At 70.1% G+C, this 56,766-nt stretch carries 53 protein-coding genes and 1 pseudogene (2 of these 54 cut by a window edge); 23 read left to right on the forward strand and 31 right to left on the reverse strand.

The features are described from left to right. Positions 1-548: the 3' portion of a crotonase/enoyl-CoA hydratase family protein gene (locus GNT64_RS03390; RefSeq protein WP_156678227.1), read on the forward strand. The gene continues 241 nt to the left of window position 1, outside the view; the window shows 548 of its 789 coding nt (coding positions 242-789); its start codon lies off the left edge, out of view; it ends in the stop codon at positions 546-548. A gap of 1 nt (position 549) precedes the next feature. Here GNT64_RS03390 and GNT64_RS03395 read toward each other — a convergent pair whose 3' ends face one another. From GNT64_RS03395 to GNT64_RS03440, 10 genes are read right to left on the reverse strand one after another with little or no spacing between them, the layout of a single operon-like run. Continuing rightward, positions 550-1,827 carry an NRAMP family divalent metal transporter gene (locus GNT64_RS03395; RefSeq protein WP_156678228.1) on the reverse strand — a complete coding sequence of 426 codons (1,278 nt, stop codon included), beginning with the start codon at positions 1,825-1,827 and terminating at the stop codon, positions 550-552. 21 nt (positions 1,828-1,848) lie between these two features. Then, a complete protein-coding gene (locus GNT64_RS03400) occupies positions 1,849-2,838 on the reverse strand; it encodes a Gfo/Idh/MocA family protein (RefSeq protein WP_156678229.1) in 990 nt (329 codons plus the stop codon). Further along, complete coding sequence (locus GNT64_RS03405; RefSeq protein WP_231639230.1) at positions 2,831-3,811, reverse strand: MDR/zinc-dependent alcohol dehydrogenase-like family protein; 981 nt, start codon at positions 3,809-3,811, stop codon at positions 2,831-2,833. Before GNT64_RS03405 ends, GNT64_RS03400 begins: the two co-directional genes overlap by 8 nt. Positions 3,812-3,825: 14 nt before the next feature. Further along, positions 3,826-4,836 carry a UDP-glucuronic acid decarboxylase family protein gene (locus GNT64_RS03410; RefSeq protein ID WP_156678230.1) on the reverse strand — a complete coding sequence of 337 codons (1,011 nt, stop codon included), beginning with the start codon at positions 4,834-4,836 and terminating at the stop codon, positions 3,826-3,828. A gap of 44 nt (positions 4,837-4,880) precedes the next feature. Then, entirely contained in the window at positions 4,881-5,963 is a 1,083-nt protein-coding gene (locus GNT64_RS03415) for a CgeB family protein (protein ID WP_156678231.1), read from the reverse strand. Further along, a complete protein-coding gene (locus GNT64_RS03420; protein WP_156678232.1) occupies positions 5,960-7,048 on the reverse strand; it encodes a CgeB family protein in 1,089 nt (362 codons plus the stop codon). The genes GNT64_RS03415 and GNT64_RS03420 overlap by 4 nt, the downstream gene beginning before the upstream one ends. Beyond that, positions 7,045-8,166, reverse strand: a complete 1,122-nt coding sequence (locus GNT64_RS03425) for a CgeB family protein (RefSeq protein ID WP_156678233.1) — start codon at positions 8,164-8,166, stop codon at positions 7,045-7,047. The genes GNT64_RS03420 and GNT64_RS03425 overlap by 4 nt, the downstream gene beginning before the upstream one ends. Next, positions 8,163-9,260, reverse strand: a complete 1,098-nt coding sequence (locus tag GNT64_RS03430) for a glycosyltransferase family 4 protein (protein ID WP_156678234.1) — start codon at positions 9,258-9,260, stop codon at positions 8,163-8,165. The genes GNT64_RS03425 and GNT64_RS03430 overlap by 4 nt, the downstream gene beginning before the upstream one ends. Further along, positions 9,257-10,330, reverse strand: coding sequence for an SDR family NAD(P)-dependent oxidoreductase (locus GNT64_RS03435; RefSeq protein ID WP_156678235.1), 1,074 nt, complete (start codon positions 10,328-10,330; stop codon positions 9,257-9,259). Before GNT64_RS03435 ends, GNT64_RS03430 begins: the two co-directional genes overlap by 4 nt. Further along, positions 10,327-11,439 carry an NAD-dependent epimerase/dehydratase family protein gene (locus GNT64_RS03440; protein ID WP_156678236.1) on the reverse strand — a complete coding sequence of 371 codons (1,113 nt, stop codon included), beginning with the start codon at positions 11,437-11,439 and terminating at the stop codon, positions 10,327-10,329. Before GNT64_RS03440 ends, GNT64_RS03435 begins: the two co-directional genes overlap by 4 nt. Positions 11,440-11,640: 201 nt before the next feature. Between GNT64_RS03440 and GNT64_RS03445 the strand changes: the two genes are divergently transcribed. The 4 genes from GNT64_RS03445 to GNT64_RS03460 all read left to right on the forward strand — a co-directional run bounded on the left by GNT64_RS03445 (position 11,641) and on the right by GNT64_RS03460 (position 15,294). Then, on the forward strand, positions 11,641-12,258 hold the full coding sequence (locus GNT64_RS03445) for a histidine phosphatase family protein (protein WP_156678237.1): 618 nt from the start codon (positions 11,641-11,643) through the stop codon (positions 12,256-12,258). Further along, positions 12,168-13,175, forward strand: a complete 1,008-nt coding sequence (locus GNT64_RS03450) for a glycosyl hydrolase (protein WP_231639467.1) — start codon at positions 12,168-12,170, stop codon at positions 13,173-13,175. Before GNT64_RS03445 ends, GNT64_RS03450 begins: the two co-directional genes overlap by 91 nt. Next, positions 13,175-14,296 carry an inositol-3-phosphate synthase gene (locus GNT64_RS03455; protein ID WP_156678239.1) on the forward strand — a complete coding sequence of 374 codons (1,122 nt, stop codon included), beginning with the start codon at positions 13,175-13,177 and terminating at the stop codon, positions 14,294-14,296. The genes GNT64_RS03450 and GNT64_RS03455 overlap by 1 nt, the downstream gene beginning before the upstream one ends. A 218-nt stretch (positions 14,297-14,514) precedes the next feature. Further along, entirely contained in the window at positions 14,515-15,294 is a 780-nt protein-coding gene (locus GNT64_RS03460) for an SDR family NAD(P)-dependent oxidoreductase (RefSeq protein ID WP_156678240.1), read from the forward strand. A gap of 7 nt (positions 15,295-15,301) precedes the next feature. Here GNT64_RS03460 and msrB read toward each other — a convergent pair whose 3' ends face one another. The 7 genes from msrB to GNT64_RS03495 all read right to left on the reverse strand — a co-directional run bounded on the left by msrB (position 15,302) and on the right by GNT64_RS03495 (position 19,733). Further along, positions 15,302-15,751: a peptide-methionine (R)-S-oxide reductase MsrB gene (gene msrB, locus GNT64_RS03465; protein WP_156678241.1), complete on the reverse strand. Its 450-nt coding sequence runs from the start codon at positions 15,749-15,751 to the stop codon at positions 15,302-15,304. Between the two features lie 88 nt (positions 15,752-15,839). After that, positions 15,840-16,061 carry a hypothetical protein gene (locus tag GNT64_RS03470; protein WP_156678242.1) on the reverse strand — a complete coding sequence of 74 codons (222 nt, stop codon included), beginning with the start codon at positions 16,059-16,061 and terminating at the stop codon, positions 15,840-15,842. Between the two features lie 58 nt (positions 16,062-16,119). After that, positions 16,120-16,545, reverse strand: a complete 426-nt coding sequence (locus GNT64_RS03475; protein ID WP_156678243.1) for a DoxX family protein — start codon at positions 16,543-16,545, stop codon at positions 16,120-16,122. Beyond that, entirely contained in the window at positions 16,538-17,032 is a 495-nt protein-coding gene (locus tag GNT64_RS03480) for a GNAT family N-acetyltransferase (protein WP_156678244.1), read from the reverse strand. Before GNT64_RS03480 ends, GNT64_RS03475 begins: the two co-directional genes overlap by 8 nt. 277 nt (positions 17,033-17,309) lie before the next feature. Then, entirely contained in the window at positions 17,310-17,933 is a 624-nt protein-coding gene (locus GNT64_RS03485; RefSeq protein ID WP_156678245.1) for a histidine phosphatase family protein, read from the reverse strand. Beyond that, positions 17,930-18,742: a 3-deoxy-manno-octulosonate cytidylyltransferase gene (locus GNT64_RS03490; RefSeq protein ID WP_156678246.1), complete on the reverse strand. Its 813-nt coding sequence runs from the start codon at positions 18,740-18,742 to the stop codon at positions 17,930-17,932. Before GNT64_RS03490 ends, GNT64_RS03485 begins: the two co-directional genes overlap by 4 nt. 10 nt (positions 18,743-18,752) lie before the next feature. After that, positions 18,753-19,733 (reverse strand): KpsF/GutQ family sugar-phosphate isomerase, encoded by a 981-nt coding sequence (locus GNT64_RS03495; RefSeq protein ID WP_156678247.1) that lies wholly within the window; start codon positions 19,731-19,733, stop codon positions 18,753-18,755. Positions 19,734-19,959: 226 nt separating this feature from the next. Between GNT64_RS03495 and kdsA the strand changes: the two genes are divergently transcribed. Further along, positions 19,960-20,790 (forward strand): 3-deoxy-8-phosphooctulonate synthase, encoded by an 831-nt coding sequence (kdsA, locus tag GNT64_RS03500; RefSeq protein ID WP_156678248.1) that lies wholly within the window; start codon positions 19,960-19,962, stop codon positions 20,788-20,790. A 116-nt stretch (positions 20,791-20,906) separates the two neighbouring features. Then, complete coding sequence (locus tag GNT64_RS03505) at positions 20,907-21,176, forward strand: hypothetical protein (RefSeq protein ID WP_156678249.1); 270 nt, start codon at positions 20,907-20,909, stop codon at positions 21,174-21,176. 25 nt (positions 21,177-21,201) lie between these two features. On the opposite strand, the gene GNT64_RS03510 is transcribed toward GNT64_RS03505, so the two are convergent. The 4 genes from GNT64_RS03510 to GNT64_RS03525 all read right to left on the reverse strand — a co-directional run bounded on the left by GNT64_RS03510 (position 21,202) and on the right by GNT64_RS03525 (position 24,723). Continuing rightward, positions 21,202-22,200 (reverse strand): SDR family oxidoreductase, encoded by a 999-nt coding sequence (locus GNT64_RS03510; RefSeq protein ID WP_156678250.1) that lies wholly within the window; start codon positions 22,198-22,200, stop codon positions 21,202-21,204. Positions 22,201-22,309: 109 nt separating this feature from the next. Beyond that, complete coding sequence (locus GNT64_RS03515; protein ID WP_156678251.1) at positions 22,310-22,954, reverse strand: alpha/beta hydrolase; 645 nt, start codon at positions 22,952-22,954, stop codon at positions 22,310-22,312. Between the two features lie 61 nt (positions 22,955-23,015). Next, a complete protein-coding gene (locus GNT64_RS03520) occupies positions 23,016-23,672 on the reverse strand; it encodes a TetR/AcrR family transcriptional regulator (RefSeq protein ID WP_197277271.1) in 657 nt (218 codons plus the stop codon). After that, a complete protein-coding gene (locus GNT64_RS03525; protein ID WP_156678253.1) occupies positions 23,665-24,723 on the reverse strand; it encodes an NADP-dependent oxidoreductase in 1,059 nt (352 codons plus the stop codon). The genes GNT64_RS03520 and GNT64_RS03525 overlap by 8 nt, the downstream gene beginning before the upstream one ends. Before the next feature lie 155 nt (positions 24,724-24,878). Here GNT64_RS03525 and GNT64_RS03530 point away from each other — a divergent pair, with 155 nt between their 5' ends. Next, positions 24,879-26,309 (forward strand): aromatic ring-hydroxylating oxygenase subunit alpha, encoded by a 1,431-nt coding sequence (locus tag GNT64_RS03530; protein ID WP_197277272.1) that lies wholly within the window; start codon positions 24,879-24,881, stop codon positions 26,307-26,309. Between the two features lie 49 nt (positions 26,310-26,358). On the opposite strand, the gene GNT64_RS03535 is transcribed toward GNT64_RS03530, so the two are convergent. Next, positions 26,359-27,240, reverse strand: a complete 882-nt coding sequence (locus GNT64_RS03535; protein WP_231639232.1) for an MBL fold metallo-hydrolase — start codon at positions 27,238-27,240, stop codon at positions 26,359-26,361. 201 nt (positions 27,241-27,441) lie between these two features. On the opposite strand from GNT64_RS03535, the gene GNT64_RS03540 reads away from it, so the two are divergent. Further along, positions 27,442-29,808, forward strand: a complete 2,367-nt coding sequence (locus GNT64_RS03540) for a TonB-dependent receptor family protein (protein ID WP_156678256.1) — start codon at positions 27,442-27,444, stop codon at positions 29,806-29,808. A gap of 57 nt (positions 29,809-29,865) precedes the next feature. On the opposite strand, the gene GNT64_RS03545 is transcribed toward GNT64_RS03540, so the two are convergent. After that, positions 29,866-30,285, reverse strand: a complete 420-nt coding sequence (locus GNT64_RS03545; RefSeq protein ID WP_156678257.1) for a VOC family protein — start codon at positions 30,283-30,285, stop codon at positions 29,866-29,868. Positions 30,286-30,397: 112 nt separating this feature from the next. On the opposite strand from GNT64_RS03545, the gene GNT64_RS03550 reads away from it, so the two are divergent. After that, the gene (locus GNT64_RS03550; RefSeq protein ID WP_156678258.1) at positions 30,398-31,063 is read left to right on the forward strand and encodes a glutathione S-transferase family protein; all 666 of its coding nucleotides are present in this window, start codon (positions 30,398-30,400) and stop codon (positions 31,061-31,063) included. A 118-nt stretch (positions 31,064-31,181) separates the two neighbouring features. Next, a complete protein-coding gene (locus GNT64_RS03555; protein ID WP_156678259.1) occupies positions 31,182-32,330 on the forward strand; it encodes a hypothetical protein in 1,149 nt (382 codons plus the stop codon). A 25-nt stretch (positions 32,331-32,355) separates the two neighbouring features. Here the strand turns inward: GNT64_RS03555 and GNT64_RS03560 are convergent, their stop codons facing one another. Beyond that, entirely contained in the window at positions 32,356-33,171 is an 816-nt protein-coding gene (locus tag GNT64_RS03560) for a transglutaminase-like domain-containing protein (protein ID WP_156678260.1), read from the reverse strand. A gap of 256 nt (positions 33,172-33,427) precedes the next feature. Between GNT64_RS03560 and GNT64_RS03565 the strand changes: the two genes are divergently transcribed. The 9 genes and pseudogenes from GNT64_RS03565 (at position 33,428) to GNT64_RS03605 (ending at position 45,115) form a co-directional block, all read left to right on the forward strand. Then, on the forward strand, positions 33,428-34,705 hold the full coding sequence (locus tag GNT64_RS03565; RefSeq protein WP_231639233.1) for a glycoside hydrolase family 130 protein: 1,278 nt from the start codon (positions 33,428-33,430) through the stop codon (positions 34,703-34,705). Beyond that, positions 34,705-35,397 (forward strand): annotated as a pseudogene (rpiA, locus tag GNT64_RS03570) (ribose-5-phosphate isomerase RpiA); the annotation flags it as partial. The gene GNT64_RS03565 and the pseudogene rpiA, both read left to right, overlap by 1 nt. A 116-nt stretch (positions 35,398-35,513) precedes the next feature. Further along, positions 35,514-37,616 (forward strand): transketolase, encoded by a 2,103-nt coding sequence (gene tkt / locus GNT64_RS03575; RefSeq protein ID WP_156678263.1) that lies wholly within the window; start codon positions 35,514-35,516, stop codon positions 37,614-37,616. After that, positions 37,613-40,414: a bifunctional transaldolase/phosoglucose isomerase gene (locus GNT64_RS03580; protein ID WP_156678264.1), complete on the forward strand. Its 2,802-nt coding sequence runs from the start codon at positions 37,613-37,615 to the stop codon at positions 40,412-40,414. The genes tkt and GNT64_RS03580 overlap by 4 nt, the downstream gene beginning before the upstream one ends. A 15-nt stretch (positions 40,415-40,429) precedes the next feature. Beyond that, positions 40,430-41,407: a phosphogluconate dehydrogenase (NAD(+)-dependent, decarboxylating) gene (gene gnd / locus GNT64_RS03585; protein WP_156678265.1), complete on the forward strand. Its 978-nt coding sequence runs from the start codon at positions 40,430-40,432 to the stop codon at positions 41,405-41,407. Further along, positions 41,404-42,861, forward strand: coding sequence for a glucose-6-phosphate dehydrogenase (gene zwf, locus GNT64_RS03590; RefSeq protein ID WP_156678266.1), 1,458 nt, complete (start codon positions 41,404-41,406; stop codon positions 42,859-42,861). The genes gnd and zwf overlap by 4 nt, the downstream gene beginning before the upstream one ends. Then, the gene (locus GNT64_RS03595) at positions 42,858-43,673 is read left to right on the forward strand and encodes a Cof-type HAD-IIB family hydrolase (RefSeq protein ID WP_156678267.1); all 816 of its coding nucleotides are present in this window, start codon (positions 42,858-42,860) and stop codon (positions 43,671-43,673) included. Before zwf ends, GNT64_RS03595 begins: the two co-directional genes overlap by 4 nt. Next, positions 43,670-44,362 (forward strand): ribulose-phosphate 3-epimerase, encoded by a 693-nt coding sequence (gene rpe, locus GNT64_RS03600; protein ID WP_156678268.1) that lies wholly within the window; start codon positions 43,670-43,672, stop codon positions 44,360-44,362. The genes GNT64_RS03595 and rpe overlap by 4 nt, the downstream gene beginning before the upstream one ends. 3 nt (positions 44,363-44,365) lie before the next feature. Then, the gene (locus tag GNT64_RS03605; protein WP_156678269.1) at positions 44,366-45,115 is read left to right on the forward strand and encodes an HAD-IIB family hydrolase; all 750 of its coding nucleotides are present in this window, start codon (positions 44,366-44,368) and stop codon (positions 45,113-45,115) included. A 38-nt stretch (positions 45,116-45,153) separates the two neighbouring features. Here the strand turns inward: GNT64_RS03605 and GNT64_RS03610 are convergent, their stop codons facing one another. Beyond that, positions 45,154-47,115 (reverse strand): oxidoreductase, encoded by a 1,962-nt coding sequence (locus GNT64_RS03610; protein WP_231639234.1) that lies wholly within the window; start codon positions 47,113-47,115, stop codon positions 45,154-45,156. A gap of 227 nt (positions 47,116-47,342) precedes the next feature. Between GNT64_RS03610 and GNT64_RS03615 the strand changes: the two genes are divergently transcribed. Then, positions 47,343-47,930, forward strand: a complete 588-nt coding sequence (locus GNT64_RS03615) for a nitroreductase family protein (RefSeq protein ID WP_156678271.1) — start codon at positions 47,343-47,345, stop codon at positions 47,928-47,930. A gap of 144 nt (positions 47,931-48,074) precedes the next feature. On the opposite strand, the gene GNT64_RS03620 is transcribed toward GNT64_RS03615, so the two are convergent. Continuing rightward, positions 48,075-48,773: a pirin family protein gene (locus GNT64_RS03620; protein WP_156678272.1), complete on the reverse strand. Its 699-nt coding sequence runs from the start codon at positions 48,771-48,773 to the stop codon at positions 48,075-48,077. Between the two features lie 177 nt (positions 48,774-48,950). Here GNT64_RS03620 and GNT64_RS03625 point away from each other — a divergent pair, with 177 nt between their 5' ends. Together GNT64_RS03625 and GNT64_RS03630 are read left to right on the forward strand one after the other, a co-directional pair. Further along, a complete protein-coding gene (locus GNT64_RS03625; protein ID WP_156678273.1) occupies positions 48,951-49,142 on the forward strand; it encodes a hypothetical protein in 192 nt (63 codons plus the stop codon). 189 nt (positions 49,143-49,331) lie between these two features. After that, the gene (locus GNT64_RS03630) at positions 49,332-50,897 is read left to right on the forward strand and encodes a flavin monoamine oxidase family protein (RefSeq protein WP_156678274.1); all 1,566 of its coding nucleotides are present in this window, start codon (positions 49,332-49,334) and stop codon (positions 50,895-50,897) included. A 238-nt stretch (positions 50,898-51,135) separates the two neighbouring features. On the opposite strand, the gene GNT64_RS03635 is transcribed toward GNT64_RS03630, so the two are convergent. From GNT64_RS03635 to GNT64_RS03655, 5 genes are all read right to left on the reverse strand, one after another. Next, positions 51,136-52,563, reverse strand: coding sequence for a UdgX family uracil-DNA binding protein (locus GNT64_RS03635; protein WP_156678275.1), 1,428 nt, complete (start codon positions 52,561-52,563; stop codon positions 51,136-51,138). Between the two features lie 49 nt (positions 52,564-52,612). Further along, on the reverse strand, positions 52,613-53,860 hold the full coding sequence (locus GNT64_RS03640; protein ID WP_156678276.1) for a putative DNA modification/repair radical SAM protein: 1,248 nt from the start codon (positions 53,858-53,860) through the stop codon (positions 52,613-52,615). A 36-nt stretch (positions 53,861-53,896) separates the two neighbouring features. Next, complete coding sequence (locus GNT64_RS03645; protein ID WP_156678277.1) at positions 53,897-55,255, reverse strand: peptide MFS transporter; 1,359 nt, start codon at positions 55,253-55,255, stop codon at positions 53,897-53,899. Beyond that, positions 55,252-56,631 carry a peptide MFS transporter gene (locus GNT64_RS03650; RefSeq protein ID WP_156678278.1) on the reverse strand — a complete coding sequence of 460 codons (1,380 nt, stop codon included), beginning with the start codon at positions 56,629-56,631 and terminating at the stop codon, positions 55,252-55,254. The genes GNT64_RS03645 and GNT64_RS03650 overlap by 4 nt, the downstream gene beginning before the upstream one ends. A 74-nt stretch (positions 56,632-56,705) precedes the next feature. Beyond that, positions 56,706-56,766, reverse strand: the 3' end of a protein-coding gene (locus GNT64_RS03655; protein ID WP_422396615.1) for a CHAP domain-containing protein. The gene runs 506 nt beyond the window's last position; the window shows 61 of its 567 coding nt (coding positions 507-567); its start codon lies off the right edge, out of view; the stop codon is at positions 56,706-56,708.

Raw genomic sequence — 56,766 nt, forward strand, 5'->3', positions numbered from 1 at the left:
CGGCGCGCACGCGGAGCAATTACCGGCACGGCATACAGCGCATCCCGCTGGCCTTCGAGGCGCTGGAGACGCCGGTGATCGCGGCGGTGAACGGGCCGGCGGTGGGCGCCGGCTGCGATCTTGCCTGCATGTGCGACATCCGCATCGCGGGCACCGCCGCCCGCTTTGCCGAGAGCTTCGTCAAGGTGGGCCTGGTGCCGGGCGACGGCGGCGCCTGGCTGCTGCCGCGCATCGTCGGCTTCGCCAAGGCATGCGAGCTGGCGCTGACCGGCGACACGATCGATGCGGCCGCCGCGCTCGCGTGCGGGCTCGTGTCGGAAGTGGTGCCGGACGCGGCGCTGATCGGCCACGCCCGCGCACTCGCCGGCCGCATCGCCGCCAACCCGCCGCACGCGGTGCGGATGACGAAGCGGCTGCTGCGGCAGGGCCGCACCGTCGATCTCGCGACCGCGCTGGAGGCGGCGGCCGCGATGCAGGCGCTCTGCCACGCGACGGACGAGCATCGCGACGCCGTCGCCGCCTTCCTCTCGCGCGGCAAGGCGGGCTAGATCACGCCGCCAGCCACGTTCCGACCAGCGCGGCGGCGGCGAGGAAGGTGACGAGCGTGGTGACGCCGCCGAGCAGGTTGGTGAGCCAGCCGTTCGTGCGCTTGCCCATCACCGCGCGATCGTTCGTCATCAGCATCATCATGAACAGCAGCGGCGGCACGGAGAAGCCCTGCACGATGCCGGACCAGACCAGCGCCCGCATCGGGTTGAAGCCCAGGAAGTTCAGCCCCACCGCCACGGCCGTGACGACCGCGATCGTCGCGTAGAACAGCGGCGCGTCGGCCGCGCGCGCGTTCAGGCTGCCCTCGCGGCCGATGCCCTGCACCAGATCGTAGGCCGCGCCCGTCGTCATCACCGGCACGGCGAGGAAGCCGACGCCCACCACGCCCAGCGCGAACAGATATTTGGCGGCCGGGCCGGCCAGCGGCTCCAGCGCGGCGGCGGCGTGGGCCGCGCTGTCGATGCTGGTCTGCCCGCCGGCGTGGAGCGTGGCGCCGGTGGAGAGGATGATGAAGTAGAGGATCACGTTGGAGAACAGCATGCCGACTATCACGTCGCGCCGCGTGCGGGCGAGTTCGGCGCGGGTGGCGCCGCGCCGCTGCCACCAGTGCCGCCGCCCGTCGGCGATCTGCTCCTCCACCTCCTGATTGGACTGCCAGGTGTAGATATAGGCCGAGAGCGAGGTGCCGATGCAGGCGACGACCATCGCGAGGAACTCCGCATCCGGGCGGATGCGCGGGGTGACGGTGCTCGTCAGCACCTCCCGCCAGTCCGGCCGGGCCAGGAAGGCGGCGGCGACATAGGCGAACAGCGCCAGCGTGAGCCACTGGAAAATGGAGCGGAGCAGCTGGTACGAGCCGAGGAACTGCAGCGCCAGCAGCATGGCGGCGCTGCCGATAACGATCAGCGGGATCGGCACAGGCACGATCAGGTTCAGGGCGGCGCCGATGCCGCCGAGATTGGCCGCGGCCTCGATCACGTTGCCGGTGAACGCGCCCACCATCAGCGGGTAGAGCAGCCCGCGCGGGTAGCGATCGCGGATGATCGCGAACAGCCCCTTGCCGTAGACCTGCCCCAGCTTGGCCGAGAGATAGACCACCGCATACATCATCGGCAGCAGGACGGGCGCGATCCACAGGAAGCCCAGGCCGAAGCGGGCGCCGGCGCTGGCATAGGTGCCGATCGCCGAGGGATCGTCGTCCGCCGCGCCGGTGATGATGCCGGTGCCGATGACGCGCAGCACGCCGCCCTTGCGTCGCGGCGGCGCGGCCTCGCTCATCGTGGGCCGGCGCGCATGGCGTCAGCCGCCCGCCGCATAGATGCGGTCGAGCATGTCGGCGACCGTCACCAGCCGTTCCGCCGCGGGATCGAAGCGGGCGCCGGCGGCCAGCTGTACCGCCCAGTCCGCCGCCGCGCGGCCGCCCCAGTCGTCGGGCGGGGTGGCGATCGTCTCGCTGGCGGTGCCGGAGAAGCGTTCGGCGGTGAAATCGTAGAAGGAGCCGCCCACGTTGCGCAGCGCCGCGCCCCCGTCCGTGCCGTAGAAGGCGGCCGCGATCTCCGCATCGCGGCCGGCGTGCAGCCGCCACGAGCAAGCGAGCCGCACCACGGGCCCGTCGGCCAAGGCGAAGCTGGCGATGGCATGATCCTCCACCGCGTCGCCCGCCAGCGGCGCGCCACCCGCCGACAGGCTGGCGCACACCGGCCCGCGCGTGTCCGGAAAGCCCATCGTCCAGAGCGCGAGATCGACGAGGTGGACGCCCAGATCCATGACGCAGCCGCCGCCGGAGAGCGCGCGATCGTAGAACCACGGCTTGTCCGGCCCGTAGGCGTTGTGGAAGACGAGATCGATCGCGTAGATCCGCCCGAGCGCGCCGGAGCGGACGAGCGGCGCGATCGCGCCCACGCCGGCGGTGAAGCGGTAGGAGAGGTCGACCGCGAGCAGGCGATCGGCGGCTCGCGCGGCATCTACCACGCCGCGCGCCTCCGCCGCCGAGCGGCCAAGCGGTTTCTGGCAGAACACCGCCGCACCCGCCGCCAGCGCGCGGATCGACTGTTCGGCGTGCAGCGCGCTGGGGCTGGCGACGACGACGCCGTCGAGGCCGAGCGCCAGCATCTCATCCAGCGAGGTGACGATCGTGGCGCCGGGTGCCAGCGCGGCGGCCTCGGCGATCATTCCGGCGGACGGATCGGCGATCGCCGCCGGCTCGATCGCGCCGGTGGCGATCATCGCCGCCATGCGGTGCCGCCCGATCCAGCCGACGCCGAGAAAGCCGATCCTCGGCCTAGCCACAGGTGACGAGCGCCTTGACGAACCCGTCCGGCTTGTCCCGCGTGTCGTCCAGCGCGTCGCCGAGCCGGTCGAGCGGATAGACGTGGGTGTAGAGCGGCGCGGGATCGAAGCGGCCGGAGGCGACCGCCGCCACCGCCTCCCGCACGCCGCGCAGGCGTACCGCCAGGTCGCGCTCGTGCGCGTTCACCACGTCGATGCCTTTCCAGTTCCAGTTCTGCATGTTCACCTGGCGCGGGCCATCCTGATGGTAGCCCGCCACGATCAGCTTGCCGCCGAAGCCGACGAGCTCGCCCGCCAGATCGAGCGGCCACTGCTTGCCGACGGCCTCGATCACACGCGCGCACATCGCGTCGCCGGTCAGCCGCTTCACCTGATCGATGATCGCCCAGTGATCGTCCATCGCGATCGTCTCGGCGGCGCCATAGCGACGGGCGAGATCGAGCGAGGACTGCCGGCGCGAGATGGCGATCACGCGCGCGCCGGCATCACTCGCCAGCTGCGTCAGGATCGCGCCGAGAAAGCCGATGCCGATGATCGCCACCGTCTGGCCGGGCGCGATATCGCTGCGGCGGAAGATGTTGAACGCGCAGCCGAGCGGCTCGCCGGGGAACGGCCGGCCGGCCAGCGCCTCTGGCAGCGCCACCACCTCCGCCGCATCGGCCACGTCGTAGCCGGCGAAGCTGCGGCCGGAGAGGGTGGCGACGCGGTCTCCAAGGGCGAGGCCGCGCACGCCGGCGCCGATCGCATCGACAATACCCCAGCCCTCGTGGCCGGGGCCGCCGGCCTCGCCGGGGTAGGTCAGCCATTCCAGCCCGGCCCACGGCTCCAGATTGGAGGCGCAGACGCCGCAGCCTTCCAGCCGGATGCGGACCTGGCCGGGGCCGGGCTCCGGCAGCGGCACCTCGGCGAAGCGGATCTCGCCCGGCGCGGCGAGGATCGCGGCGCGCATCGTGGTCGCGTCCGGTGCGGCCACCGGGGCCTCCGCGTCTACGCGCATTGGGTCGCCCGGGCGCTGAGCGCGGCGGTGGCGCCTATCTCCTCGGCAAACCAGGCGGCGGTGCGGGCGAGGCCGGTTTCCAGCGGCACCTGCGGCGCCCAGCCGAGCAGCGCCTGGGCGCGGCCGATATCCGGCCGCCGCCGGCGCGGATCGTCCTGCGGCATCGGCTTGTGGACGACCGGCGCCTCCGTGTCGACGATCGCGAGGATGCGGTCGAGCAGCTCGTTCACCGTCATCTCCGCCGGATTGCCGAGATTGACCGGCTCGGTGCCGTCGATGTCGCTCTCCATCAGGCGGATCAGCCCCTCCACCATGTCGCTGACGTAGCAGAAGCTGCGCGTCTGGCTGCCGTCACCATGCACGGTGATCTCACGGCCGGACAGCGCCTGGCAGAGCAGGTTCGAGACGACGCGGCCGTCGTCCGGATGCATGTTGGGGCCGTAGGTGTTGAAGATCCGCGCCACCCGCACGGCGGCGCGGCCCAGGCGGGCATAGTCGAAGGTCAGCGCCTCGGCCGCGCGCTTGCCCTCGTCATAGCAGGCGCGCGGGCCGGTGCAGCTCACCCAGCCGCGATACGCCTCCACCTGCGGGTGCATCTCCGGATCGCCATACACCTCGCTGGTGGAGGTGAGGAGGAAGCGCGCGCCGGCCTGCTCGGCCAGCCGCAGCAGATGGTGCGTGCCGAGCACGTTGGTGAGCATCGTGTGCTCGGGATCGGCCTGATATTGCGGCGGCGAGGCGGCACAGGCGAGATTGTAGACGCGCGTGATCTCGCCCGCACGGGCGGCGACGGCGGCGGGCAGCGGGTTCACCACGTCCGCCTCGATGAACGAAAAGCCGGGCAGCGCCTCCAGCAGCCGCAGGTTGGACGGGCGGGCCGTCTGCAGATTGTCGAGGCAGAGCACCTCGTGGCCGCGTTCCGTCAGCGCGCGGCACAGGTGCGAGCCGATGAAGCCGGCACCCCCGGCGACGATTGCGAGCCCGCGATTGCCTGCTGCCATGTCCTGCTCCTTAGCCAGTCTCTCATGTCGTTCGGTCATGTCGTTCAGGCCGCTCCCGCCAAAGTCGCGCGGCCGCGCGCCGTGGCGGCGGCGGCCAGATAGGCTTCCAGTTCGGCCGCGCGATGGGCGGCCGTGTGGGCGGCCAGCACCCGCTCCCGCGCGGCCGCGCCGATCGCGTCGGCATCGCCCGCGCCCAGCGCCGCGATCACCGTCTCGGCGTCGGCGGCAAGCAGGATCTCGCGGCCGGGCGTGAACAGCGTCTCGATCCCGTCCCATATGTCCGACACGATCGGCGTGCCGCACGCGCCCGCCTCGAACAGGCGCACGGAGGGGGACCAGCCGGCGGCGATCATGTCGCCGCGCGTCACGTTCAGGGTGAAGCGGGAGGCGGAGTAGAAGTCGGCGTGGTCGGCCGGCGGCAGGTGCTCGATCCGCTCGACATTGGCCGGCCAGTCGATCTCCGCCGGATATTGCGGCCCGGCGACGACGAAGCGGCGATCGGGCAAAGCGCGCGCCGGCACCAGCAGCAGCCGGTCCAGCGTCGGCTGGCGATCGGGGCTGTAGGTGCCGAGATAGGAGAGATCCCACCGCTTGGCGGCGCCCGTGGGCGCGTAGAGCGCGGGATCGACCGAGCAGTAGAGCGCGCGGGCGGCGGGCGAGCCGAACGCCTGCTCCAGCCGGTCCAGCGTCGGCCCGCCGGTGAAGGAGAGGTAGACGTCGTAGCCGGGGATGATCTCCGGCGAGAGATATTCGAAGTCGCCGCGCGCCAGCTTGGCGAGCGTCACGGGGGTGTCGATATCGTAGAAGGCGGTGGTGCCGTCCGCCGTCTCCTGCACGAAGCGGCCGACGGCGACGCCTTCCGGCACGTAGGAGCCGACGATCACCGCGTCCGCCTGCGCGATCTCGGCCGTCCAGCGGCGCAGGTCGGCTAGGTCGGCGTAGAAGGCCAGGCGGCAGTAATCGGGATCGGCGATGTCGCGCGCGGCGGCATACCAGGGCACGTCGCGTTCCAGGAACAGGATCTCGTGCCCGCGCGCGGCGAACGCCTTCAGCAGCGCGCGGAACGTGGTGGCATGGCCGTTGCCCCAGGCGGAGGAGAGGCTAAGGCCGAGGACGACGAGCTTCATGCCGCCACCCGCTGCCTGTCCGCATGCGCCTTGAACAGCGCGTCCACCTGCGCGCCGCGCAGCGTGTAGGTGTGGTCGGCCAGCACGCGCGCCAGCGCCGCGCGGCCGATCGCCTGCGCCCGATCGGGCGTGAGGGCGGCGAGGTGATCGGCCACGTCCTGCCCGTCACGCGCCACCAGCACCTCGTAGTCGGGCTTCAGGAACTGCTCGATCCCCTCCCACGCATCGGTGATGAGGCAGGCGGCGGCGCCGGCCGCCTCGAACACGCGGGTGGCGGGCGAGAAGCCGACATGGGCCATGCTGTCCCGCGCCACGTTCAGCACCGCTTTGGGCGTGCAGTTGAAGGCGTTGTGCTCGGCCGTGTAGACGTGGCCGCGATGGCGCACATTGGCCGGCATCTCCTTGGTTTCCCAGCCATTGCCGCCGATCAGGAACTGCCGTTCGGGCAAAGCGGCGGCGGGCTTCAGGAAGAACTCCTCCACCCGCGCCTCCCGATCCGGCAGGCGGTTGCCCAGGAAGGCGAGATCGCAGGCGAAGCGCGGATCGGGCGCGACCGGGAAGTGCGTCGTGGGATCGAGCGCGTTGTAGACGGGCACGCACTCCGCCGCGCCGAAGCCGCGATAGGCGTCGATCACCGGCGGGCCGCCGCCGTAGGTGAGCACCATGTCCAGATCGGGCAGGGCGGCGCGCACCGGATGGTCCGCGTCGCCGCGCATCTCGTCCAGCGTGGCGGCGGCGTCGACATCCCAGAAGATGCGCAGCGCGCCCGGCCGGGCCTGCGCGATCACGCCCTCCAGCAGCTCGCGATCGAACACGCCGACGCCGTTCGCCTTGACGACGATGTCGGCCCCGCCGGCTTCCGCCAGCACGCCGCGCATCGCCGCCTCGGTCGCGGGATAGACCACGGAGCGCGCCCATTCCGGCGGATCGATGTCGCGATGCTGCTGCCGGTCGAAGGCGTCCGGCTCGTAGAAGGTGATGGCATGGCCGCGCGCGGCGAGATCGCGCAGGATGCCGCGATAATAGGTCGCGGCGCCGTTCCAGTAGGAGGAGAGCAGGCTGGATCCGTAGAAGGCGATCTTCACGCGACGTTCCTCGCGGTTGCGGGATGGGTGGCGGCGCCGAGCGCGTCGACGATCGCGAGCAGCTCGTCGACGCGGTGGGCGCAGGTGTGACGGGCGCGGACGGTTTCCAGCCCGTGCGCGGCCAGGGACGCGCGCAGGGCGGAATCGCCGTGCAGATCCTGCAGGTGGCGGGTCATCGCCGCGCCGTTCGGAGCGACGAGATAGTCGATGCCCGGGCGGAACAGATGCTCGGCATCGTCCCACGGCGCCGAGACCAGCGGGATGCCGCAGGCCAGCGCCTCGAACATGCGGATCGTGGGGATGCCGGGCAGCACGGTGGCGTAGTAGCGGCGCGGCACGTGCACGGTGGCGAGGTGGCGGGCGAAGATCTCCGGCGCGCGCGCGTTCGGCGCCCACCCGCGATAGTGCGCACCGTGCGTGGCGAGCAGCGCGCGGGCGGCATCCGGATAGCGCACGCCGAATATGTCCAGCGGCAGGCCGGCGGCCTCGGCGGGGCGCAGCAGATACTCCTCTATCTCCTGCGTCCGCTCGCCCTCGCCCCAGTTGCCGATCCAGACGAGGCCGGACCGTTCCAGCTCCTCGGCCGGCGGGTGGAACAGGCGGGTGTCGGCGGCCTCGTGCCACGTCCACACGCGGTTCCCCCAGCCCCAGCGGCGGTAGACGGCGGCCAGCGTCTCGCCGAACGCCAGCACGCCGTCATAGCCGGAGAGGTCGAAGGCGTGGATCGCCTCCGGATCGCTGACGGCGCGGTGGTGGGTATCGTGAAACAGCAGGGTGAAGCGGCCGCCGGCCTTGCGCAGCGCGCCGATCGCCGCGACGAGCGGCGGATCGTTCCACTCGTGCACGATCACCAGATCGGCGTCGCCCACCAGCGCGGCCGGATCCGCGTCGGCGGCGAAGCTCTCCGACGAAAGCTCCGGATAGGCGGCGCGGTAGGGCGACAGGCCGTCCTCGCCGGCATCGGCCAGCAGGTTCGCCAGGCTCCAGTTGCCGGCCGGCTCCAGCGCCCGCACGGCGTGGCCTCGCGCGATCAGCTCGCTCAGCACGCCGCGCAGGAAATGGGCGTTGCCATGGTTCCAGCAGGAGGCGAGCGAGTGGGTGAAGTAGGCGACCCTCACGCCGCCACGCCCCGCTTCGCCGATCGTGCGAGCAGGCGGGCATAGACCCCGTCCATCGCCGCTGCCATGCGTGCGGGCGAGAAGTGCGCGGCGTGCCGGCGGGCGAGATCGCCGCGCGCCAGCCGCACCGGCACGTCGCCGACCAGCGTCTCGATCGCGCGGGCGAAGCCGGCATGGTCGCCGGGCTCGACGAACAGGGCCGCGCCGTCCCACAGCTCGCGGAAGGTGGGGATGTCGGACAGGACGAGCGGGCAGCCGGCGAGCGCCGCCTCCAGCACGGCCAGCCCGAACGGCTCGTAGCGCGCGGCCGAGACGAACACCGGACGGGCGGAGATACAGCCGGCGATCACGCGCTCCTCCACCCGGCCCAGCGCGTGGAGATGGTCGAGGCGGATCTGCTGCCCGTTCGGCCCCACCGTCGGCCCGGCGGCCTTAAACGGGATGCCGAGCCGGGCGGCGGCGCGATCGAGCGTCGCCACATCCTTGCCTTCGTCCCACAGGCGGCCGGCGGTATAGGCGAAATCGTGCAGCGCGCCCGCCGGCGCCGCCAGCGGCGTGCGGCCGTTGTGCACGACATCCGGCAGCGCCGGCAGCGCGTAGCGCCGGTGCAGCGCGGCGGCATAGGCGTGGCTGGGCGCGACGATCGCGTCGGCGGCGGCCAGGCCGCGCTGCATCAGCGCCGATTGCCAGGCGAAATCGGCCGGCTCCGGCGCGTCGCCGCGCACCGCCTGCCACCATGTCGCGACGCAGCTGTGCGCCATTGCCACCACCGGCACGCCGAACCGCGTGTCGGCGGCGAGCGCCGGCTGGTTGACCTGCACGATATCCGCGCCGCAATCCGCCGCCAGCCGCGCCAGCGCCGCGCCCGCCGCGGCGACGGCACCGGCATCCGGCGCCAGCCAGTCGAGCGGCAGGCCGGTCTCGACCAGCTCGATATCGGCCACCGCGCCGCGCTGCCCCTCCGACGGCGCGGGGCCGAGCAGCGCCAGCACGACGTCATAGTCCAGCGGGGCGAGCGCGCGGGCGAGTTCGGTGGCATATTGCCACACCCCGCCGACCGTATCGGCCGTCAGCAGCAGGCGGCGCCGGCTCATGCCGCCGCCTCTATCCGCCGGGCGGGCAGAGCGAGGCCGCGTGCCTCCGACAGCCAGTTGGCGAGCGCGGCGACGCCGCTGCGCCAGTCCACCCTGCCGGAAAGGCCGAGGGCGGTCTCGGCGGCGCGGGTGTCCGCCACGAAGTAGCGCTGGTCGCCGGCCCGCCAGTCCGAATAGTCCACGTCCACCGCGCGGCCGGTGAGGGCGCCGATATGGCCCAGCAGCTGGCGCAGGCTCACCGCGTTGGCGGGGCCGCCACCCAGGTTGAAGGCGCGACCGGCGATCGTGTCGATCCGCTGCCACGCGGCGAGATAAGCGTCCACCGCGTCCGCTACGTCGAGGATGTCGCGCACCTGGTGGCCGTCGCCGTAGAGCGTGATCGGCTTGCCCTCCAGCGCGCGGATCAGGAAGTGGGCGACCCAGCCCTGATCCTCCGTGCCCATCTGCCGCCGGCCGTAGATGCAGCTCATCCGCAGCACGGCGGTGCGCAGGCCGAAGCTGCGCGCGTAATCGAGCACATATTGGTCGGCCGCGCCCTTGGAGCAGCCGTAGGGCGTGTGAAAATCGAGCGGCCGCGCCTCGCCGATGCCATGCGCGCGGATCGCCGGATCGGCCGGGCGATAGGCCTGATCCTCCAGCACGAAATCCACGTCGGCCAGATCGCCATACACCTTGTTGGTGGAGGCGAAGATCAGCGGCGTCTGCGGCGCGCGGGCACGCAGCGCCTCCAGCAAAGCCAGGGTGCTGGCGATGTTGATCGCGAAATCCTCGCGCGGGTCGACGAGGCTGGTGGTGACGGCGACCTGCGCCGCCATGTGGAACACGGCCTTGGCGCCCGCCGCCGCCTCGACCAGACGCGCCTCGTCGCGGATGTCGGCGACGATCGGGCGGATGCGGTCGCCATGGCTGCGCACCAGCCAGTCCAGGTTCGTCTCGACGCCCGCGCGCGATAGGGCATCGTAGACGATCACGTCATGCCCGGCGCCGGCGAGCCGATCGGCGAGGTTGCAGCCGATGAAGCCGGCGCCGCCGGTGACGAGGATCGGGCGGCGATCGTCCGCCGCGCTCATGCGACGAGGCCCCGCGTTTCGAGCTCGGCGCGCATCTGCTCGACGCGGTCCTTCGCGGTCTGCCGCGCGACCCACTCGGCGAGTTCGCCGAGCCCCTGCTGGAAGTCCTGCCGGGCGGTGAAGCCCAGCCGGTCGGCGGCGAAGGAGGTGTCGCAGAAGCAGTGGCGGATGTCGCCGATGCGCGCCTTGCCGACGATCTGCGGCGCGATGTCGTTCTTGCCCATCGCGCGGGCCAGCTCGGTCGCCACCTCGGTGACGGAGCGATCCTTGCCGGAGCCGATGTTGAAGGTGCCGCCCGCCGCCTGCGGCAGCACCAGCGCGTCGGCGAAGGCGCGCGCCACGTCCGTCACGTGGACGAAGTCGCGCCGCTGCTCGCCATCCTCGAAGATCATCGGCTGCTGGCCGTTCAGCAGCCGCGAGGCGAAGATCGCGAGCACGCCGGTATAGGGATTGGAGAGCGCCTGGCCCGGGCCGTAGACGTTGAACAGGCGCAGGCACACGCCTTCCATGCCGTAGGGCGCCGCCATGATGTGGGTCGTGCGCTCCTGCACATATTTGTTGAGCGCGTAGATCGACGAGAGCGCCGGCCGCTTCCACTCGGGCGTGGCCATCGGCACGAGCGGGCGGCCCTGCGCGTCCACCGGCTCCCAGTTGGCGAGGCCGTCGCGCAGGTTCCTGCGTTCGGCATCCTCCACGGTATTGCCGTCCGCGTCGCGGTACAGGCCCTCGCCGTAGATGCTCATCGAGGAGGCGGTGACGACGCGGCGCACCGGTCGGTCGATCAGCGCCTCGAACAGCACGGCGGTGCCGACGTCGTTGGTGGAGGTGTAGCGTTCGACCTCGTACATCGACTGGCCGACGCCCACCTCGGCGGCGAGGTGGATCACGCTGTCCACGCCTTCCAGCGCCTTTGCCACCGCCGCCTTGTCGCGCACGTCGGCCCGGATCAGTTCGGCCTCGGGGTTCAGCATGGCCGACCCGTCGGTCTCGCCGTGCACCTGATCGATCAGCGCATCGAGCACGCGGACCTGATTGCCGCGGGCGAGAAGCTCCTCCGCCACGAAACGCCCGATGAAGCCGGCGCCGCCGGTGACGAGAATCTTTTCCATCCGCCCTCCACGGGGCGCACGCTCCGCGCTTGACCGCGCAGCCGAACACGCCCCAGATGATGCCCCACCCACGACAAAGCATCATCATCATCTTTGTTCCACCTAACCTATGATAAGTGGTGCTTTTTACCTCCGCGGCGGAACAGACGGGAGGCTGGCCGGTTGACCAGCTATGTTGATCCTGACACCGCTCCCGCGCCGGTGAGCGCGACTATTTTTCTCGCGCGTCACGCCAGCCATGACGAGGTGGGCCGGGTGTTGAGCGGCCGATCCGAGATCGCGCTGAGCGCCGCCGGCCGGGCCGAGGCGGCGGCCCTCGCGGACATGCTGGCGGGCGTGCCGATCGCCGCCGTCCACAGCAGCCCGCGCCGCCGCGCGCGGGAGACGGCGGAGGCGGTGTCATCCGCCCGCGCCCTGCCGGTGCTGGAGGCGGACGCGCTGGACGAGGTGGATTTCGGCGACTGGGCGGGGCGATCGTTCGACGCACTGGCCGGCGATCCGGACTGGCATCGCTGGAACGCCGCCCGCGCCACCGCGCCGACCCCCGGCGGCGAGACGATGCGCGCCGCGACGATGCGCGCCGTAGCCCATCTCGGCGCGATCGTCGGCCCGGGGGCCGATGGCGCGCCGGTGCTGTGCGTCAGCCACTGCGACATCATCCGCGGCGTGGTGGCGCATTATCTGGGGCTTGATCTGGACAGGCTGCTGGGCTTCGACATCGACCCGGCATCGCTGACGACGGTGGAACTCGATGGGGATCGGGGACGTATCGTGGCGCTGAACGAGCGGCCACGTGGGCAACGGGGAGTGACGGCGTGATCGAAGCGGCGATGATCTGGAACGAGCCGAACAACAAGTCCCACTGGGATCCCGCGCTCGATCCGGACTGGTCGATCTATGCGGACACGGTGGTCCGCGCCGGCGCCGCGATCCGCACCGCCAACCCGGCCGTGTCTCGCGTGCTGGGGGGCATGAGCCCGATCGATCCCTCGTGGCTGCAGCGCATGGAGGGGCATGGCGCGCTGGACGCGGTGGACGTGATCGCGGTGCACGGCTTTCCGCTCGACTGGAATCTGTGGCCGATCCACGCCTGGCCCGACAAGGTGGCCGAGATCGAGGCCGTGACGACCAAGCCGGTGTGGGTGACGGAGGTGGGCGTGGGATCGTTCGGCGCCGAGGAGGTGCAGGTGTTCGGCCTGAACCGCACCGCCGAGCTGCTGGTGGGCCGCGTGCCCCGCATCTTCTGGTATTCCCTGTTCGATCTGCCGATGGCGTGGGGCGCCGAGACGCGGCACCGCGAGGCTGAGGGATCCTCTTACTATCGCCACTTCTACATGGGCCTGATCCGAGAGGACGGCACGCCGAAGCCGGCGCTCGACGATTATGCGCGGGTCGCGGGCGAGATGGGGCTGATGCAGTGGTTCCACTTCCACGATCCCCGGCTGGACGATGCGGTGGCGTGGATGAAGCGGCTGGGCACCCGATCGCTGCGCACCGGCCTCAGTTGGGCGGACAGCTTCCGCCCGAACGCGCTCGACTGGTTCGACCGGCAGATGGAGGCGCTGGCGGACTTCGACGTGACGCTCACCTTCTGCTTCACGCCCGAGCATCTGGGCATGGCGCCGCATCATACGAGCCCGGCGGTCGATCCGCAGCAATTCGCCGATTTCTGCGGCGCCATGATCGATCGCTACGCGCCCGCGCAGGTGAGCCGGCAGCTGGCGGTGAGCGCCTGATGCTGCGCCCGCCCGCCCGCCCGATCCGCGTCGCCCTGATCGGCGTCGGCAATTGCGCGAGTTCGCTCGTGCAGGGCCTCAACCATTATCGTCAGGGGGCGAACGACCTCGCCGGCCTGCTGCATGCCGAGATCGGCGGCTATCGCCCCGGTGACATCCAGATCGCCGCCGCGTGGGACGTCGATTCGCGCAAGGTGGGCCAGGATGTGGCGCAGGCCATCTTCGCCAAGCCGAACTGCACCGCCGTGTTCTGCCCCGAGGTGGAGACCACGGGCGCGGTGGTGCGGATGGGGCCGGTGCTGGATGGCGTGGCGGAGCACATGCTCGACTATCCGCAGGAGGACCGCACCTTCCTGGTGGCCGACGCGGCCGAGCCGGACCGAGCGGCGGTGGTGGCAGCGCTGCGTGAGGCGGATGTCGACGTGGTGATGAACTACCTGCCCGTCGGCAGCCAGCAGGCGACCGAGTTCTACGCCGAGTGCGCGCTGGAGGCGGGCGTCGCCTTCGTCAACAACATCCCCGTGTTCATCGCTAGCGACCCCGCCTGGGCGGAGCGGTTCCGCGTCGCCGGCGTGCCGATCGTGGGGGACGACATCAAGGCGCAGATCGGCGCCACGATCGTCCACCGCGTGCTGACCGATCTGTTCGCCAAGCGCGGCGCCGTGCTGGACCGGACGTACCAGCTGAACACCGGCGGCAATACCGACTTCCTCAACATGTCGAACCGCACGCGCCTCGCCTCCAAGAAGATCTCGAAGACGGAAGCGGTGCAGGCCGTGGCCGAGCATCGGCTGGCGGACGAGAACATCCACGTCGGCCCGTCCGACTATGTGGCGTGGCAGAACGACAACAAGGTCTGCTTCCTGCGGATGGAGGGGCGGCTGTTCGGCGGCGTGCCGATGAACCTGGAACTGCGCCTGTCGGTGGAGGACAGCCCGAACTCGGCGGGCGTGGCGATCGACATGGTGCGCTGCGCCCAGCTCGCCCGCGACCGCGGCATCGGCGGCCCGATCGAGCCCGCCGCCGCCTTCTTCTGCAAGCACCCGCCCAAGCAGATGACCGACGACGCCGCCTACGACGCGCTGGAGCGGTTCATCTTCGGCGACAAGCCGGCCGGCTAGGCGGGATCGAGTCCGCTTCGTGAGGGTGGCGTCTGCTGCTTCGTCACCCGGGAGGTGTTCCGGGATGAGGGAATCTGCGGCATCGGGAGTACAGAGGCGAGGTTCCGGTCGGCGAGGACGTGCGCGCGACCGGATCGCTTGTATTCCACCGCCCTGATCGGGCACGGAACGATCGTGGCCCCGCCCCGCGCGGCCGCGAGGGTGGCGAGGGAGGGTGTGTGGCGAGCTTCGATCTGTCCGGCAAGGTGGCGGTCGTCACCGGCTCGTCACGCGGCATCGGCCGCGCCATCGCCGAGGCGCTGGCCGGGCAGGGCGCCCGCGTCGTCGTCTCCAGCCGCAAGCAGGATGCGTGCGAGGCGGTGGCGGCGGAGATCAACCAGCGTCATCGCGACACGCGCGCCATCGCGATCGCCGCCAGCATCGCCGCCCGGGACGATCTCGTCCGGTTGACGGAGCAGACGATCGCACAGTGGGGGCGCATCGACATTCTCGTCTGCAACGCCGCCAGCAATCCCTATTACGGGCCGATGTCCGGCATCTCGGACGATCAGTTCCGCAAGATCCTGGAGAACAACGTCATCGCCAACCACTGGCTGGTGCAGCTGGCGGCGCCGGGCATGGTGGAGCGCGGCGAGGGATCGATCATCATCATCTCGTCGATCGGCGGCCTGCAGGCGTCGACCACGATCGGCGCGTACAACGTGTCGAAGGCCGCCGACTTCCAGCTGGCGCGCAACCTGGCGGCGGAGCTTGGGCCAGACGGGGTGCGGGTGAACTGCATCGCGCCGGGGCTGATCCGCACCGATTTCGCCAAGGCGCTGTGGGACGATCCGAAGATCGCCGCCAATATCGAGCGGGCGACGCCGCTGCGGCGGATCGGCGACCCGGCCGACATAGCGGGCGGCGCCGTGTTCCTGGCGTCGCCCGCCTCGCGCTACATGACCGGACAGGTGCTGGTGATCGACGGCGGCGCGACGATCATGAGCCCGGCCTTCTGACCGGGCGCTACGCCGCCTGATCGACCTGATCGAGATAGGCGCCATAGCCCTGCGCCGCCATCTCCTCGCGCGGCACGAAGCGCAACGAGGCGGAGTTGATGCAGTAGCGCAGGCCGCCGCGATCGCGCGGACCGTCCGAGAATACGTGGCCGAGATGGCTGTCGCCGTGGGCCGAGCGGACCTCCGTGCGGACCATGCCGTGGCTGGCGTCGCGCAGTTCGGCGACGTTGGCCGGCTCGATCGGGCGGGTGAAGCTCGGCCAGCCGCAGCCGGATTCATACTTGTCGGCCGAGGCGAACAGCGGCTCGCCGGACACGATGTCCACGTAGATGCCGGCCTTCTTGTTGGCGAGATACGCGCCGGTGCCCGGCCGCTCGGTGCCGCTCTCCTGCGTGACGCGATACTGTTCCGGCGTGAGCGCGGCGACGGCTTCCGGGGTCTTGCGATAGTCTGTCATGGGGGCTCCTTGTCGGCGGCCAAGATGGGGATGCGGCGGCCTTGCGCCAAGCGGTGATCAGACTTCACCGATCGGCCGCCGCCGGCGATCAGGGCTTGGCGAGCGGCTCCGCCTTCCAGCCCTCATTCTCGTGATCGGTGGTGAATTGCCCGGCGTCGGAGGTGTCGTCCGCATCGTTCGGCAGGCAGGCGGCGACGGGCCGCACCTCATCCAGCGGATCGGGTGCCACGACCTGCTCCGCGGGTTCGACCAGCGGGCGATCGGTGCTCTCGTCGATCGGGGCGTCGGGCTTCGGCGTGTCCATGGTCATGGTGGCCTCCTGTTGATCCGTCACCCCGGCGTAACGATCGATCGGGGCCATGGTGCCATCAGGCGGAGCGGCGGCGGCGGCCGAACGGCCAGTCCATGACGCCGCCGGCGAACAGCGCCCACCAGACGATCACCGGCTGGAAGGCCAGGCGCGGGCCGTGATACCACCAGCCCAGCCGGGTGCCGCCGATCGCTATATGCTCCACCGCGTGGCGGATGTTGGCGGGGAACACGCAGACGGCATAGGCCGCCAGCATGATTCCGGCGATACGCCGCAGCCGCCGGTTCAGCAGCGCCAGCGCGCCGGCGATCTCGCACACGCCGGTGGCGAAGATCACCTCGCGCGGCCATGGCACCCACGGCGGCGTGATCGCCAGGAAGCCGCCCGGCGAACGGATGTGGGCGATGCCGACGAAGAAGAAGGCCGCGGCCAGCAGCCAGCGCAGCGCTGTGCGCGCGCGCTCCAGCCGGCGCGCCTCAGCCATCGGCGCCGAGCGAGCGGAACATCACCAGCGCATCGACATAGCCGTGCTGCGGATGATCGAACGCGTCGGGCAGCCGCCCGACGACATCGAAGCCCAGCGCCGCCCACAGCCGCACCGCCCGCGCATTGGTGCTGACGACGAAGTTGAACTGCATCGCCCGGTAGCCGCGCGCCTCCGCATGATCGAGCGAGTGCTGGCACATCCGGCGGGCAACGCCGCGCCCCATCTCCGCCGTGTTCGTCATGTAGCCGCAATTGGCGACGTGGCGGCCACCGCCCGGCTGGTTCGGCCGCAGATAGTAGGTGCCCAGCACCACGCCGTCCTCCTCCGCCACGAACGTCTCGCCATCGGGCGAGAGCCAGTAGGCGATCGCATCCTCCCGGCTCATGTCGCGATCGAGCGCATAGGTCTCGCCGGCGCGGATCGTCGGGCCGATGATCGACCAGATGTCGGCGGCATCGGCGGGCAGCGCGGGGCGGATCAGCATGGCGCGAGCCTTAGATCGCCGCCGGCCCGCCGACAATTGACCTTTGCGCAGTCGTCCGCCCGCCCGCGCGGTCGCTCCGCTGTCTCACGCAGAGACGGGATCGATGATTAACCAATCATTCACGTTGTTGCCTTTGCCGTGAAATCCCGCATCCTCACCCGAGGGGAGGACGGGCGATGGGCTGGCAGGTGGGCATGGTGGTTGTGGGCGGCGCGGTCACGGCGGGGGCCGTGTTCGCGCGGCGTGTGTATCTGGGCTTCATCGATCGCTGCCGCGGCTACTGAGCCGGCGGCCGCAGATCCCAGCCGCACAGGCGCGCGACGCCCGCCTCCACGGCGATCTCGCCCCAGGCGCCGGTGCGGATCTTCAGCGATGGCAGCGCCCGCGCCTCGGCATGGAGCGCCACCTGCGCCATCAGGGCGAAGCGCGCCGATCCGTTGCTGGTGACGATCAGCAGCGTCCCGCCCATCCCCTCGGCCGCGTCGTACAGCGCGCGCCAGGCGGCGAGGCGGCTCTCCTTATCCACCAGCCAGCCGGGCGGCGGCACCGCCCGCTCGTCCCATTGCGCGAGGGCATCGGCGCCGATGCGCGCGACGACGGCCGCGTCGGTGCGGCCCTCGTCAGGGCCATGATCGATCTCGGCGAGCCACCCGGCCGGCTCGATCGCGGGCGGATCGGGCTGGTCGTCCAGGATCAGCGCCGCCGTCTCCTGCGTGCGGCGCAGCGGCGACACGAAGGCGCGGTCGAAGCGGATGCCGGCGCCTGCGAACCAGCCGCCGAGCGCGCGCGCCTGCGCGATGCCGCCCGGCACCAGCGGCAGATCGGTGCGTGCGCCGATCCGCAACGGCGTCTCGCCCGGCGCGAAGGTGTTGCCGTGGCGGACGATCACCAGCGTCGTCACAGCGGCACGAACGGATCGCCGGCCGCGTGGATCGCCGCCTCCGCCAGCGCGACATCCGCGCGCGTGTCGATGCCGGACATGGCGTGGGGCGGCGGCGGGATGTCGATCGCCATCACGTCCAGCCCCAGCTCCAGGAAGCGCAACTGCTCCAGCCCCTCCAGCGCCTCGTAGCGGGAGGGGGGGGCGTCCTCGAACCGGCGCAGCGCATCGAGCCGGTAGGCGTAGAGGCCGAGGTGGCGCAGCACCGGCGAGAGCGGCGTGGATGCCCGCAGCGCCGGCTCGTCGCGGATGGCCGGAATGATCGCCTTGGAGAACCACAGGGCGCGGCCGTCCTGCGCCCGGATGCAGGTGGTGCCGCTGAACGGCGTATCGCCCTTGTGCCGTCGCATCGCGTCCAGCTCGTCCCAGCCGAGCCGGACGACCGGCGTGGCGACGGCCGCGCGCGACTCGCGGGCGGCGCGCAGCAGCGCGACGATCGCAGACGGCGGCACGAACGGCGCGTCCCCCTGAAGGTTCACCACGATCTCCGGCGCGATCGCCCGCGCGAGCGCCGCCGCCAGCGCGCGGCCGGTGCCGGAGGTGATGGTAGCCGCCGTCATCACCGCCTCGACACCCAGGGTCGCGGCGTGGGCGCGGATGCGATCGTCGTCGGTCGCGACGACGATGTCGATCCCGTCGGCCAGCCGCGCCGCCTGCCGCGCCACGTTCACCACCCGCTCCAGCAGGGTGCGCCCGGCGATCGGGATCAGCGGCTTGCCGGGCAGCCGCTTCGATCCGAAGCGCGCCGGGATGACGATGAGGTCGCCCATGGCCGGGCGGTCAGGCGATGCCGGCGCGCAGCACGTCGTGCACGTGGACGGCGCCGATCAGCCGATCGTCGTCGCACACGAACAGCAGGGAGACGGCATTCTCGTTCATCACCCGCAGCGCCTCCGACGCCAGCATCGACGAGCCGACCGCCAGCGGCCGCGTCGTCATGTGGCGGGCGATATTGTCGTCCAGGCTGCCGGTGGTGATGCTGCGCCGCAGATCGCCATCGGTGAAGGCGCCGACCAGCCTGCCCTCGGCATCCACCACGGCGGTGCTGCCGTAGCGCTTGCGGCTCATCTCGATCGTCGCGTCGGTCAGCGAGGCGTCGAGGCCGATCACCGGCAGCGCATCGCCCCGGCCCATCAGGTCCGCCACCGTCAGCAGCTGCGCGCCCAGCTTGCCGCCCGGGTGGAAGACGCGGAACTCGCTGGCGGAAAAGCCGCGCCGCTCGACCAGCGCCACCGCCAGCGCATCGCCCAGGATCACCTGGATCGTGGTGGAGGTGGTGGGCGCCAGCTGGTTGGGGCACGCTTCCGGCACCCGCGGCAAAGTGAGGCAGATGTCGGCCGCGCGCCCGGCCGTGCTGTTGCGATGCGAGGTGATTACGGCGAGCACCACGTCGAAGCGGCGGCAGTAGGTGATGATGTCGGTCAGTTCGGTCGTCTCGCCGGACCAGGTGAGCGCCAGCACCATGTCATCCGAGGTGATCATGCCGAGGTCGCCGTGGCTCGCCTCCGCCGGGTGGATGTAGAGCGAGGGCGTGCCGGTGGAGGCCATGGTCGCCGCGATCTTGCGGCCGATCAGCCCGCTCTTGCCCATGCCGGTCACGATCAGGCGGCCCTTGGCGCTGCCGATCGCCGCCACCGCCGCCTCGAAAGCCTGCGACAGCTCCGGCCCGGCCAGCGCCTCCGCCAGCGCCTCCACCCCGACCATCTGGGTGCGGACGGAGCGGACCGCGGACGATATCGTGGTTTCGACCACCATGTTCATACGCACCACACCCTTTGCACGACCTTTTTACCTTTCGGGCGGTCGCTGTTGGCCGAAGCGAGAGCCGGCGAAGCAGCCGTAAGCCCTATCACCTCTGGGTGCAAATGCCAGCCGCGCGTGGCCGGGGCGGATTGGCTTGGCCCGCCGGCGCGGCTACGGAGCGTCGCCGGGCATGTCGTACCGGGCGGAATCGCGTCCGATCGGCGCGGCGGACAGAGGGTGCGCGATGCTGTTGTGCGGTCGGGAAGTCGGGCTGGATCGCCAGCTGTTCGTGATCGCCGGTCCGTGCGTGATCGAGGACGAGGCGATGATCCTCGCCACCGCCGAGACGCTGCGCGACATCGCCGAGCGGCTGGGCGTGCTGCTGATCTTCAAAAGCTCGTTCGACAAGGCGAACCGCAGTTCCGGCACGTCGTTCCGCGGGCCGGGCATGGACGAGGGGCTGCGCATCCTGGAAAAGGTGCGCGCCGAGACCGGCCTGCCGGTGCTGACCGACGTGCACACCGCCGAGCAGGTGCCGGCGGTGGCGCAGGCGGTGGACGTGCTGCAGACGCCCGCCTTCCTGGCGCGGCAGACCGACTTCATCGAGGCGGTGGCCGTCTGCGGCAAGCCGGTGAACATCAAGAAGGCGCAGTTCATGGCGCCGGGGGACATGAAGCACGTCGTCGCCAAGGCGCGCGCCGCCGCCACGCAGGCCGGGCGCGATCCGCACGCCTTCCTGGTGACGGAGCGGGGCGCCTCGTTCGGCTACAACAATCTCGTGTCCGACATGCGCAGCCTGGCGATCATGCGCGAGACGGGTTGCCCCGTGGTGTTCGATGCGACCCATTCGGTGCAGCTGCCGGGCGGGCAGGGCGAGCGATCCGGCGGCCAGCGCGAGTTCGTGCCGGTGCTGGCGCAGGCGGCCGTCGCCGTCGGCATCGCGGGGGTGTTCATGGAAACGCATCCCGATCCGGACAGGGCGCTTTCCGACGGGCCGAACGCGTGGCCGCTGGCCGAGGCGGAGTCGCTGCTGCGCCGGCTGCTGGCGATCGACGCGGTGGTGAAGGGGCTGTAGGCGGAGCCGATGATCTATCCATTATGGATAAGTCTTGCCGCCGCTCAGTCCTTTCGCGGGATGAATATATCTCGATAACGGACTAGGTTCGTCGCTCACCCCCAAAGGAGGAGCGATTGCCCGAGTTTGTCCGGTCCGAAGGCGGCGCGGTGCGCATCCGCGCCCATGCCGGCGTCCACCTGCGGCGCCTGCCGAACGGCACCCTCATCACCACGCCGGACGGGACGAGCGCCCGCGTGACGGCACCCTATGAGGTGGTGCGCACGGCGCTCTGCCCCGTGTGCAACGGCACCGGCGAGACGCTGGAGCCGGACCTCGCCACCTCCATGTGCATACCGGACGCACGCCCGGCGGCGTGCCGGGCGTGCAGAACGCCCCTGTCCTGAACCGCGCCCGCCGGCGCGCGGGCGATCACGGATTGCCGTGGCCGCCATTGGCGCCGAAGGCGGTGCCGCTGGTGTAGCTTGCCTCGTCCGACGCCAGCGTGACGTAGAGCGGGGCAAGTTCGGCCGGCTGGCCGGCGCGCCCGAGTGGCGCCTCCCGGCCGAACTGGCCGAGCTGACCGGGCAACTGGCCGCCGGCCACCTGCAGCGGCGTCCAGATCGGGCCGGGCGCGACCATGTTCACGCGGATGCCCTTCTTCGCCAGCTGCTTGGCCAGGCCCTTGGTGAAAATCAGGATCGATCCCTTGGTGGAGGCATAATCGAGCAGCTCCTCGCCCGGATCGTAGGAGTTCACCGAGCCGGTGTTGATGATGACCGATCCCGGCTTCATGTACGGGATGGCCGCCTTGCTGATGCGGAAGGGGGCGAAGATGTTCGTCTCGAACGTGCGGACGAACTGCTCGTCGGTGATCTCGCTGATGTCCGCCTTGCTCTGCTGGTAGGCGGCGTTGTTGACGAGGATGTCGAGCCCGCCGAGACCCTTGACCGCATCGCGCACCAGCTTCTCGCAGGCGCTTTGGGTGCGGATGTCGGCCGGCAGCAGCACCGCCTTGCGACCTGCCTGGCGGATCAGCGCCTCCACTTCCTTGGCGTCCGGCTCCTCGGTCGGATAATAGTTGATCGCGACGTCCGCGCCCTCGCGCGCATAGGCTATGGCGGCGGCGCGGCCGATGCCGCTGTCACCGCCCGTCAGCAGCGCCTTGCGCCCGGCGAGGCGCCCCGATCCCTTGTAGCTCGTCTCGCCATGATCGGGGCGCGGGTTCATCTTCGAGGCGAGCGCCGGCCAGGGCTGACGCTGCTCGGGAAAGGGCTGGCTGGTATATTTGGTGCGGGGATCCCGCAGCGGCACCGCCTCAGCGGACGCTCCGGCGGCGCCCGTCTGCGCCAAGCCCGGAGAGGCCGCCGCCGCGAGGCCGATCGCCGCGCCGCCCAGTATCGCCCGCCGCGATGCGCCTTCGTCCGTCATGCTCTGTCTCCCGATCGTGAGATGGATCGGCGGGTGAACGGATGGCGCGCGCGATGGTTCTCCGGGCCCGTCATGGATTGTCGTTACGGTGGCGTGGCTTAGCCGCGCCTCAGGCGAGCACGCGGCGGATGAACGCTTCGCCGGCCTTCAACCCGTCCATGTCGACGCTATGCTCCAGCCCCGGCGAGAGATGCTCCGTCACCGGGAAGCCGAGCCGGTGCAGTTCGCGCTTCGCCTCGTGGAAGCCGGCGACGGGAACGACCGGATCCGCGTCGCCGTGCACCAGCAGCACCGGCGGGCGCGACACGGCGGCGGCGGCGAAGCCGGCCGGATCGGCGATCATGCCCGAATAGGCGAGGATGCCGGCCAGCGGCCTGGCGCGGCGCGGGCCGACGTGGAGCGCCATCATCGTGCCCTGGCTGAAGCCGACGATCGCCAGCCGGTCCTCGGCCAGGCCGTGCGCCGCGAGCAGATCGTCGATATGGCCGTCCAGCACGGGCGCGGCGCGGGCGGCGCCCGCCGCCATCGCGGCGCGGGTGAAGGTGGTGAGCGCCCACCACTGGTAGCCGCCCGGCATGCCGGGGCAGCGTTCCGGCGCGTTCGGCGCGGTGAACAGCGTATCGGGCAGGGCACCGCGCCAGTGCGGCGCCAGCGAGAGCAGGTCCGCGCCGTTCGAGCCGTAGCCGTGCAGCAGCAGCACGATGCGCTTCACCTTGCCCGAGGCGGGCGCGAGGCTGGGTCCGTTCAGGGTCATCGATCCTCCGTCGCTGCGGCGCTGAACGCCCGCGACCGGCCCAGGGTTCAGCAGGCCGGGTTCAGAGCGCCGCCAGCATCCCGTCCGCCGCCTCGCGCAGCGGCGGGCGCGCGGCGGCCAGCGCGATCGTCAGGAAGCTGCGCTGGCGTACCGCCGCCAGATCGCCGTCGGCGATGCGGCCTGCGCCCCAATCCTTGATGCTGGCCCATTCCAGGTTGGCGAAGCCGGTCTCGACGGCGGCGGTGTCGGTATCCCGCAGCAGATCGTCGCGCGCCGCCGTCCACAGCCAGTGCGACAGGATCTGGAGGGGCATGCCGCGGATCACGGCGTACAGACCCGGCGCCAGCGAGCGCGAGAAATAGAGATCGGCGAGGGCCAGCGAATAGCTCCGGTTCTCGATCACGATGGCGGTGGTGTCGGCGATCGCGCGGCAGAAGCCGGCTAGGTTCGCGCCGCTGGCGGGCAGCACCAGGCGGATGCCGGCGTGGAACTCGCGCAGCGCATGCGCGATCACGCCCTCCTTGTCGCCAAAGATATTGTAGACGGTGGTGACGGACACGCCGGCCCGCTCCCCCAGATCGCGCAGGGTGAAGCCTTCCAAGCCCACCTCGCCGATCAGGCGCTTCGTCTCGTCCAGGATGCGCTGGCGCCGCTCGGCGATCAGCGGGCTGGCGTAGCGGCGGGAGGCGGGGGCGGCGCGGGCGAGACGTTCAGGCAAAGGGATCCTCCGCGATGCGGACGAGCTTGCGGCCGGCGGCCCGCCCCTCGAACTGGGCGAGCGCCGCGTCGGGCACGGCGGCGAAGCCCTCGGCGATGTCCAGCGCCTCGCGGATGCGGCCCTCCGCCAGCCATTCGCCCAGCCGGCGGCGGCCTTCCGCCCAGCGCGCGACGTGATCGAAGTAGAAGAAGCCCGCCATCGTCGCCCCGCGCATCGCCAGCATCAGGTGGTTGGTGACGGGCGTCGGGCCGTCATAATGCGCCGTCGCGCCGCACACCACCACGCGCGCGCCATGCGCCAGGTTGAGGAGCGCGGCATCGAGCATCGGCCCGCCGACATTGTCGAAGAACACGTCCACGCCGTCCGGCGCCGTAGCGGCGATTTGCCCGGCCAGATCGCCCTCGCTCGCGTCGATCACCGCATCGAAGCCGAGGCTTGCGATGAGATCGCACTTGGCGCGGCCGCGGGCGATACCGATCGCGCGGGCGCCGGCGATGCGGGCGATCTGGCCGGCGATCGAGCCGATCGCGCCCGACGCGCCGGAGACCAGCACCACGTCCCCCGGCTGCGGGCGGCCGATGTCCGTGAGGCCCAGCCACGCGCACAGGCCGGTCATGCCGAGCGTCGCGAGCCCGCTCTCCAGCGGCACGCCCGACGGCACGCGCTGCAGCGGCGCGCCGAGCCGGTCGGTGCCGTCGCTGACGGTATAGTCCTGCCATTCGAGGAAGCCGGTGACGCCGTCCCCCTCGTTCCAGTCCGGGTGGTTGGAGGCGAGGACGCGGCCGGCGACGCCACCTTTCATCGGCTGGCCGATGGCGATGGGATCGAACTTGCCGGGCATGCCGCGCACCCAGGCATGGTTCATCGGATCGGGCGAGAACCAGCAGGCGCGGATCAACACCTCGCCGGCGCCCGGTTCCGGCACATCCACTTCACCCTGGCCAAACACGTCGGCCGAGAGCTTCAGCCCGCCGCCGGTGAGGCCGCCGCTGTCGGGCAGCCGCGCGACCTGCCACTGCCGGTTGGTCCGCGCGTTTGCCCTCGCCTGCATCCTCGTCATCCCCTCGCCCCACCGCCCAAGGAAGACGCGGAGCATGCCGCCTGTCACTGGAAAATGTAATAGGATCCAGTTTTTCGATTGCCTCCGCTCCGGCTTCGGGAGGATGCTCGCCGGCGATGCGCGACGACGGCGCCGGAGGACGAGCGATGAACGAGATGGTCGGAACCCTGGCACCCGCCGCCGAGCAGCCGGACCGGGAGGTGGCACGGGCGCCCAGCGCCTCCACGCAGGAGCTTATCCACCGCGACGGTCGCCCCGTGCCGCCGGTGTTCGAGGAGAGCCCCTACCGCTTCCTCGGCGACGGCGACATCGCCTATGACCGCTACACCTCCCAGGCCTTCTTCGATCTGGAGATGGAGCGGATGTGGTCCCGCACGTGGCAGTGGGCCTGCCGCGAGGAGCATATTCCGGAGCCGGGCGACTGGATCGTCTACGATATCGGCGACAAATCGGTGCTGGTGGTGCGCGGCGACGATGGCGAGGTGCGCGCCTTCATCAACTCCTGCATGCATCGCGGCACCAAGCTGCGCCGATCGGCCACGTCCGGCCACTCCAGCGAGCTGCGCTGCCCGTTCCACGGCTGGACGTGGAGCCTGGAAGGCGATCTGAAGCGCCTGCCGTGCCGCTGGGATGCGCCGCACGTCAGCGAGCAGACGCACGGCCTGGATCCGGTGCGGATCGGCCTGTGGGGCGGGCTGGTGTTCATCAACCTGGATCGGGATGCGCCGCCGCTGGACGATTATCTCCAGCCGCTGCAGCGGCACTTCGCGCCCTACGGGCTGGAGAAGCGCTATATCGAGATGCATATCGAGAAGGAGCTGTTCTGCAACTGGAAGGCCGGCATCGAGGCCTTCATCGAGAATTACCACACGCAGGAGACGCATCCGCAGCTGCTGACCGCCAATGCCGACGAGGGCACGCAATATGATCTGTTCACGCCGATCGTGACGCGCTTCGTTTCGGCCAACGGCATGTCCAGCCCGCATCTGGAAGAGGCGCTGGGCGAGAACGAGCTGATCGAATCGATGCTGATCGGCGCGCGATCTATGGTGGACGACGATCTGCTGAAGGTGGGCGAAGGGGAGAGCGCCCGGATCGTGCTGGCGCGGGTGATGCGCGACGTGCTCGGCCGCGTCTATCGCACCGATCTGTCGCGCTACACCGATACCGAGATCATCGACGTCGCCCAGTATAGCGTGTTCCCGAACATGATCCTGTTTCCCGGCCTCACCCTGCCGGCGCTCTACCGCTTCCGGCCGATCGGCAACGATCCGGACCGCTGCCTTTTCGAGCTGTTGATCCTGCGCGAACCCCCGGCGGACGGGCCGACACCCGAGCCGGCCGAGCCGATCCGCCTGACCGAGGAGCAATCCTATGCGGAGGCGGGGCTCGATCCGTTCCTGGCGCACATCTACGATCAGGATACCGGCAACCTGCGCGCGCAGCAGGAGGGGTTCAAGGCATCGCGCAAGCAGGGCCAGACGCTGCTCAACTATCAGGAGGCGCGGGTGCGGCTGCTGCACCAGACGCTGGACGCCTATCTGGACGGCGAGACGCCGCTGCGCTTCGCCGACTGAGGCGGAGCACCGCTCGGCAGGCCAAGGCCCAGGTCAGGGTAGGCCCGAGTCAGGGCAGGCCCGGCTTCCACGCGAAGCCGTCGCCCTTCGCCACCACCGTGCCGACCCCGGGAAAGGGGAAATGCGGCGCGAAGACCGGCTCGTGGCTGGCGGCCAGGCGGGTCAGGATCGCGCGCCGCTGCGCCTTGCCGGCCGCGCTGTCGGTATCGTAGGTGATCGTCCAATCCGGCTCGGCCAGCGAGACGATCGCGCTGTGGGCGCTGTCGCCGATGTCGATCAGGCGGCTGGCGCCGGACGCGATCTCGTAGCCGCTATGGCCGGGCGTGTGGCCCGGCAGCGCGACGGCGCGGATGCCCGGCATCAGCTGCGCACCGGGCGCGAACGGCTGCACCTTGTCGCGGATGGCCGCCGCGATCGCCTTGCCCCGATCCTGCGACTGCATGAACGCCCATTCCGGCGCGCTCATCCGGATCGTGGCGTTGGGGAAGGCGGGCGTGCCGTCCGCCGCCAGCAGGCCGCCGACATGATCGAAATGGCTGTGGGTGATGAGGACATCGGTGACGGCGCCGGGCCGCACGCCGGCGACGGCGAGGCTCGCCAGCAGCGCGCCGCCCGCCTTCGGCCCGAGCCCGGTATCGATCAGCACCACCCTTCCCGGCAGCGTGACCAGCAGGCAGTCCACCGAGAGCGCGATCGTGTCCGTCGCGGCGCCCGCCGCCTTCAGCACGCCGGCGACGGCGGCCGGCCCCTGATCCTTGCCGAAGACGCTGCCGTCGTTCGGAACCGGGTTGCTCGCATCGCGCAATGCGACGAGCCGCAGCGCGCCCAGGCGGAACGGCGTGGCGGCCGCAGGGGCGACGGCGGGTGCGGCGACACCCGGTGCGGCGGCCGCCATCATCAGCGCCAGAGCGCCCGCAACCATGCTTCTCATCGCCATCCTCCAGCGCCGCGCCCTGCCGCGGCGCCTTGCTTATAAGCCAGCCGGCGCGCCGTGCCAGCCGCCGATCGTCACGCCCGAGATTACAATGCTGCGCTGCAAGAAAACTGACGCGGGAGGGTCATCAGAGAGCCATCGCCGCCGCCCATGAGCCCCACAGCGCGCGGCAAACCGCGCCGACCAAGGGGATCGATCATGCTTCGTCGCACCTGCCGGCTGCTCGCCGGAACCGCTCTGCTCGCCTGCCTGGCTTCGGCCGCCCACGCGGCCGACAGCGCCGCCACCGCCGGGGAGAGCGCGGCCGATGCCGCCGCCGCCACCACCGCCGAGGAGAGCGTGGCCGATGCCGGCACGACCGCCGACGAGGACAGCGAGATCGTCGTGCTCGGCTTCGGCCAGGCGCGGCAGGTGCAGACGATCAGTGCGGCCGACATCAACCGGCTGACCCCCGGCACCACGCCGATCAAGGCGATCAGCAAGCTGCCCGGCGTCAACTACCAGGCCGCCGACGCGTTCGGCGCCTACGAATGGTCCTCGCGCATCACCCTGCGCGGCTTCAACCAGAACCAGCTGGGCTTCACCCTGGACGGCGTGCCGCTGGGCGACATGAGCTACGGCAATTCGAACGGCCTGCACATCAGCCGCGCGATCATCTCGGAGAATCTCGGCAGCGCCGCCGTGGCGCAGGGATCGGGCGCGCTCGGCACCGCGTCCACCAGCAATCTCGGCGGCACGATCGAGTTCAGCTCGCTCGCACCGTCCGATCGCTTCGACATCGTCGGCTCCGCCACCTACGGCAGCAACGACACCTATCGCGGCTTCATCCGGGTGGAGAGCGGCGACATCACCGGCAACGGCCTGAAGGGCTATCTGAGCTATGGCTATCTGAAGACGGACAAGTGGAAGGGCTATGGCGAGCAGAAGCAGCATCAGGTGAACGCCAAGATCGTCCAGGATTTCGGCGATCGCGGTTCCATCACCGGCTTCTTCAACTTCTCCGACCGGCGCGAGCAGGACTATCAGGATCTCAGCCTCGATCTGATCAACCGGCTGGGCTACAATGTCGACAACATCTCGAACAACTTCCCGCTCGCGCTGCAACTCGCCAAGATCTACGCGAACCAGAATGCCGGTGCCGGGCGCCAGCCTTATCCCGGCCTCGGCACCGTCTTCCCGGCGCCCTACCAGACGGTGGACGACGTGTATTTCGACGCGGGCGGCCTGCGGCGGGACTATCTGGCCGGCGCCACCTTCGCCGCGAACCTGACGGACCGGCTGTCGGTGAAGCTGACCGGCTATTATCACGACAATCACGGCCAGGGCGTGTGGTATCTGCCCTATGTGCCGACGCCGGGCGGCGCCGCCATCTCGGTGCGGACCACCGAATATGACATCCATCGCGGCGGCGCCCTGGGCCATGTCGCCTACGAGGCCGGCCCGAACCGGATCGAGATCGGTGGCTGGTACGAGTCGAACGATTTCCAGAACGCCCGCCGCTTCTACGGCCTGGCCGACCAGCAGACGCCGTCGCTGCCCACGCTGGAGTTCAAGAAGAACCCGTTCTTCACCCAGTTCGACGTGAAGTTCGATACCCAGACGATGCTCTACTACGTCGCCGACCGGCTTGAGCTGGGCAACCTGACCCTCTCCGGCGGGTGGAAGGGCTACAAGGTGCGCAACGATGCGCGGCGGATCGTCGGCACGCTGGCGGCCGGGCGGATCGAGGCGAGGGACTGGTTCCTGCCGCAGGCGGGCGCCCTCTACAAGATCGGCGACTCGACGGAGGTGTTCGCCAGCTTCACCCAGAACATGCGCGCCTTCACCTCGGCGGCGGTCGGCGGATCGCCGTTCGCCACCACCCAGGCGGGCCTGAACCTTATCCGCGGCACGCTGAAGCCGGAACGGTCCGACACTTACGAGGCCGGCGCCCGCTTCCGCATGGACGGCTTCCAGGCGTCGATCGCGGGCTACTACGTCGATTTCTCGAACCGCCTGCTCTCGCTGCCGAACGGCACCGGCGGCGCCGGCAACCCGACGACGCTGCAGAATGTCGGCTCCGTGCGCAATTACGGCGTGGAGCTGACCGCGCTCTACCGGCCGTTCGCGCCGCTCTCGCTGCTCGGCTCCTACTCGTACAACCGCTCCGAATATCGCGACGACGTGATCAGCACCGCCTTCGGCAGCGTCGGCCAGGTGGCGATCGCGACCAAGGGCAAGACTGTGCCGGATGCGCCCAAGCACCTGCTGAAGGGCGAGATCGCCTATGATGACGGCATGTTCCTGGGCCGCGTGGGCGCCGACTACATGTCCAAGCGGTTCTTCAACTATCTGAACGATCGCTCGGTGAAGGGCCGCGTCATCATGGACGCCTCGATCGGCTTCCGCTTCCCGGGCGAGGGCGCGCTCAAGGGCTTCTCGATCGAGGGCAGCGTGACGAACCTGACGGACAAGAAGTACGTCTCGACGATCGGATCGAACGGCTTCACCGCCACCGGCGACAACCAGACGCTGCTGGCCGGCGCGCCGCGCCAGTTCTTCGTGACGGTGAAGCGCGGCCTGTAGGCGATAGCACCGCTAGCGGAGCGGCTCGGACCCCGGCGGTTCGGGTCGCTCCCGTTTTCAGGCGAACGGATCGTAATCGCCGAACGCCCACGCATTGCCCTCTGGATCGCGGGCGCTGTAGCCGCGCCCGCCATAATCCTTGTTCTCGGGCTCCATGTAGATGTCCGCACCGGCGGCGCGGGCGCGCGCGGCATGGCGGTCGACATCGTCGACCACGACATAGAGCGACTGGGTGTTCCCGCCCGCCTGCCGCACCGTGCGCAGGGGCGCCGCGCGGCTATACTCGGTGTCGACGGCGGAGGAGAGCATGATCATCTGCCCTTCGTAGAGCAGTTGCGCGTGCAGGATGGTGGCGTCGTCGTCCGGATCGGCGTGGATCGCCTTCTCGGTGAAGCCGAAGGCGGCGCAGAGGAAGGCGATGGCGCCGCGCGCATCCGCGTAGCGCAGGTTGGGGATGATGGCGTGTCTGCTGGTCATGACAGGCTCCTGCTCGCATCAGGTGCGGCCAGCCTATCAGGACCGCCGCCGGCTTGACAGCATGCCCGGCACGCATAGTTTGCCGAGGGGTGAACCGACGGAGCCGTGCCCGATGCCGCCGATCCTCTACGCCCACCTTTTCTCGTCCTATTGCTGGAAGGTGCTGATCGCGCTGTGGGAGAACGACGTCGCGTTCGACTATCGGCGGATCGACGATGCCGCGCATGCGGCGGCGTGGCGGCAGGCATCGCCGACCGGCAAGATGCCGCTGCTGGTGGATGGCGCCGCGACCGTGCCGGAGGCGACGATCATCGTCGAGCATCTCCACCTGCATCGTCGCGGCCCGGTGCCGATGCTGCCGGACGATCCGGCGGCGGCGCTGCGCGTGCGGCTGCTCGATCGCCTCTCCGACAATTATCTGATGCCCGGGATGCAGACGATCGTCTTCGATCGGCTGCGGGCGGAGGCGGATCGCGACGCGACGGGCGTCGCCGGCGCGCGCGCGGTGCTGGATGCCGCCTATGGCTGGTGGAACGGGCACATGGCGGCGCAAGAGCAAGCGGGGCGGGCGTGGGCGGCGGACGATTTCGGCCTGGCCGATTGCGCGACGGCGCCCGCCCTGTTCTATGCCGACTGGGTGCACCCGATTTCGCCGGACAAGGCGGCGCTGCGCGCCTATCGCGCGCGGCTGCTGGCGCGGCCCAGCGTGGCGCGCGCGGTGGACGAGGCGCGGCCGTTCCGTTCCGGCTTCCCGTTCGGCGATCCCGGACGCGACTGATCCGGCCGGCGGCGCCGGTCAACTAACCTATTGGGCGGTGCACGCCGTGGCCCGCCGGGCGCATGCGGAGATGCCGCATTTGCCCCGAACCGAGGGCGAGGCGCCAGGGGAGGCCCGCTTGACGCCCGAACGCTTTACCGCGCGACAGACCGCCAGCATCGTGGCGATCGCCGTGATCGCCGGCTGCGTGCCCGCCCTCCAGCCCATCCTGCTCGGCGGGCTGCTGGCCGAGGCCCGGCTGACGGCGGAGCAGATCGGCCTGGCGGCGACGGTGGAGGCGCTGGGCATGGCGATCGCCGCGACGGTGGCGGGCGCCTTCTTCAAGCCGGTGCGGCTGCGCGCGATCGGCACGGCCGGCGCGCTGGTGGTGGCGGCGGCCAATGCCGTATCGGTGGTGGCCGACGCGACGGGTGTGATCGCCGCGCGCGGCGTGAACGGCTTCGCCTCCGGCATCCTGCTGTGGCTGCTGGTGGGCATGGTCACGCGGGTCGCCGCGCCGGGGCGGCTGTTCGCGATCTACGTCACCCTGCAGGCGACCGCCGGCTTCCTGCTCTCGACCCTCTACGCCGCCTATGTCGTGCCGCGCTTCGGCGTCTCCGCAAGCTACGGCGTGCTCGCCGCGCTCGGCCTGCTGCTGCTGGCGCCGGTGGCGATGATCCCGCGCGCCTACGCACCGAACCCGGCCGCCGAGAGCGGCGGGCAGTGGCCGACGCCGGGCGGCGCGATCGGCCTGCTGGCGGTGGCGTGCTACCTCGCCGGGATCATGGCGGTGTGGGTCTATCTGGTGCCGCTGGGAGGCGAGCTGGGCCGCGACGCCGCGACGGTGGGCTATGCGATCAGCGCCGCCATCGGCGTGCAGATCATCGGCGGCCTGGCCGCGACGGCGCTGGCGACCAGGCTGACGGGCGTGCAGGCGAACGTGGCGGGTGCGGTGGGCTGCGTGGCGGCGCTCGCCCTGCTGCTGGGTGGCGACAGCGATGCCACCTTCTTCGCCGGGGCCGGCCTGTTCGCCTTCTTCTGGATGTTCGTGCCGCCGTTCCACCTGCCGCTGCTGATGGGGTTCGATCCCACGCACCGATCGGCGATGTTCATCGGCACGGCGCAGCTGATCGGCGTCTCGGCCGGGCCGATGATAGCCTCCACGGTGGTGGGCGAGGGCGCGTTCGGATCGGCTGCCACTGTGGCGATCGCGCTGTTCGCGGCGAGCGCCGCCATAACCCTGTTCGGCGCCTTCGCCAGCGCCCGTCGCACCGTCGCCCCGGCCTGATCCGCGCCCGGCGGGGCGAGGCGCGTCAGGGCAGGCTAGCCACCTCGTCGGCATGCACCTTGAAGCCGGTCAGCCAGGCGGGGCCGAAGGCGGTGGTGAGGGCGGTATCGGTCGCGTCGCGGCCGCGCGCCATCACGATGCGGCCGATACGCGGCACGTTGTGGCGCGCATCGAAGGCGTGCCACGCGCCGCCCAGATACACCTCGAACCAGGCGTGGAAATCCATCGCCACGTCTACCGGCGGCACGCCGATGTCGCCCAGATAGCCGCTGCAGTAGCGCGCCGGTATGTTCATGCAGCGGCACAGCGTGACGGCGAGGTGGGCGAAGTCGCGGCACACGCCCACCTGTTCCTGATGCCCCTCGTAGGCGGTGCGGGTGGCGCGGGCATATTGGTAGCCGTAGGTCAGCTGGCGGTGGGCGTAGCCGACGATCGCTTCCACCCGGCTCCAGCCCGGCGGCATCGCGCCGAACAGATCCCAGGCCGTGGCGGTCAGCCGATCGACCTCGCAGTAGCGGCTGGCGAGCAGGTAGACGATGATGTCGTCCGGCAGGTCCGCCACGGCGTGCTGCACCGCGTCGGGCGACTGGCGATCGGGCTCGCCGCTATCCTCCACCACGAAATCGCAGGAGATCGTCGTGTCGCCGGCGGGTGCGGTGAGGCGCGTGCAGATGTTGCCGAACGCATCCTCATAATCGTAGATCGGCAGCGGCCGGCTGGTGACGAGCCGGTGCGGCGTCCGCAGATCCCGCTTGCGCGAGGGGTGAACGCTCAGCATCGCGATCATCGGCGTGTCGATATCGGCGTGGAAGGTGAGATCGTATCCGGCGCGGATCAGCATGCGGCAACCCCATCCGTTTGCATTGCGCTGCGGGCATCTTCCGCACGCATCCGGCCGATGGCAACCTCTCCAGTACGTTAAAGCCGCCACGCCGCTTTCGGTTGCGTTTTCATGACGGCAGATGGCGCGCGCGTCGCAGAAATTAACCTGCTGTCATGGCGGACCCAAAGCGGAGGTGCCTCGTTTCACGGCCGCCCTCTCCGCGTGCTGCGGTGCGCAAGACATTGTGAGACGCCGGATGCCCAGAGACGACGTCATGCTCCGCTCGGGGGTGCTGCTGCGGCCGGATCCGGCACGCACCGTGATCCGCCCCTTTTCGTTCGAGGATCCGGACGCCTTCAAGGTGGAGGGTCATCCGCGGCCGCAGCGCGTGGTCGATCGCATCCGCGGGCTGGAGGGCGACTGGCTCGACCTCATGTACTCGGGCACCGTTGCCGCGCTGACCGAGCGGCACCGCGATCCGGAGGCGGTGCTGATGCGCCGCTTCGAAGAGATCAACGCCTCCGCGGTGGACACGTCCGGCGTGTGCGAGAAGCAGGCGCTGCTGATCGGCGCCTATTTCAGCGAGGAATATTCTTTCGAGGCGGCCGCCCTGTTCAACCCGAGCATGGTGCCGCACCCGGACCAGTCCGGCGTGGCGGACGGGCGCGTGCGCTTCGTGATGTCGCTGCGCTGCATCGGCGAGGGGCACGTCTCCTCGCTCACCTTCCGCACCGGCACGTGGGGCGCGGATACCGAGATCGAGCTTGACCCGCTGAGCGACTGGGCGGTCGCGCCGCGCATCGATCCGAAGGATCCGCAGGACGACGAGGTGACGGTGCACCTCCACTGCGGCGGCAGCCAGGCGATATCGGAGACGGTGATCTATCCGCTGATCCCGTCGCAGCATCAGGGCATCGAGGATGTGCGGCTGGTGCGCTTCGTCGAGGATGACGGCGGGATCGTCTACTACGGCACCTACACCGCGTTCAGCGGCAGTTCCGTGCGGCAGGAGATGCTGCGCACCACCGACTTCATCAATTTCGACATGAAGGCGGTCAGCGGTTCCGTGTCCAGCAGCAAGGGCCTGGCGCTGTTCCCGCGGCGGATCGACGGCCGGTACATGGCGCTGGGCCGGCAGGACAGCGAGAATCTATGGCTGCTGTCCTCCGACGATCTCTACCACTGGGACGGCGGCACCAAGATCGTGACGCCGAAATGGCCGTGGGAGTTCGTGCAGATCGGCAATTGCGGATCGCCGATGGAGCTGGACGAGGGCTGGCTGGTGCTGACCCATGGCGTCGGCACCGTGCGCACCTACTGCATCGGCGCCTGCCTGCTGGACAAGGCGGATCCTTCCAAGCTGCTGGCCCGCACCGAGATTCCGCTGATGCGGCCGCGCCCGGATCAGCGCGACGGCTATGTGCCGAACGTCGTCTACAGCTGCGGGGCGATGGTGCACAATCGCACCCTGCTGCTGCCTTACGGCGTGGCTGACGACTTCACCGCCTTCGCCACCGCGCCGATCGACGACGTGCTGGCGGCGATGGACTGATGACCGCGCCGGCCGATCGCGACGCGCAGAAGCGGGCGGCGGCGCTGGCGGCCGTGGCGGAGATCGCGCCCGGCATGTGCGTTGGGCTGGGCACGGGCACCACGGCGGCCCACGCGGTCGCGGCGCTGGGCGCGCGGTGCCGCGAGGGATTGCGGATCACCGCCGTCGCCACTTCTCTGGCGACGGAGGCGGCGGCGCGCGCGGCCGGCGTGCCGCTGCGCGACTTCGCCGGGGTGGCCGCAGTCGATCTGTGCATCGACGGCGTGGACGAGATCGACGCCGCTTTCCGCGCGATCAAGGGTGGCGGCGGCGCGATGCTGCGCGAGAAGATCGTCGCCACCGCGGCCACGCGGATGATCGCGATCGCCGACGCATCCAAGCAGGTGCGGCGCATCGGCGCGGCGCCGGTGCCGGTGGAGATACTGCCCTTCGCCCGCGCCTTCTGCATCGCCGCGATCGAGCGGCTGGGGGCGGACGTGGCGGTGCGCGGCGGTACGGGCGCGGCGTTCGCGACCGATCAGGGCAATCCGATCCTGGACTGCCGGTTCGGCGTCATCGCCGATCCGGTCGGGCTCGCCGCGCACCTATGCGCGATCCCCGGCGTGCTCGGCCACGGCCTGTTCCTCGACGAGATCGACATGCTCTACGTGGGCACTGCCGACGGCGTCGTGAAAGCGGCCAGACCACCGGCCGGACGGGACGATCGGAGCGCGGGCGGCGGCTCGATGACGGAACTCGATCGTTCCACCATCGTACCGGCAGTTGGCATGCCGGCAGGTGCACATATCGCTAGATGAGGCGGGTTGAGATGAGCGAGCAGGCAGAGGTGGACGCAGGGGTGGATACGGTGCGCGAGGATGGATCGCCCGACCGGCTGGCGATCGACACGATCCGCACGCTGGCGATGGACGCCGTGGAGAAGGCCAATTCCGGTCACCCAGGCACGCCGATGGCGCTGGCGCCGGTGGGCTACACATTGTGGCGAAACTATCTGCGCTACGATCCCGCGACGCCCGACTGGCCGAACCGCGACCGTTTCGTCCTGTCGGTCGGCCACGCCTCGATGCTGCTCTACGCGCTGCTGCATCTGGCCGGGGTGGAGGAGATCGACGCCGACGGGCGGAAGACGGGCAAGGAGGCGGTGAGCCTCGACGACATCCGCCAGTTCCGCCAGCTGGGATCGAAGACGCCGGGCCATCCCGAATATCGCATGACGACCGGGGTGGAGACGACGACCGGGCCGCTTGGCCAGGGCTGCGGCAATTCCGTGGGCATGGCGGTGGCGGAGCGGGCGCTGGCGGCACGCTTCAACCGCGACGGCTTCACCCTGTTCGATCACGACGTCTATGTGCTCTGCGGCGACGGCGACATGATGGAAGGCGTCTCCGGCGAGGCGGCGTCGGTGGCCGGGCATCTGGCGCTGTCGAACCTCTGCTGGATCTACGACAGCAACCACATCTCGATCGAGGGATCGACCGAGCTGGCCTTCACCGAGGATGTCGGCAAGAGGTTCGAGGGGTATGGCTGGAACGTGATCCACGTCGACGACGCCAACGACACGGCGAAGGTGGCGGCGGCGCTCGACACGTTCAAGGCGACCGACGATCGCCCGACCTTCATCGTCGTCCACTCGGTGATCGGCTGGGGATCGCCCCGCGCCGGCAGCGAGAAGGCGCATGGCGAGGCGCTGGGCGAGGAGAATGTGCGCAAGACCAAGGAGGCCTATGGCTGGCCGGCGGACGCGCAGTTCCTGGTGCCGGACGGCGTGGCGCAGGCGTTCAACGGCGCCGTCGCCGGCCGTGGCGCGGCGGCGCGCGAGGCATGGGAGGCCGATTTCGCGCGCTATCGCGAGACCTTCCCGACCGAGGCGGCGGAGCTGGACCTGCTGCGCCAGGGCAAGCTGCCCGACGGCTGGGACAAGGATGTGCCGACCTTTCCGGCCGACGCCAAGGGCCTCGCCACGCGCGACTCCGGCGGCAAGGTGCTGAACGCCATCGCGCCGCACGTGCCGATGCTGATCGGCGGCGCGGCCGATCTGGCGCCCTCCACCAAGACGAACCTGACCTTCCAGGGCGCCGGCGCGTTCGAGCCGGGCAGCTATGGCGGGCGCAACATGCATTTCGGCGTGCGCGAACATGCGATGGGATCGATCGCCAACGGCATGGCGCTGAGCTACCTGCGCAGCTACACCGGCACCTTTCTGGTGTTCGCCGACTATATGCGCCCGCCGATCCGCCTCGCCGCGATCATGGAGGTGCCGACGATCTTCGTCTTCACCCATGACAGCATCGGCGTGGGCGAGGATGGGCCGACCCACCAGCCAATCGAGCATCTCGCCACGCTGCGTGCGATCCCCGGGCTGGATACGATCCGCCCGGCCGACGCGAACGAGGTGGCCGAGGCGTGGAAGGTGGCGCTGAGCCATACGAGCGAGCCGACAGCGCTGATCTTCTCGCGTCAGGCGCTGCCGACGATCGATCGCGAGACATATGCCGCCGCCTCCGGGCTGGAGAAGGGCGCGTACATCCTGGCCGACGCGCAGGAGGGCGAGCCCGCCATCATCCTGATCGCCACCGGCAGCGAGGTGTCGCTGGTGATCGCGGCGCACGAGCAGCTGGCGGGCGAGGGCATCGCCTCGCGCGTGGTGTCGATGCCGAGCTGGTATCTGTTCGAGAAGCAGGACGCCGCCTATCGCGACTCCGTCTTCCCGCCGGCGGTGAAGGCGCGGCTGGCGGTGGAGCAGGCCGGGTCGCTCGGCTGGGATCGCTATGTCGGGCATGACGGGGCGACCATCACCATGTCCACCTTCGGCGCCTCCGCGCCAATCGCCAAGCTGCAGGAGAAGTTCGGCTTCACCCGCGACAATGTCTGCAAGGTCGCGCGCGACCTGATTGGAAAGACCAGCAAATGACGAGCAAGCTGCAACAGCTGCACGACGCCGGACAGGCGGTGTGGCTCGACTTCGTCGACCGCAAGTTCCTGAGCGAAGGCGGCCTGAAGACGCTGGTGGCGGAGGATGGGCTGACCGGCGTCACCTCCAACCCGTCCATCTTCGAGAAGGCAATGGGGTCCGGCGACACCTATGACCAGGGGTTCGACGCCTTCCTGAAGCAGGCCGACGCCAGCGTGGTCGACACCTACGAGCATGAGGCGATCGCCGACATCAAGGCCGCGGCGGACGATCTGCGCCCGGCCTATGACAAGCTGGACGGCAGAGACGGCTATGTGAGCCTGGAGGTCTCGCCCTATCTGGCGCTGAGGACCGAGGAGACGGTGGCCGAGGCGCAGCGCCTGTGGGCGGCGGTGGACCGGCCGAACCTGATGGTGAAGGTGCCCGGCACCGAGGCGGGCGTACCCGCGATCCGCCGGCTGATCGGGGACGGGCTGAACATCAACGTCACCCTGCTCTTCTCGCTATCGGCCTATGAGGCGGTGGCGGAGGCCTATCTCGCCGGGCTGGAGGCGCGGGTGAAGCAGGGGGCGCCGATCGACCGGATAGCGAGCGTGGCGAGCTTCTTCGTCAGCCGCATCGACGCGCAGATCGACAAGGCGATCGACGAGCGGGTGAAGGCCGGCGATCCGCAGGCCGATGCGCTGAAGGCGCTGCGCGGCAAGGTGGCGATCGCCAACGCCAAGCTCGCCTACGTCCACTATCAGCAGCTGATCGCGAGCGACCGGTGGCACGCGCTGGCGGCCAAAGGCGCGATGCCGCAGCGGCTGCTGTGGGCCTCCACCGGCACCAAAGATCCGGCCTATCCGGACACGCTCTACATCGATACGCTGATCGGGCCGGACACGGTGAACACCATGCCGCCCAAGACGATGGACGCCTTCCGCGATCACGGCACCGTGCACGAGACGCTGACCGAGGATGTCGAGGGCGCCCGGCACATTCTGGCGGAGGCCGACCGGCTGGGGCTGGACCTGGCCGGCGTGACGGCAAAGCTGGTCGACAATGGCGTGACCCTGTTCGCCGATGCCGCCGATACCCTGCTGGGCGCGGTGGCGGGCAAGCGCGAGACGTTTCTCGGCGATCGGCTGAACCGCCTCTCGGCCGACCTGCCGGCCTCGCTTGAGGAGGCGGTGAAGGCACGGCTGGAGACGGCCCGCGCCGAGGCCTGGTCGCGCCGGCTGTGGGCGGCCGACGCCACGCTCTGGACGGGCGGGGACGAGGCGAAGTGGCTCGGCTGGCTGGCGGCGGGGAAGGGCGAGCAGGTGGACTCCGGCGAGCTGGCCGGCATCGGCGAGGAGGCACGGGCGTTCAAGGATGCCGTGCTGCTGGGCATGGGCGGATCGAGCCTGGGGCCGGAGGTGCTGTCGCTGATCCTGGGCAGTCGCGCGGGGCAGCCGAAGCTGCACGTACTGGACACGACCGATCCGGGCCAGATCGGCACCGTGCTGGCGGCGATCGACCCGGCGGAGACCCTGTTCATCGTCTCCTCGAAGTCCGGATCGACGATGGAGCCGGAGCTGCTGCGCGCCTTCTTCTTCGACAAGGCGGGCAAGCGGGGCGATCACTTCATCGCCGTGACCGATCCGGGATCGAACCTGGAGAAGACGGCCAAGGCGGACGGCTTCGCCCATGTCGTGGCCGGCGATCCGGCGATCGGCGGCCGCTATTCGGTGCTGTCCGCCTTCGGCATGGTGCCGGCGGCGGTGATCGGGGTGGATGTGCCGGCGTTCTTCGCGGCGAGCGCGCCGATGGTCTTCTCCTGCGGGCCGGACGTGCCGCCCGGCGCCAACTCCGGCGTGCATCTGGGCGCCATATTGGGCGAGGCGGCGGTGGCCGGGCGCGACAAGCTGACGATCGTCACCTCGCCGGCGCTGCGGCCGTTCGGCGCCTGGCTGGAGCAGCTGCTGGCGGAATCGACCGGCAAGCAGGGCAAGGGCATCGTGCCGGTGGATCTGGAGCCGCTGGGCGCGGCCGAGAGCTACGGCACCGACCGCCTGTTCGCCTGCCTGACCCTGGCCGGTGACGAGGATGCGGATACGACGGCGAAGCTGAAGGCGCTCGCCGATGCCGGCCAGCCGATCGTCTCGATCGAGATCGCCCGGCGCGAGCTGATCGGTCAGGAGTTCTTCCGCTGGGAGATCGCCACCGCGGTGGCCGGCGCGGTGATCGGCATCGATCCGTTCGACCAGCCCGACGTGGAGGACGCCAAGGTCGCCACGCGCAAGCTGGTGGACGCCTATGAGGCGTCGGGCGCGCTCGATCCGGAGACCGCTCTGGTCGACGACGGCACGATCGCGCTCTACGCGCCAGGCGATCCGGAGTTCGCCGCGACCGACGCCAGGGCGGTGCTGGCCACCCATCTCGCGAGCCTAAGGCCCGGCGACTATCTGGGCCTGCTCGCCTATATCGAGCGGGACGGTGAGCATGAGGCGGCCATCGCCCGGATGCGGGTGGCTATACGCGATGCCAAGGCGGTGGCGACGGTCGCCGGCTTCGGCCCGCGCTTCCTGCACTCGACCGGGCAGGCCTATAAGGGCGGGCCGGCGACCGGCGTGTTCATCGAGATCACGCGCGACGCCGATCCCGATCTGGCCATACCCGGCCATCGCGCCACCTTCGGCACGGTGCAGCTGGCCCAAGCGCGCGGCGACCTGGACGTGCTCGCCACGCGCGGCCAGCGGGTGCTGCGCGTTCACCTGAAGACCGGCGACGTGGCCGCGCTGGAAGCCCTGCTGGCCGCAGCCCTTTCCGCCTGACGTTCGGAGACACAGATGCGCCTCGCAATGATCGGCCTCGGCCGGATGGGAGCCAATATCGCGCGCCGGCTGATGAAGGCCGGGCACGAGATCGTCGCCTACGATCGCGACGAGAAGGCGGTGGCCGGGCTGGCGGGGGACGGCGCCGTCGCCGCCGCCGCGCTGGAGGATGTGGCTGCCAAGCTGGAGGCGCCGCGCATCTTCTGGGTGATGCTGCCGGCTGGCCCGCCAACGGAAGACACGATCGCGACGCTGACCAAGATCGCCTCGCCCGGCGACATCATCATCGACGGCGGCAACACCTTCTACAAGGACGATATCCGCCGGGCGCAATCGTGCGCGATGAAGGATCTACACTATGTCGACGTCGGCACCTCCGGCGGCGTGTGGGGGCTGGAGCGCGGCTACTGCATGATGATCGGCGGCGAGACGGAGATCGTGCGCCTGCTCGATCCGATCTTCGACGCGCTGGCGCCGGGCTACGGCACGATCCCCCGCACCGTCGGCCGCGACGGGCCGGACGACCGGGCCGAGCGCGGCTACATCCACGCCGGGCCGGCGGGCGCGGGCCACTTCGTCAAGATGGTCCACAACGGTATCGAGTACGGGCTGATGCAGGCCTATGCCGAGGGCTTCGACGTGCTGAAGGGCAAGGCATCCGAGCATCTGCCGGAGGACCAGCGGTTCGAGCTGAACCTGCCGGACATCGCCGAGGTGTGGCGGCGCGGCAGCGTCATCTCGTCCTGGCTGCTCGATCTGGCGGCGATCGGCCTCGCCAAGGACCATACGCTCGAACATTATAGCGGCAGGGTCGCCGATTCCGGCGAGGGGCAGTGGACGATCGACGCGGCGATGGAGGAGGCGGTGCCGGTGAACGTGCTCTCCACCGCCCTGTTCGCGCGCTACCGATCGCGGGTGGACAGCACGTTCGGCGACAAGCTCCTCTCCGCCATGCGCTTCGGCTTCGGCGGCCATGTCGAGATGCCGCAGTGACGGGAGCCGCGCCGGCGCCCGCCGCCACCCTGGTGATCTTCGGCGCGATGGGCGATCTCGCCAAGCGGCTGCTGGTGCCCTCGCTGCTGAACCTGGTGCGGGACGGGCTGCTCGGCGACGACTTCCGCATCATCGGCGTGAGCCACCATGATGTCGACGATGCCGGCTTGCGCGACGGCTTGGACGACTTCGTCGGCAAGGAGGATGATGCGGGCGAGGCATGGGCCAGCCTGCGCGAGCGGATCAGCTACCTGCGCGGCAGCTTCGACGAGGATGCGCCCTATGCCGCGCTGAAGGCGCGGGTGACGGGCAATGCCGCCTTCTACCTGGCGACGGCGCCCGGCTTCTTCGGCACGATCGTGGACAGGCTGGCGGATGCCGGGCTGACCGACGAGGCGGACGGGTTCCGCCGGGTGCTGATCGAGAAGCCGTTCGGCCACAATCTCCCCTCCGCGCAGGCGCTCAACCGGCAGATCCTGGCGCGGATCGGGGAGGGGCAAGTCTACCGCATCGATCATTTCCTGGGCAAGGAGACGGTGCAGAACATCATGATCGCGCGCTTCGCCAACGCGCTGCTGGAGGCGGTGTGGAACAGCCGCTACATCGATCACGTGCAGATCACCGCCGCCGAGACGGTGAGCGTGGGCACGCGCGGCAAGTTCTACGACGCGACCGGCGCGCTGCGCGACATGATCCCCAACCATCTGTTCCAGCTGCTGGCGATGGTGGGGATGGAGCCGCCCAATTCATTCGACGCCGAGGCGATCCGCAACGAGAAGGCCAAGCTGCTGGCGGCGGTGCGCGGGCCGAAGGCGGGCGAGGTGGCGCGCGATGCCGTGCGCGGCCAGTATCGCGCCGGCCGGGCGGGCGACGCCGACGTGCCCGACTACCATGCCGAGGATCTGATCGCCGCCGACAGCCGCACGGAGACCTACGCGGCGATCAGGGTGGAGGTGGAGACGTGGCGCTGGGCCGGCGTGCCCTTCTACCTCCGCACCGGCAAGGCGCTATCGGCGCGCGATACGGAGATCGTGGTGGTGTTCAAGCCGGTGCCGTTCGCCCTGTTCCGCGACACCGACGTCACCCGCCTGCCGCCGAACGAGCTGGTGCTGCAGGTGCAGCCGCACGAGGGCATCAGCCTGGACTTCATCGTAAAGAAGCCCGGGCCGGTGGTGGATACGGGCGAGGCGAGCCTGGACTTCCGCTATGCCGACCATTTCCCGCTGGGCCACCGCACCGGCTACGAGACCCTGCTGTACGACGCGCTGATCGGCGACCAGACCCTGTTCCAGCGCGCCGACATGATCGAGGCCGGGTGGGCGGCGGTGCAGCCGATCCTGGATGCGTGGGGCGAGGGCGGGGAGCCGGAGCCCTATGCCGCCGGCAGCGCCGGCCCGGCCGGGGCGGCGACGATGCTGGCGCGCGAGGGCCGCCACTGGCACGCGCTCGGATGAGCGGCGGATCGCGCCCGCGCCTCGTCATCTCGGACGTGGACGGCACCCTCGTGCGAAGCGACAAGAGCCTCGCCGAGGCGACCGTGGAGGCGGTGGAGCGGCTGACCGCCGCCGGCGTGCCGATGACCCTCATCAGCGCGCGCCCGCCATCCGGCATGTACTGGCTGGCAGAGCGGCTGCAGCTGGCCGGCCCGTTCGGCGCGTTCAACGGCGGCGTGCTGTTCAAGGCGGACGGCACCGTAATCGAGCGGCATTGCCTGGACCGCGACGTTTCCGAACGGGTACTGGCGCTGCTGGTGGAGGCGGGGATCACCCGCTGGGCATTCGCCGACGGCGACTGGCTGGCGAGCGACGATCGCAATCCGCACACCGGCAACGAGGTGAAGGCGGCGAATGTCGATCCGATCGTGACGACCGATTTCTCCGGCCGGCTCGATCGCCTCGACAAGATCGTCGGCATCAGCGACGATCACGGCCTGCTGCTGCGGCTGGAGAAGGATGCCAGGGCGATCGTCGGCCCGCGCGCCACCATCGCCCGTTCCCAGCCTTATTATCTGGACGTGACGGCGCCGGTGGCGAACAAGGGAGACGGTATCGCCTTCCTGGCGCGCGCGTTCGGCGTCGATCTGGCCGATGTGCTGGTGCTCGGCGATCAGGCGAACGACCTGCCGATGTTCGCCCGCGCCGGCCGGTCGATCGCGATGGGGCAGGCACCCGACGATGTGCGCGCCGCCGCCGACGAGGTGAGCGAGAGCAACGACCGCGACGGCGTGGCGGTGGCGCTGGACCGGCTGACGCAGGCGGCGGTGTGAGCCGGCCGCTGAAGATCTCCGCATCGGTGCTGGCGGCCGATTTCACCCGGCTGGGCGAGGAGGTGGCGGCCGTCGATCGCGCGGGATCGGACTGGATCCACGTCGACATCATGGACGGCCGCTTCGTGCCCGACATCTCGTTCGGGCCGAGCGTGGTGAAGGCGATCCGCCGCAGCACGCGCAAGCCGCTGAACCTGCACCTGATGATCGTGGAGCCGGAGCGCTCGCTGCAACGCTATCGCGATGCCGGCGCCGATCACCTGCTGGTGCAGGCCGAGCCCGGATCCACCGTGCATCTGCACCGCGTGCTCAGCCAGGTGCGCGAGCTTGGCTGCCGGCCCGGCGTGGTGATCGATCCGGCGACGCCGATCATGTGGATCGAGCATGTGCTCCACCTCGTCGATATCGTGCTGGTGATGACGGTGAACCCCGGCTTCGGCGGCCAGGCGTTCCTGCCGGAGATGCTGCCCAAGATCGCGGCGCTGCGCACGCTGGCCCGCGAGCGCGGGCTGGACTTCCACATCGAGGTGGACGGCGGGCAGGACGCCGACACGATCCGCCGATCGACCGAGGCCGGCGCGGACGTGATCGTGGCCGGCACCGCCATCTTCGGCGCACTGGATTATGCCGGCAAGATCGCCGAGATGCGGGCCTGCGCCCACACCTCCACTTCTCCCACGAAAGGATAGACCTTGGCCAAGACCCTGATCGCGTTCGACCTGGACGGCACGCTTGCCGAGAGCAAGCAGGCGGTGGACGACGAGATGGCGAAGCTGCTCGCCCGCCTCTCCGCCGTGGCCACGGTGGCGATCATGTCCGGCGGCGACTGGCCGCAGTTCGAGCAGCAGCTGGTCGGCAACCTGCCGGCCGCCTCCCACTTCGACAAATTCTACCTGCTGCCGACATCTGGCACGAAGCTGTACCAGTATGACGGCAGCTGGAAGCGCATCTACGCCGACATCTTCAGCGACGACGAGCGCCAGGAGATCGAGCAGGCGCTGACCGACGCGGTGCAGGAAGCGGGCTTCGCCGGCGACAAGAGCTGGGGCGAGAAGATCGAGGATCGCGGCAGCCAGATCACCTTCTCCGGCCTAGGGCAGGAGGCGCCGCTGGACGCCAAGCATGCGTGGGATCCGGATTTCGCCAAGCGCAAGCTGCTGCAGAAGATCCTGACGCCGCGCCTGCCGGGCTTCGCCGTGCGCGTGGGCGGATCCACCTCGATCGACATTACCCGTGCCGGCGTGGACAAGGGCACCGGCATGCAGAAGCTCGCCGGCATCGTGGGCATTCCGCCCGAGCAGATCATCTTCATGGGCGACGCCGTCTATCCCGGCGGCAACGACTATCCCGTGCGCGAGGTGGGCATCTACACGATCGCCGTCGCCAATATCGGCGAGACGAAGCGGGCGATCGAGGCGGTGCTGTTCTGCCTGGGCGGGTGAGCGCGCCCGACGCGCCCTGAGCCGCGCCGGCGGTTTCGCTACGCGATGCCGCGCGCGGCGAGATGCCCTTCGCGGATCGCGGTCTGCAGAAAGCGGGGGCTGCGCACGTCGCCGACCGGGATGACGCGCACGGCCGGATCGTCCACCGTGTCCAGCAGCTCGCGGTTGGGCGCGTTGTGCGAGACGAACACCACCGTATCCGCCTCCACCGCGCGCGATGGCCCGCCATAGCGGCGCTCGACCGTGACGGCGGCCTCGTCCACGGCGGTGAGGCGGCCGTAGGTGATGAGCTCGAAATCGCCCTTCGCCAGCCGTTCCAGCGCGGGATCGGCGGAGAGGCTCGGCTCCAGCGCCGGGGCGAAGCTGGAGCGGCCGGTGACGAAGGTGACGGCGGTGCCGCGCTCGATCAGGAACTCGGCGGCGGCGACGCCCTCATAGTGGCCGACATCGTCGTAGACGACGGCGCGGGCGCCCCAGTCGCGGTTGCTGTGCTCCAGCAGCAGATCGTGGCTGGAGACGACGTGGCGCCGCTCCATGCCCGCCGCGATCCGGCCGGGCGACAGATATTGCGTGCCGTCCATCCGCGGCAGCGATCCGGTGGCGACGATCAGCACGTCTGGCGCGATCTCCGCCACGTCGTCGGCCTGCACATAGGTGCTCAGCCGCACGTCGACGCCGAGACGGAAGATCTCCCGCTCCAGCCAGTCGACGATGTCGCCGATGCCGGCGCGGCGTGGCGCCCGGCGGGCGATGGCGACCGCGCCGCCGAGATGGGCCGCCGCCTCCGCCAGGATCACCTCGTGCCCGCGCAGCGCCGCGACGCGCGCCGCCTCCAGCCCCGCAGGGCCGCCGCCGACGACGAGGACGCGCCGGCTCTCCGCCGCGGGCGCGATCAGCGCCTCGTCCAGCGTCGCCTCGGCGCCCACCGCCACGTTCACGGTGCAGCCGATCCGCCCGACGGTGAGCAGCCCGCCGATGCAGCCATGGTTGCAGCCGATGCAGGGGCGCACGTCGTCCGCCTGGCCCTCCATCGTCTTGCGCACGATATCGGGATCGGCGATGTGCGCGCGCGTCATGGCGACGAGGTCCGCCTCGCCGTGGGCGATCACCTGCTCCGCCTCCTCCAGCGTGCGGAAGCGGCCGGTGACGAGGACGGGCACGGAGACGGCGCGGCGCGGCGGCTGGCCGGCCTCGATCTCGTAGCCGGCAGGCTCGTGCATCGCGCCGATCACCTTGTGCGGGTTGTAATCGGTGCCGAGCGTGAGGTTGAGGAAATCGATCAGCCCGCGCGCCTGGAACAGCGCCGCCACGGTGGCCACGTCGTCGGGCGTCATGCCGCCTGGCAGCCCTTCCGAACTCAGCCGCACGCCAAGCGCCATGTGCGCCGGCAGCATCGCCCGCACCGCCTCCAGCAGGCGCAGCGGCAGGCGCATGCGATTGTCGAAGCTGCCGCCATATTCGTCGGTGCGGCGATTGTGCAGCGGCGACATGAACTGCTGGACGAGGTAGCCGTGCGCCATGTGCAGCTCGACGCCGTCCAGTCCTCCGTCGATGCAGCCCTGCGCCGCCGCGCGATAGGCCGCGACCAGCCCGTCTATCTGCGCGATCGACATCGCCTCCGCCGGGATGCCGACGAGCGCGCCGATACTGTCCGACGAGGACCAGGGCGGGCTGCCGTCCGCCTCCGGGATCTCGTTGCCGAGATGGCCGATCTGCTGGAACACGCGCATGCCGTGCGGCCGCACCGCCGCCATCAGCGCGCGATAGCCTGCGATCAGGTCCATGCCGTCCGCCCGCAGGAACGGGTAGGCCGAGCTGCCGACCGCCAGCAGCTCCAGGATCGTCAGGCCGACGCCGCCGCGCGCCCGCGCGGCATGATAGTCGATGAGGGTGGCGCTCATCGTGCCGCCGCCCAGGCCGGTGCCGTGGCCGGTCCGCGCCACGCGGTTGGGCACGGTGACGGGGCCGATGGCGATCGGTGACAAGACATGCTTCAGCATCGGTCGCTTCACCCTCTCCATCGGCGGGCCTGTGCCCGCGCCCGCAGGAGGATAGGGCAAAGCGCCGGCCGCGCGGCCTAGCATTAGGCCGAGCCCGCGTTCGGTCGGAACGTTCGACAATCTCGAATAGTGCGTGCGATCTTATTCCGGTGTTTGGGGTGTCACCGACTTCCTAGATGGGTCCGCGTTCGGGTGCGCGCACCCGGCCGCAGCCAAGGAGACCTGTGATGTCCGACCGTTCGACCGACACCGCCCTCGACCCCCTGTTCCTCTCGCGGTGGAGCCCGCGCGCGTTCGACGGATCGGCCATGCCGGAAGCCGATCTGCGCACGATCCTGGATGCCGCGCGCTGGGCGCCCTCGGCCTACAACTACCAGCCGTGGACTTTGCTCTACGCGCGGCGCGACGATGCGAACTGGGAGCGCTTCCTGGGCGGGCTGGTGCCGTTCAACCGGAGCTGGGCGAAGGACAGCGCGATGCTGATCTACATCGTCTCCGACACGCTGATGTTCGGCGACGATCCGGCCAAGGCGGCGCCCTCGCACAGCCACAGCTTCGATGCCGGCGCGGCGTGGGCGCAGCTGGCGTTGCAGGCGACGATGCTCGGCTACCATTCGCACGGCATGGTCGGCGTGGATTTCGACGCTGTCCGCACCGAACTGGGCGTGCCGGACCGCTACCGCATCGAGGCGGCGGTGGCGATCGGCACGCGCGGCGATCCGTCGTCGCTGCCCGAGGGCCTGCGCGAGCGCGAGGTGCCGAGCCTGCGCAAGCCGATCGAGCAGATCGCCTTCGCCGGCAACTTCCCGTCCTGACGGCGGAGACGGGGTGCCGCCGGCAGGTCCGGCGGCACCCGCTCCGCGTCCGCCAAGGATGCCGCGCCCCCGTCGCGGCGCACGGACGCGCAAAGGCCGCCGGAACCCTCGCGGGATCCGGCGGCCTCGCTTGCTGCGGCAGGGTCAGGCGGCGTCGACCAGCACGATCTCGCTATCCTCGATCGCGGTGACGCGCAGCGTCTCCAGGTCGCTGATCGCGGCACCGTCGCGGGCGTTCACGCGCACGCCGTCTATCTCCACCGCGCCCTTGGCCGGCACCAGATAGGCGCGGCGGGTCGCGCCCAGCGGATAGTCGACCGTCTCGCCCGCCTTCAGCGTCGCGGCGACCACCCGCGCATCGGTGCGGATCGGCAGCGCGTCGTCGTCGTCGGCGAAGCCCGAGGCGAGCACCACGAAGCGGCCGGCGCGATCGCCGGCGGGGAAGGGGCGGGCGCCCCAGCCGGGCTGCTCGCCGGTGCGGGTCGGCAGGATCCAGATCTGGAACAGCCGCGTCGTCACATCCTCCATATTATATTCGGAGTGACGGATGCCGGTGCCGGCGGACATCACCTGCACGTCGCCCGCCTCCGTGCGGCCGACATTGCCCAGGCTGTCGCGATGGGTGATCGCGCCCTCGCGCACGTAGGTGACGATCTCCATGTCGCGGTGCGGGTGCGGCGGAAAGCCGGTCTTCGGCGCGATCGCGTCGTCGTTCCACACGCGCAAATTGCCCCAGCTGGTGCGGGCCGCATCGTGGTAGTTGGCGAAGCTGAAATGATGCCTGGCATCCAGCCAGCCATGATTCTCGCCGCCGAGCGTGGCGAAGGGGCGCAATTCGATCATCCCGTTTCTCCTTGGACCGGGGTTGATGTCTGATGCGACGGAGATAGGATGCGCGACCATTTCCGTTCAGGGCGATAATATCGAGCCGTCCGTTCGACAAAGTCGAAAGATCGGTGACGGTGACGGCCCCGCAGGTTGGCGCTTTGCTCCGGCGGCGGAACCGGATACACGGCGGGCATGACGAAGAAGCCGACGATCCTGGAACGCGCCTACGAACTGGCCCGCGCCGGCAAGATCACCGATCTGCAGGATCTCGCCCGTCAGCTGAAGGCGGAAGGGTTCGAGGCGGTGGACGCGCATCTCGCCGGCCCGTCGCTGCGCGCCGACCTGCGCCGGCTCACCTCCTCCGCCAGGCGCCCGGCCGCCTGATCCGCACTTCGGCCGGCGAACGGACGCCGGGTGCCCGAATGACGTAGGCGCGCCGTATAGCGCTTGACCGGCGGCGGTCGAGGAATAGCCTCTGGCATCGGGAGATCGTGGCGGATCGGGGCGCGGGGGCATGCCCGGCCGGCACGGTGGATGGCTGAACGTCCGACGCGCTTTTTCGGGGGAACCACGATGTCCGTCTCACGCCGCAGCTTCCTGTCCGCCGTCGCCCGCAGCGGCGGTTACGGCGCCACCTTCGCGACGATGCAGGCGCTGGGGCTGCTCGCCGCCGGCGAGGCATCGGCGCTGCCGCCGCTGCCGGCCGATCAGGGCAGCGGCAAGACGGTCGTCATCATCGGCGCGGGCGCCGCCGGCCTCACCGCCGCCTACGAACTGCGCAAGGCGGGCTTCGCCGTGACGGTGCTGGAGGCGAACGGCCGCGTCGGCGGCCGCGCCTGGGCGGCCAAGAGCGGCACGAAGGTGACGTTCCTCGACGGCACGAGCCAGACCTGCGGCTTCGACGAGGGCCAGTGGTTCAACATGGGGCCGGCGCGCATCCCCTCGATCCACCGCAACCTGCTGGGCTATTGCGGCCAGCTGGGCGTGCCGCTGGAGGTGGAGATCAACACCTCCCGATCGGCGATGATGCAGGCGGACGCGCTGAACGGCGGCAAGCCCGTCACCCAGCGCCGCGTGGTGCACGATACGCGCGGCTACATCGCCGAACTGCTGGCCAAGGCGATCGACCAGCGCGCGCTGGACCAGATGATGACGCGCGACGATGCGGACCGGATGCGCGCCTTCCTGACCGGCTTCGGCGATCTCGACAGGAGCGGCAAATATGCGGGCGGCGAGCGCGGCGGCTTCCTCGTCGATCGCGGGGCGGGGCCGGTCACGTCCAAGTACAACCCGCCGCTCGCCCTGCACGAATTGCTGCTGGCCGATCTCTCCAAGGGCGAATTCTACGAGGAGCATATCGACTGGCAGGCGACCATGTTCCAGCCGGTGGGCGGCATGGACCAGATCTGGTTCGCCTTCGCCCGCTCGCTGGGCGACATCGTGCGGCTGAACGCGCCCGTGACCGAGATCAGCAACACGCCGCGCGGCGTGCGCGTGGCCTACAAACAGGGCGGCAGGGCGCAGGCGATCGAGGCCGACTTCTGCATCTGCACGCTGCCGGCCACGCAGCTGAAGAAGATGCCCGGCAACCTGGCGAAGAAGACGAAGGATGCGGCCGCCGCGCTGCGGATGGTGCCGCTCTACAAGATCGGCTGGCAGGCGCCGCGTTTCTGGGAATCAGAAGCGAACATCTATGGTGGCATCAGCTTCCTGAAGCAGCCGGTCGATCTCGTCTGGTATCCGAGCTACGGATTGTTCAGCGGCAAGGGCGTGGTCGTCGCCGGCTTCAACAGCGAGGCGGACGATGACGGCCAGCTTAACGCGTTCGGCAAGCTGGGCATGGCGGCCAAGATCGCCGAATCGCGGCGGTCGGTGGAGCTGCTGCATCCCGGCCGCGGCGGGATGCTGGAACATCCGCTGTTCATGAGCTGGCGGCAGATCCCCTATTTCGAGGGCGCGATCGCGGTGAACGACGGCGACGGGCCGCTGCCTTACTATACCCTGCTGAACGAGCCGGACGGCAACGTCTGGTTCGCCGGCGACTATCTCTCGCGGCTGGTGGGCTGGCAGGAGGGCGCGATCCTCTCCGCCCACCGCGCGATCCTCGGCATGACGACGCGGATGAAGGCGGCGGCCTAGACCGGACCGACATCCAGCTTTTTGCCTGTCCGCTCATCCCGAGGAGGGGTTGAGCGGAGGCGAAGCCCCGTCTCGAAGGACCGTCCATGTCCTTCGAGACGCCATTTCGACACGCTCAATGGCTCCTCTGGATGAGCGGTCCGCACAAGCGCCGAGTCAATCGGCTCATTCGCTAAATGTCGTTCGGCCCTAGACCCGCTTCCTTCGCGATGGCCGGCACCGTCGCGCGCCGGAGGGATCAGGCGAGTTCCTTCGCGCGGGCGCCGGCGGCTCTCAGGTCGGCCACGAAGCGGGCATATTCCTCCTCCGCCTTCTCGCGTTCGGGGATGCGCAGCAGGTAGCTGGGGTGGACCGTCACCCACGCCTCGCCGCCATCCTGCAGCACGTGCGGGCGGCCCCGCGCGCCGCTGATCGTCACCACCTTGCCCAGCAGCGAGCGGGCGGCCGTGGCGCCCAGCGCCACCGTGAGCGGCGGTCGGATCAGCACGCGTTCCTGCTCGATCCACCAGCGGCACGCCTCGATCTCCGGCCCCTGCGGCTTGGCGTGGATGCGGCGCTTGCCCCGCTGCTCGAACTTGAAATGCTTGACCGCGTTGGTGACGTAGACGGTGCCGCGATCGACCCCGGCCTGGGCCAGCGCGCGATCGAACATCTGCCCGGCGGGACCGACGAACGGCTTGCCGGCGAGATCCTCCTGATCGCCCGGCTGCTCGCCGACGAACATCAGTGTGGCATCGATCGGCCCTTCGCCGAACACCGTCTGCGTGGCGTGCTTGTAGAGGTGGCAGCGGGTGCAGGCGGCCGCCTCCTCGCGCAGCGCCTCCCATGCGAGGCGGCTGTTGCCACCCACATCGGCGGGCGGTTCAGCCGCCACGGCATCCGCCACCTTGAGGTCCGACTTCGCGATCATGCCGCTCTCCCGCGCCTGCGCGCCTGCTATCAGTTGCGGGACCAACGCCGTTTCCGGCATGTTTTTCCAGTATTTCTTCGGCATCTCCTTCAGCATCGCGCCGATCTTCACGCGTGCCGGGTTGAAGATGGAGGCGTAGTAGGTCTTCCACGTCTCCTCCAGCGGGTCGCCGGCCGGCGCATCGGCCTTGCTGGCGCCCGGCGCCTCGCTCAGCGTCGCGCCGTCCCAGTGCAGCGACAGTTCGGGCGTCAGGATCGACCAGCGCATCGTGGCGAAGCGGCGGACGAAGAAGGCGGCGTTGATGCGGACGATATGATGCTCGGGCTCGAACCAGGCGACGAAGCGCGGCTGGTCGCCCTCTTCCAGCTCGCGGAAGCGGAGGAAGGCGCGCATCTTGTGCACGTCGCGGCGCACCGCCTTCGCCAGCTCCTCGATGCGGCGGAGCAGTGGATCGGCATGATCCTCGATCAGGCGCGGCTGATCGCGCAGCCGCAGCAGCATCGCGTAGAGCAGAGCGAACCGCTCCGCATCGGCATGGCACACGGCATCGCGCGCGAGGGCGACGAAGGCGCGCGGCACGGAGAAGGCGCCCTCCACCGCGGTGTCGAGCACCGCCTCGTCGGCGAACAGGTCCGGCGCGCCGTCGCCCGCGTGCCAGACGATCTCCTCCGGCGGCACGCGCGCGAGGGCGAGGGCGCGGGCGGCATCGCGCCAGCCGTCGAAATCGTCTGGGGCGGCGAGGTGGACGGTGCGCATGGGCCGACGACGCGCGACCGGGCGTTCGGTTGCGCCGATCCGACCCCGCCTACGCGGCGAACAGCTCCATCTGCTTGGCCGGCGGGGCGATGCGCGCCTTCAGGTCCACCCGGTCGATCAGCCCGCCGGGTGTCCAGTCCGCCGCGGTGATGAAGGGGCGCAGCCTGGCGACGGAGACGGTGAGGCGGGCGATATCGTCGAGTCGCAGCGTGCGCCAGCGCCGCGAGAGCAGGATCGCGTTCACCGCCTTGATGCCGAGGCCCGGCACGCGCAGCAGCATCTCCTTCGACGCGCGATTGACGTCGACGGGGAAATTCTCGCGAAACTTGAGCGCCCAGGCCATTTTCGGGTCGATGTCGAGCGGCAGCATGCCGTCCGCTCCGGTGGCGGCGACGACCTCCTTCGGCGCGAAGCCGTAGAAGCGCATCAGCCAGTCCGACTGGTAGAGGCGATGCTCGCGCATCAGCGGCGGGCGCTGGAGCGGCAGGATCGCGCTCGCATCCGGAATGGGGCTGAACGCCGAATAATAGACCCGGCGCAGCTTGAAGCGATCGTAGAGGCCGCTGGCGCGGGTGACGATCTCGCCGTCGTTCGCGCTGTCCGCGCCGACGATCATCTGGGTGGACTGGCCGGCGGGCGCGAAGCGGGGGGCGGACTTGAACCGCCGCTTCGCATCCGTCTTGTCCTCGATCGCCGCCTTGATGTCGCCCATCGCACCGGCGATGCCTTCAACGGACTTCTCGGGCGCGAGGCGCTTCAACCCCTGCTCGGTCGGTAGCTCCACGTTGATCGATATACGATCGGCGTGCAGCCCGGCCTGGTGGATCAGCTCCGGATCGGCGTCGGGAATCGTCTTGAGGTGAATGTAGCCGCGAAAGCCGTGATCCTCGCGCAACGATCGCGCCACCTCGACGATCTGCTCCATCGTGTAGTTGGACGAGCGGATGATGCCGGAGGAGAGGAACAGCCCCTCGATATAGTTGCGCCGGTAGAATGCGAGGGTGAGGTTCACCACCTCCTCGGCAGTGAAGCGCGCGCGGCGCACGTTGGAGCTCTTGCGGTTGATGCAATAGTGGCAGTCGAAGATGCAGCTGTTCGTCAGCAGGATCTTCAGCAGCGAGATGCAGCGGCCATCGGGTGCGTAGGCGTGGCAGATGCCCATGCCCTCGGTCGATCCGATGCCGCTGGTCTCGCCCGCGCTGCTGCGCTTGGCGGTGCCGGACGACGCGCAGGACGCATCATATTTGGCGGCATCGGCCAGGATCGCCAGCTTTTCGCGTGTATCGAGCTGCGCCATCCGTTCGATATATGTTCGGTGCGCCGCCCTGTCCAGTCAGCGGCTCGAAAGGACATGGCCCAGGCGGCGGCCGAACAGCAGGATCAGCACGGCGCCCGTCGCCGCGATCGCGGCGTGCATGGCCCAGAAGGCGGCGTGGCCCATCCGCTCATAATAGCCGCCGATCCAGCCGATGACGGTGTTGCCGACGAAGAGCGAGAGGAAGGCGCAGCCCATCAGGGTGGAAACGAGCCGCTTAGGGGCGGCGCCGGCGACTAGGGCGAGCAGCGTGGGCCAGTAATAGAGGAAGGCGATGCCAAGGCCAGCGCAGTAAGCGAGCGGCCAGATCAGGCCGACGCGCCCGCCGACCAGCGCCGCGACGGCGAGCACCAGATTGCTGGCGGCGGCGATGGCGGCACCGATGCCGATCTTCGCGAGATCGCCCGGCTCCCCGCGGTGCGCCGCCTGCCGGCGCCACAGGGCGAACAGCGCCGGCACGCCGACGATGCTGAAAAACGGATCGACGGCGCTGAACCACGGCACCGGCACGCGGAAGCCGGCCAAGGCGAGATCGACATTGCCCTCGATCCAGACGAGGCCGACGTTCGATATCTGATAGTAAGCGATCGACTGGAAGATCGTGATGCCCATCACGGCAGTTAGGGCCGCGACCCGCCGCCATTCCGCACGCGTCAGCGGTGCGGCGGGCGCGGCCGCGCGGCTGGGCTGGCGATCGCCGGGCAGGTGGCGGATGCCGGCGAGATAGGTGAGCAGGCCGCACAGCATCAGCACCGCCGCCGCGCCGAAGCCGACGTGCCAGCCATAGCGATCGGCGAGGAAGCCGCAGGCGACCGGGCCGGCCACCGCGCCGAAATTGACCGCCATGCTGAAGATGGCGAAGCCGCGCGTGCGCCCGGCCTCGTCGTCGCGGCGGTAGAGTTCGCCCACCTGCGCCGAGATATTGCCTTTTAGCAGCCCGCAGCCGACGATCAGCAGGAGCAGGGCGAGCAGGAAGCTCCGGTCGAACGCCATGGCGACATGGCCGCCGCTCATCAGCAGGGCACCCGACACGATCGCGGCGCGGCGGCCGATGAAGCGATCCGCCAGCCACCCGCCGAGCACCGGCGTGAAGTAGACGAAGCCCGAGTAGAGGCCGAACACCTGCGAGGCGAGCGCCTGGTTGGAGAGCGGGCCGGTCAGCCGCTCCACCGCGCCGCGAAAGGCGGCGAAGCCGGCGATATGCTCGACATGGCCGGGCAGCAGCAGCTGGCCGATCATGTAGAGCGTCAGCAGCGCCGTCATGCCATAATAAGAGAAACGCTCCCACGCCTCGGTGAAGGCCAGATAGGCAAGGCCGCGGGGCTGGCCGAAGAAGGTGGCGGGCGGCAGCGGCGGCGCGGCGGGATCGCCCGTCATGCCACCGCCTTCGCCGGCGCGAGCAGGTGGCCGAACAGCGCGCGGGCGGCGAACAGCAGCAGCGCGGCGAGGCCGATCAGCGCCGCATGCATCGCCCAGAACCAGGTGGCGGGCATCGTCTCCAGCCGGCCGCCGAGCCAGCCGACCAGCACGTTGGCGGCGAAGAAGTGGAGGTAGAAGATGCCGAGCATCGTCGATCCCAGCCGGGCCGGCGCGGCGCGGGAGTAGAGCGCGAGGGATACCGGGAAGACGTTGGCGATGCCGATGCTGTTGACGACGTGGAACAGGATCAGCCAGGCGACCGGCGTCTTCTGCCCGGTCCTCGCCTCATGCCAGGCGCACGCGGCGAGGACGAGCGGGGCGAGCAGCGCGATCAGCGCGCCGATCGCGATCTTGGTGATCTCGTCCGGCTCGGGAAAGCGCCGCGCCCACAGCCGCCAGAACGCCACCGCGCCGACCAGGAAGCTGACGGACGCGATCGTGTCGAGCGTCACCAGCCACGTCGTCGGCATCGTGCGGCCGAACAGGGTGAAATCGACATGCGCCTGCGCCCAGACGAGATAGGCGTTGAAGATCTCCATGTTGCCGATGATCGCCAGCGCCAGCACCGGCAGCAGCGCGACGAGCAGCGCGATCGTGCGGCCCTCGCCCGGCAGCAGCGTGGGGCGCGGCGCGGCGGCGGCGGCGCGCGGCGCATCCGGCACCAGGTGGCGGCGGCCGGCGAGATAGATCGCCAGGCCCAGCACCATGCCGATGCCGGCCGCGCCGAAGCCGTAGTGCCAGCCGTAGAGCTCGCCCAGGGTGCCGCAGACGAGAGGTGCCGCGATCACGCCGGCATTGATGCCGAGATAGTAGATCTGGAAGGCGTCCGCGCGGCGCAGGTCGCCCGGCTGGTAGAGCGTGCCCACCTGCGCCGCGATATTCCCCTTGAAGCAGCCGCAGCCGATGACCAGGCAGAGCAGGGCGAACAGGAACGAGACGTCGAACGCCATCAGGAAGTGCCCCGCCGCCATCAGCAGCGCGCCCAGCGTCACCGTCTTCGTGCGGCCGAGCACGCGATCGGCGAGCAGCCCGCCGGCGATCGGCGTGAGGTAGACGAGGCCGGCATAGAGGCCGAAGATCGCCGAGGCGAGCGCCTGCACCGAGAGCGATCCGTAGGCGCCCTCGAGCGTGCGGCGGAAGGCCGCGAAGCCGGCGACATGCTCGACATGGCCGGGCAGCAGCAGCTGGCCGACCATGTAGAGCACCAGCAGCGTCTGCATGCCGTAGAAGGAGAAGCGCTCCCAAGCCTCGGCGAAGGCGAGGTAGGCCAGGCCGCGCGGGTGGCCGAGAAAGGCATGGTCGTCGCGGTCGGCGGCCTGGGCGATGGAGGCCATGAAGCAAGTCTCTCCCGATAAAGCGGGGGAGCGTAGAGGGATAGCAGGCGCGCGTCGATGGGCGCGGCGGCGCGTCAGCCCACCGAGTCGAGCACGGCGCCGACGATATCGGGCGAGGGGCCGCTGAGCGTGGGG

Source organism: Sphingomonas profundi (assembly GCF_009739515.1).
Classification (GTDB): Bacteria; Pseudomonadota; Alphaproteobacteria; order Sphingomonadales; family Sphingomonadaceae; genus Alterirhizorhabdus; species Alterirhizorhabdus profundi.

Bases quoted from the DNA above. Each gene is read 5' to 3' on its own strand.
- GNT64_RS03620 (WP_156678272.1), bottom strand. From the start codon at position 48,773: ATGATCGAATTGCGCCCCTTCGCCACGCTCGGCGGCGAGAATCATGGC.
- GNT64_RS03545 (WP_156678257.1), bottom strand. From the start codon at position 30,285: ATGACCAGCAGACACGCCATCATCCCCAACCTGCGCTACGCGGATGCG.
- GNT64_RS03470 (WP_156678242.1), bottom strand. From the start codon at position 16,061: ATGACCATGGACACGCCGAAGCCCGACGCCCCGATCGACGAGAGCACC.
- GNT64_RS03525 (WP_156678253.1), bottom strand. From the start codon at position 24,723: ATGCAGGCGAGGGCAAACGCGCGGACCAACCGGCAGTGGCAGGTCGCG.
- GNT64_RS03515 (WP_156678251.1), bottom strand. From the start codon at position 22,954: ATGACCCTGAACGGACCCAGCCTCGCGCCCGCCTCGGGCAAGGTGAAG.
- GNT64_RS03490 (WP_156678246.1), bottom strand. From the start codon at position 18,742: ATGGGCGACCTCATCGTCATCCCGGCGCGCTTCGGATCGAAGCGGCTG.
- GNT64_RS03395 (WP_156678228.1), bottom strand. From the start codon at position 1,827: ATGAGCGAGGCCGCGCCGCCGCGACGCAAGGGCGGCGTGCTGCGCGTC.
- GNT64_RS03430 (WP_156678234.1), bottom strand. From the start codon at position 9,260: ATGAGCCGGCGCCGCCTGCTGCTGACGGCCGATACGGTCGGCGGGGTG.
- GNT64_RS03530 (WP_197277272.1), top strand. From the start codon at position 24,879: ATGAACGAGATGGTCGGAACCCTGGCACCCGCCGCCGAGCAGCCGGAC.
- GNT64_RS03535 (WP_231639232.1), bottom strand. From the start codon at position 27,240: ATGAGAAGCATGGTTGCGGGCGCTCTGGCGCTGATGATGGCGGCCGCC.
- GNT64_RS03510 (WP_156678250.1), bottom strand. From the start codon at position 22,200: ATGACGGACGAAGGCGCATCGCGGCGGGCGATACTGGGCGGCGCGGCG.
- GNT64_RS03635 (WP_156678275.1), bottom strand. From the start codon at position 52,563: ATGCGCACCGTCCACCTCGCCGCCCCAGACGATTTCGACGGCTGGCGC.
- GNT64_RS03630 (WP_156678274.1), top strand. From the start codon at position 49,332: ATGTCCGTCTCACGCCGCAGCTTCCTGTCCGCCGTCGCCCGCAGCGGC.
- GNT64_RS03495 (WP_156678247.1), bottom strand. From the start codon at position 19,733: ATGAACATGGTGGTCGAAACCACGATATCGTCCGCGGTCCGCTCCGTC.
- GNT64_RS03565 (WP_231639233.1), top strand. From the start codon at position 33,428: ATGCTCCGCTCGGGGGTGCTGCTGCGGCCGGATCCGGCACGCACCGTG.
- GNT64_RS03580 (WP_156678264.1), top strand. From the start codon at position 37,613: ATGACGAGCAAGCTGCAACAGCTGCACGACGCCGGACAGGCGGTGTGG.
- GNT64_RS03550 (WP_156678258.1), top strand. From the start codon at position 30,398: ATGCCGCCGATCCTCTACGCCCACCTTTTCTCGTCCTATTGCTGGAAG.
- GNT64_RS03540 (WP_156678256.1), top strand. From the start codon at position 27,442: ATGCTTCGTCGCACCTGCCGGCTGCTCGCCGGAACCGCTCTGCTCGCC.
- GNT64_RS03410 (WP_156678230.1), bottom strand. From the start codon at position 4,836: ATGGCAGCAGGCAATCGCGGGCTCGCAATCGTCGCCGGGGGTGCCGGC.
- GNT64_RS03480 (WP_156678244.1), bottom strand. From the start codon at position 17,032: ATGCTGATCCGCCCCGCGCTGCCCGCCGATGCCGCCGACATCTGGTCG.
- GNT64_RS03435 (WP_156678235.1), bottom strand. From the start codon at position 10,330: ATGAGCGCGGCGGACGATCGCCGCCCGATCCTCGTCACCGGCGGCGCC.
- GNT64_RS03640 (WP_156678276.1), bottom strand. From the start codon at position 53,860: ATGGCGCAGCTCGATACACGCGAAAAGCTGGCGATCCTGGCCGATGCC.
- GNT64_RS03650 (WP_156678278.1), bottom strand. From the start codon at position 56,631: ATGGCCTCCATCGCCCAGGCCGCCGACCGCGACGACCATGCCTTTCTC.
- GNT64_RS03415 (WP_156678231.1), bottom strand. From the start codon at position 5,963: ATGAAGCTCGTCGTCCTCGGCCTTAGCCTCTCCTCCGCCTGGGGCAAC.
- kdsA (WP_156678248.1), top strand. From the start codon at position 19,960: ATGCTGTTGTGCGGTCGGGAAGTCGGGCTGGATCGCCAGCTGTTCGTG.
- GNT64_RS03645 (WP_156678277.1), bottom strand. From the start codon at position 55,255: ATGACGGGCGATCCCGCCGCGCCGCCGCTGCCGCCCGCCACCTTCTTC.
- tkt (WP_156678263.1), top strand. From the start codon at position 35,514: ATGAGCGAGCAGGCAGAGGTGGACGCAGGGGTGGATACGGTGCGCGAG.
- GNT64_RS03455 (WP_156678239.1), top strand. From the start codon at position 13,175: ATGCTGCGCCCGCCCGCCCGCCCGATCCGCGTCGCCCTGATCGGCGTC.
- GNT64_RS03615 (WP_156678271.1), top strand. From the start codon at position 47,343: ATGTCCGACCGTTCGACCGACACCGCCCTCGACCCCCTGTTCCTCTCG.
- GNT64_RS03440 (WP_156678236.1), bottom strand. From the start codon at position 11,439: ATGGAAAAGATTCTCGTCACCGGCGGCGCCGGCTTCATCGGGCGTTTC.
- GNT64_RS03595 (WP_156678267.1), top strand. From the start codon at position 42,858: ATGAGCGGCGGATCGCGCCCGCGCCTCGTCATCTCGGACGTGGACGGC.
- gnd (WP_156678265.1), top strand. From the start codon at position 40,430: ATGCGCCTCGCAATGATCGGCCTCGGCCGGATGGGAGCCAATATCGCG.
- GNT64_RS03610 (WP_231639234.1), bottom strand. From the start codon at position 47,115: ATGCTGAAGCATGTCTTGTCACCGATCGCCATCGGCCCCGTCACCGTG.
- GNT64_RS03625 (WP_156678273.1), top strand. From the start codon at position 48,951: ATGACGAAGAAGCCGACGATCCTGGAACGCGCCTACGAACTGGCCCGC.
- GNT64_RS03560 (WP_156678260.1), bottom strand. From the start codon at position 33,171: ATGCTGATCCGCGCCGGATACGATCTCACCTTCCACGCCGATATCGAC.
- msrB (WP_156678241.1), bottom strand. From the start codon at position 15,751: ATGACAGACTATCGCAAGACCCCGGAAGCCGTCGCCGCGCTCACGCCG.
- GNT64_RS03475 (WP_156678243.1), bottom strand. From the start codon at position 16,545: ATGGCTGAGGCGCGCCGGCTGGAGCGCGCGCGCACAGCGCTGCGCTGG.